At 34.2% G+C, this 43,526-nt stretch carries 27 protein-coding genes and 1 riboswitch (1 of these 28 only partly in view); of the genes, 15 read left to right on the top strand and 12 right to left on the bottom strand.

Going from position 1 to position 43,526, the window contains the following annotated elements:
* Positions 1 to 380 precede the first annotated feature (380 nt).
* The 6 genes from LC076_RS24430 to LC076_RS20045 are packed head-to-tail and all read right to left on the bottom strand — an operon-like array spanning position 381 to position 7,680.
* A complete protein-coding gene (locus LC076_RS24430) occupies positions 381 to 1,160 on the bottom strand; it encodes an SH3 domain-containing protein (protein ID WP_226670866.1) in 780 nt (259 codons plus the stop codon).
* Positions 1,161 to 1,165: 5 nt separating this feature from the next.
* The gene (locus LC076_RS20065) at positions 1,166 to 2,095 is read right to left on the bottom strand and encodes a hypothetical protein (RefSeq protein ID WP_226670865.1); all 930 of its coding nucleotides are present in this window, start codon (positions 2,093 to 2,095) and stop codon (positions 1,166 to 1,168) included.
* Between the two features lie 2 nt (positions 2,096 to 2,097).
* A complete protein-coding gene (locus LC076_RS20060) occupies positions 2,098 to 4,374 on the bottom strand; it encodes a toll/interleukin-1 receptor domain-containing protein (protein WP_226670864.1) in 2,277 nt (758 codons plus the stop codon).
* On the bottom strand, positions 4,364 to 4,990 hold the full coding sequence (locus tag LC076_RS20055; protein ID WP_226670863.1) for a hypothetical protein: 627 nt from the start codon (positions 4,988 to 4,990) through the stop codon (positions 4,364 to 4,366). The genes LC076_RS20060 and LC076_RS20055 overlap by 11 nt, the downstream gene beginning before the upstream one ends.
* On the bottom strand, positions 4,983 to 6,932 hold the full coding sequence (locus LC076_RS20050; RefSeq protein ID WP_226670862.1) for an NAD-binding protein: 1,950 nt from the start codon (positions 6,930 to 6,932) through the stop codon (positions 4,983 to 4,985). Before LC076_RS20050 ends, LC076_RS20055 begins: the two co-directional genes overlap by 8 nt.
* A gap of 10 nt (positions 6,933 to 6,942) precedes the next feature.
* Positions 6,943 to 7,680, bottom strand: a complete 738-nt coding sequence (locus LC076_RS20045) for a CBS domain-containing protein (protein ID WP_226670861.1) — start codon at positions 7,678 to 7,680, stop codon at positions 6,943 to 6,945.
* Positions 7,681 to 7,895: 215 nt separating this feature from the next.
* Between LC076_RS20045 and LC076_RS20040 the strand changes: the two genes are divergently transcribed.
* A complete protein-coding gene (locus LC076_RS20040) occupies positions 7,896 to 10,109 on the top strand; it encodes a GGDEF and EAL domain-containing protein (protein WP_226670860.1) in 2,214 nt (737 codons plus the stop codon).
* A gap of 358 nt (positions 10,110 to 10,467) precedes the next feature.
* Here the strand turns inward: LC076_RS20040 and brnQ (LC076_RS20035) are convergent, their stop codons facing one another.
* Entirely contained in the window at positions 10,468 to 11,781 is a 1,314-nt protein-coding gene (brnQ, locus tag LC076_RS20035; RefSeq protein WP_226670859.1) for a branched-chain amino acid transport system II carrier protein, read from the bottom strand.
* Positions 11,782 to 12,048: 267 nt separating this feature from the next.
* Here brnQ (LC076_RS20035) and brnQ (LC076_RS20030) point away from each other — a divergent pair, with 267 nt between their 5' ends.
* On the top strand, positions 12,049 to 13,374 hold the full coding sequence (gene brnQ / locus LC076_RS20030) for a branched-chain amino acid transport system II carrier protein (protein WP_413466015.1): 1,326 nt from the start codon (positions 12,049 to 12,051) through the stop codon (positions 13,372 to 13,374).
* Between the two features lie 373 nt (positions 13,375 to 13,747).
* On the opposite strand, the gene LC076_RS20025 is transcribed toward brnQ (LC076_RS20030), so the two are convergent.
* Entirely contained in the window at positions 13,748 to 15,583 is a 1,836-nt protein-coding gene (locus LC076_RS20025; protein ID WP_226670858.1) for an SEC-C domain-containing protein, read from the bottom strand.
* A 609-nt stretch (positions 15,584 to 16,192) separates the two neighbouring features.
* Between LC076_RS20025 and LC076_RS20020 the strand changes: the two genes are divergently transcribed.
* Together LC076_RS20020 and LC076_RS20015 are read left to right on the top strand one after the other, a co-directional pair.
* Entirely contained in the window at positions 16,193 to 16,825 is a 633-nt protein-coding gene (locus tag LC076_RS20020) for a 5-bromo-4-chloroindolyl phosphate hydrolysis family protein (protein ID WP_226670857.1), read from the top strand.
* Between the two features lie 14 nt (positions 16,826 to 16,839).
* On the top strand, positions 16,840 to 17,976 hold the full coding sequence (locus LC076_RS20015) for a toxic anion resistance protein (protein ID WP_226670870.1): 1,137 nt from the start codon (positions 16,840 to 16,842) through the stop codon (positions 17,974 to 17,976).
* Between the two features lie 25 nt (positions 17,977 to 18,001).
* Here the strand turns inward: LC076_RS20015 and LC076_RS20010 are convergent, their stop codons facing one another.
* A complete protein-coding gene (locus LC076_RS20010; protein WP_226670856.1) occupies positions 18,002 to 18,562 on the bottom strand; it encodes a hypothetical protein in 561 nt (186 codons plus the stop codon).
* 149 nt (positions 18,563 to 18,711) lie between these two features.
* On the opposite strand from LC076_RS20010, the gene LC076_RS20005 reads away from it, so the two are divergent.
* Positions 18,712 to 19,518 (top strand): histidinol-phosphatase, encoded by an 807-nt coding sequence (locus LC076_RS20005; RefSeq protein WP_226670869.1) that lies wholly within the window; start codon positions 18,712 to 18,714, stop codon positions 19,516 to 19,518.
* A 186-nt stretch (positions 19,519 to 19,704) separates the two neighbouring features.
* Positions 19,705 to 19,790, top strand: a riboswitch (cyclic di-GMP riboswitch).
* Between the two features lie 115 nt (positions 19,791 to 19,905).
* Positions 19,906 to 20,622: an EAL domain-containing protein gene (locus LC076_RS20000; RefSeq protein WP_226670855.1), complete on the top strand. Its 717-nt coding sequence runs from the start codon at positions 19,906 to 19,908 to the stop codon at positions 20,620 to 20,622.
* A gap of 120 nt (positions 20,623 to 20,742) precedes the next feature.
* Here LC076_RS20000 and LC076_RS19995 read toward each other — a convergent pair whose 3' ends face one another.
* Positions 20,743 to 21,168 (bottom strand): hypothetical protein, encoded by a 426-nt coding sequence (locus LC076_RS19995; RefSeq protein ID WP_226670854.1) that lies wholly within the window; start codon positions 21,166 to 21,168, stop codon positions 20,743 to 20,745.
* Positions 21,169 to 21,261: 93 nt separating this feature from the next.
* Between LC076_RS19995 and LC076_RS19990 the strand changes: the two genes are divergently transcribed.
* The gene (locus LC076_RS19990; RefSeq protein WP_226670853.1) at positions 21,262 to 21,720 is read left to right on the top strand and encodes a DUF4878 domain-containing protein; all 459 of its coding nucleotides are present in this window, start codon (positions 21,262 to 21,264) and stop codon (positions 21,718 to 21,720) included.
* 72 nt (positions 21,721 to 21,792) lie between these two features.
* On the opposite strand, the gene LC076_RS19985 is transcribed toward LC076_RS19990, so the two are convergent.
* Together LC076_RS19985 and LC076_RS19980 are read right to left on the bottom strand one after the other, a co-directional pair.
* Positions 21,793 to 22,050 (bottom strand): hypothetical protein, encoded by a 258-nt coding sequence (locus LC076_RS19985; RefSeq protein WP_226670852.1) that lies wholly within the window; start codon positions 22,048 to 22,050, stop codon positions 21,793 to 21,795.
* A 200-nt stretch (positions 22,051 to 22,250) separates the two neighbouring features.
* On the bottom strand, positions 22,251 to 23,204 hold the full coding sequence (locus LC076_RS19980) for a LytR family transcriptional regulator (RefSeq protein ID WP_226670851.1): 954 nt from the start codon (positions 23,202 to 23,204) through the stop codon (positions 22,251 to 22,253).
* 241 nt (positions 23,205 to 23,445) lie between these two features.
* Here LC076_RS19980 and LC076_RS19975 point away from each other — a divergent pair, with 241 nt between their 5' ends.
* The 8 genes from LC076_RS19975 to LC076_RS19940 form a co-directional block, all read left to right on the top strand.
* Positions 23,446 to 27,648 carry a leucine-rich repeat domain-containing protein gene (locus LC076_RS19975; protein WP_226670850.1) on the top strand — a complete coding sequence of 1,401 codons (4,203 nt, stop codon included), beginning with the start codon at positions 23,446 to 23,448 and terminating at the stop codon, positions 27,646 to 27,648.
* Positions 27,649 to 27,818: 170 nt separating this feature from the next.
* Entirely contained in the window at positions 27,819 to 28,400 is a 582-nt protein-coding gene (locus LC076_RS19970; protein WP_226670849.1) for a hypothetical protein, read from the top strand.
* Positions 28,401 to 28,487: 87 nt separating this feature from the next.
* Entirely contained in the window at positions 28,488 to 29,270 is a 783-nt protein-coding gene (locus LC076_RS19965) for a hypothetical protein (protein ID WP_226670848.1), read from the top strand.
* Between the two features lie 159 nt (positions 29,271 to 29,429).
* Positions 29,430 to 38,603, top strand: a complete 9,174-nt coding sequence (locus LC076_RS19960) for a leucine-rich repeat domain-containing protein (protein ID WP_226670847.1) — start codon at positions 29,430 to 29,432, stop codon at positions 38,601 to 38,603.
* Positions 38,604 to 38,684: 81 nt separating this feature from the next.
* Positions 38,685 to 38,891, top strand: coding sequence for a hypothetical protein (locus LC076_RS19955; protein WP_226670846.1), 207 nt, complete (start codon positions 38,685 to 38,687; stop codon positions 38,889 to 38,891).
* Between the two features lie 313 nt (positions 38,892 to 39,204).
* Positions 39,205 to 40,527 carry a UDP-glucose dehydrogenase family protein gene (locus LC076_RS19950; RefSeq protein WP_226670845.1) on the top strand — a complete coding sequence of 441 codons (1,323 nt, stop codon included), beginning with the start codon at positions 39,205 to 39,207 and terminating at the stop codon, positions 40,525 to 40,527.
* A gap of 421 nt (positions 40,528 to 40,948) precedes the next feature.
* Positions 40,949 to 41,830, top strand: coding sequence for a UTP--glucose-1-phosphate uridylyltransferase GalU (gene galU, locus LC076_RS19945; protein ID WP_226670844.1), 882 nt, complete (start codon positions 40,949 to 40,951; stop codon positions 41,828 to 41,830).
* A gap of 512 nt (positions 41,831 to 42,342) precedes the next feature.
* Positions 42,343 to 43,526, top strand: partial view of a glycosyltransferase gene (locus LC076_RS19940; protein ID WP_226670843.1) — the 5' portion only. 85 nt of this gene lie beyond the right edge of the window; the window shows 1,184 of its 1,269 coding nt (coding positions 1–1,184); its start codon is at positions 42,343 to 42,345; the stop codon falls past the right edge of the window.

Here is a 43,526-nt window from a genome sequence, read left to right as displayed (position 1 = left end):
AAAATAGAAGGGAAACAGATAAAAACCATCAATTTTTGTTCAAAATTCGAACAAAAATTGATGGTTTTTTTTGGGAAATTATTTCATCTAAGAATAACCTGAGTTCTTCAGTGCCCTCTCCTCTATTCCCGTAGGAGTCGAGTGTCTTCCGCTCCATTCCACTAAGTTCTTTAAAATAGTTTCCAAAATCAAAAAACTGTTAAAGATAGCAAATAAAAACCCGAAATATTGAATGATTAATTGATATATCACCTAATAATTCGGGTTTATCATTAGCTTTAATACATATGTCCCAGCCTCTTCTTTTTGTGATATTCTTCATAGGTGTTTTTCGACACGATTCGGGTAGTGACAGGCACCGCACTTAACAGGCACCGCACTTACTCCACAATCTTAGCCGAAATCCAACCTGTTTTCCCGTTAGGTGTTTCGACTTTGAGCCAGCGGATTCCTTGGTTGTCGGTTTGTTCTTCTTCTAGGTATGTGATGGTTTCGCCTTGTGTGAGGTCATCGACGATGTTTCCGTTTAGGTTCGGTGTTTCGCGGATGTTTCCACCATCTTTATATTTTTCCTTGAGCTTTAATGTTTTTGGGTTTACTTTTGAACTGACTTCGTCGAATTTTCCTTTGACATTTGCTTGTAGCTTCGTGAGATCATAGCCCAGGTCTTTTTGAACTTTTTCTTTTGTTACCCATGCTTCGAAGTTGTTCCAAGTTTTTGAGTAAGACGTTGTTGGGTTATTGATAATCGCTAGTGGTAGCAAAATCGCTAGGGAAAATGCAACAAGTCGAACCATTTTCTTTATTCTTGCTTTGTTTCTTGTTCGTCTTTTTGATAAATCTTCTAATCTTCCAAAGCTTTTAAGTAACACCGCGCAAAAATCCTCACCTGCTTCGAGCCAGTAGGGAATTCGGTGATCTCCATTACTACGTCGTTTTGATAAAAACTTATGAAATAATACCATGAGTGGATAAGAAAGGTATTCAACACCTTTCTTCACCAACATGCTAGCCCATTCGATTAACTTAGGAAGTAGTCGGAAGATAATTGGTCTAGCAAGAATAATGAGAACATAAGTAACAATGGCGATTCGTAGCCAGACGGGCAGTAATGTGAGTGGTACCCAAATCCAGAAAACTTGATTAATAATGGTTTCCACTTAATTTACTCTCCTTTTGTAGATTGGTAGACGCTTCTTAAATCATCAAGAGGGTCTTCAGCATAGTCGTTTCTGTTGTTATTGTTTTTCGTTTCTGCAAAGTTTTCAGAAGGGAAATATACTCTGATTTTCTCTAGCTGTTGCTCGACTTCGATTCGGTCTACTGTTGGGTCTGAGATTAATTTACGTACTTGATCTTGCACTTCTGCACGAAATTTTTCCTGGTTCGCAATTCTACCTTGGACAATTTCTAGTGCCGCTTTGTTTTCCTCAGATAATAATAAAGCATTGAAAAGATTGCCTGCTTCAATTTCCTTTTGAATTCTTTCTGCAAGAGCGAGTGCTTGGCGTTGTTTTACTTCTCTTTCATGCTCAGCAAGCTCACCTTCACGATCAATATCCCAATATTTCTTATCATGCTCTTGATCACTTCGACTTTGTTTCACAAGTACATTTATATCAGAAACAACAATACCAACCTGCTTTAAGCCAGCTACCATTGAAGAGTGCTCATGTAAATCCTCGATATGCTTTTTCACCCGCTTTGCATCAGAAATGGAATAATCAGTCGTAATTTCCTCTAGCCAATAAGGAAGCTTCTTTTTGATAAAGTTTACAATTTCACCTGCATCTTGCTGCACAAGGGAAATCGGATCAACCACTTTATAATCGATTGATAGATTAATAAGAAAGCTACGTCCTCTGTCTAATGAAAGATATTCTTCTTCACTTTGATAATTTTGTGTGGCCATGTTGACGATATATACCTTCGTATATTTGCCTGCACGTAAATCACTTCGAGTGAGGCGATCACCATTTTTAACAACCTGAAAGTTATTTTCTCCATTTACATAAACAAACGCTTGATTAAGAGAAGAAGCTGGTGGTTTTTCAAAAAAACTAAATTTTACTGGTTGCACTTCAATTAAATTCATCGTTATTTCCTTCCTTTCACACTCATCATTTCTTCGTATAATTCATTGAATGATGTATTATGTTGTTTCATCATGTTTGCTTTTAAAAGATCCTTCGCACGTTCACTTACTGCACGATCTTCATTGTAGAGAAGTGAGATCATAAGTGGTGCAAGCTTTTGTGGGAAATGTGACACGGCAGTCGTTAAGAACATTTCACCAACTCTTTTTGTTTTGCTGGATTTTAGTGAAATGTTCACGAATGATCCAATGTTTTCCGTTATTTCCTCTTTTGAAAGAATGCTAGTTAATTCATAGCTATTGGCTCTTATAATTGAAAAATAAAAGTGTAGTAGTTTTACTGAATCTTGTTCTTCCTTTAACCAGCTTTGGAAGTGTTGCACATAAGCGATCACATAATCATGCTGATTACTTCCTAGCTTAAAAAGATTTATGTAGCTTTGTCCGACGATATGCCTTAAAGATGCTGGATTTGTTAAAAAAGTTTTTTGTAAAAGCTGAAGTGTTTTTGGATAAAGAAAAACACCGATCTCAGAGCCAAGCGCACAAGCTGCTGTCCACTGTAATGCCGTATTGTTTCGCTGAGAACTCCAGCTGTTTACAAGGTTTATCACTTCTTGAACATATTGCCTTGTTTTAATGGTATTTGTTAACACACGAACAGCTGCTAAGCGATATAACGTATTATCATGCTTGGCCCATTGCTGCAAAAGCTCTTGACGTACAAAGGTTAAATCATAGCTAGCTAACATGGTAAGAGAGGAGTCAATTTCAGGTATGACCACTTTTTTCGCTTTTGCTAAATACTCATCAAACCATGATAACACTGCATTTCTTGAAAATCGATAATGTGTCCAAAATTGCTTTAATATAATCTCTGCTTCATCTGGATGAATCAGTTTAATATGTTCAACAGAAACATAACCCATATCAGAATTTACTTTTTTAGAAAAACGTTTTGCTTGTAAAATGGTTAGTCGAGCGTCATCTGATAAAAAGTGAGTAGCTTGTCCAAATTGCCAAGATTCTTGTAAGTGAGTCTCCAATAATTTAGATGCTTCAATAAATGCTTTTTCAGGAACTTCTTTTAAAATAGCTAATGTGACATAATTGGCTACAAGTGATAAAGATTGTCCATGTTCCTCAAACCATTTCTTCACGCGCTCTTCAACATGACTTTGAAATTGCTCAATCATTTGTTGAACAGTTAATGACCCTTGAACAACCTCCGCTAGCTTCTTAGGAATATCGCTAATTTCATATGGAAGCAATTTTTCTAAAAATGGTTCAACTTCCTCTATTATTGTAGAGCTAATATTATGTAATCCAGCTTTTTCAGCATGCTGCATTAAAACAGTCCTTTTTTCAATAGGAGGGTTGATTGTGAAAGTTTGCATCCAGTCTGGTAGCTCAGTATCTTCTGTTGTGAAAATAAGATAACTATTTTCATGTTTAAGAGAATTAGCTAGCTCATCCCACATAACAGGAATAAGATGCTCATAAAAATCTAAGCTTACTTTATCAATTATATATCCTGTGTTAGGTTGTAAGGGCATTTTTAATAAATCGATCATTGTAACCGTTGGTAAAATCTCAATGATACGCTCTACATGTTGATTTTGTAACAAATTGATGCCTGTTGAATATTTGCCGGTACGTTTTTCATTCTGCAAAATCACGACGTAATTTTCATTTACACATTGTTGTACTTCAGAAAAATTTTCTACAGGTACATACACTCGTTTTAGCTGTTCTACACGTTCATTTTCCAACAAAAATGCTGTGGCAGAATTTGTTGGAGAAAACTTGTTAATGATCGGTGTACCTAAGGATTGTACCCAGTCTGTTGGCACATTTTTTTGCTGTGATTCGAGCTGATAAGCTTCCAAGCGCTCATGAAGCACAGCTGTTGCATCGGAAATGGATGAAAAATCAAGCAAAGAAGTCATTTGCATGCTGCGAATAATCAGCACAAGCTGCTTTGCGATAGGTGAATCATCAATCAACACAGGTAAGATGAGTTTATTCATTTGATCAGCATATTCAATTTCTCTGTACACATATTTCGAATCATGAACTTCTTTTGAATGAAGAAGAATAACCACATCCATTTGCTCAATGGCGTCGACAATATCTACTAGGTAATTATTGCCCTTTGCTATATTTCGCGGGGCATACCAACAAATATAACCTAGGCTTTCAAGTATATCAGCCATTTCCTTCATGATCGGAAAATTTACGCTAGCATGACTTAAAAAGATCTTTAATTTACCGTTCATCATGGTCCTCCTTTTTAATAGAATTGTATTGTTGAAGTGATAAGTAGCTTGACTTCGGATGAAAAAAATTATCTGTTGAACGTGGTGTCATAATCCACAGTGTCTTTCGATCACAAAGGGGCTGTTGCAACCTCAAAGATTCCGGAAATCCCTGGAGCTGGCAACGAATAATATGATTTGTGCCACCCGTTTTCTCAGGATATTTTTCACCATTCCACAATCCAAACAGAAGCTGACTTTGTTGAGCTACATAAGCACCGACTGCAAAATAACATAATGTGTCAGTAGGCTGGTCCTGAACAAGCTCTGGTACAAAAATAGAATCAGCTTTATCCACTAATTTCAGAAAATTGTTTCGCTCTTCTCCTTCAGAAAAATCGAGACAATAGCGCTCGATAGGGAAGGGAATAGGTGCATGCACAGATACTCCTCGTTCAAGCGCGATTTCTGCTAAAAGCTGATCTGCTCCAGATGCTAATGGTGAAAAAAGTAGAATTTCCGAATGAAGTGTGATGAGCTGGTCAAAATATCTCATTGTTTCTTGTTTTACTTTTTCATAGGCATTAGGGTGAATATCTCGATGACCGGTTACCCCGATTTTATAAGGCTTATTCAATGTCTCGATCAACCCTTCGTTTATACAATACTTTGTCCATTTTTTCTGTGATTTCATATAATTGTAAAATGGTATCACGATCATATTGTTTAAAATTGATTTCTCTAATCGAAGAGATTGTATCTAATTCATCCCAATCGACTAAACAAGCATGAAGCTTGTTTTCTGGATCTTTATGGTTCGTTTTTGTGACATATTCTACATTGTAAACATCCCAGCCCTTACTAAAGTGAAAAGCATTCCATCGTTTATGTTCAACAATTGAGAGCTGCTCTAGCTTTGTTTGCATATCTGTTGTGAAAGTATCCTTTGGAACTGACTCTTTATCAGGGATTTGCTCGTGAGCTTCATAGCCGAGTAAAAATAGTTTTGTTTCATAATGGTTCATTAACGCACGATTCGATTGCTTTTCAAAATGTGATAACTCATCCCATGCTTTGCTATTTGCTGTTTTTTCTTCATACATCGCATGAGCTAATTTAGCCATACGATCGAGCTGCTCTTGAATCACAATCTCCTCTGTTAGCACATCTTCTAATGCACCAAATTGATAAACATGGTGAAAAGCTTCTTCTTCATGAAGCCACTTCGCAAAATATTGATCTTGCTGAAGCTTCAAATAAATTGGAATCTGCTTAAATCGTTGATGCAGTCGCATTCCTTGAAGAATATCTTTTTCATCATTATCTAATGAAATATAAATTGAAGATATGGGCAGGTGTTGATCTTCAACTAATTTTCCAATATCTTCTGCTTCCACATCACGTTCAATAAATTGAATGTTTGCCATCTCATTTAATCGAGGGTAGCTTTCTTTCCAAGATTGTGAAATCGTTTTTGCTTGGAAGTCGACGATAGTCATTGCTAAAGGTTGTTTATGATAAAAATGACTCCTTTGGATCGCTTGCAAGGCAATTTGCTGTCCGGTTAACCCAAATCCGATAATAAGCAGATGAAAAGGAGATGAATCAAGTTGCAGAGCTTTTTCTTCATGATGCTTATAAATCGGATGTTGATCAAATAATTGACGTGCAATTAGTTCATGAATTGAGATTGGATGAAGGTGCAAAGTAATTTTGCTTGATTCTGTAAGGACCTTTTTTTCTAATTGAGTAAAAAGACGTTCTGTTTGTGAATGGTTTTGCTGAACATAAAACGTAATACGACGTTTTTTCAGTCGCAGCTTTTCTTGTTCAAAATAATGGTGAACAGCTTTCACAATATTTAAGTTATACGTATCTTCTTGATGCAGTGTGACAATGTATTTCGCTTTGTGAATAGCCGCTTTTCGAAGAGACGTTGAACTTAATAAATCACCTTGTATTAAAACGGCACCTTGTTGCTTAAGATCATTTTCTAATGAAAACGACTGCTCTTGTATAATCAGAACGTTGTTTTTATTTTTTAATAAATTTGCCGCAAAAGTATAAGATTGCTGATTTAATCCTAAAATCACATAATGATTTCCCTTATTTGTCATAAGCCATAATCGAAGGGTTTGCCTGAAATACGCTAAAATCAGTTGTGAAATCGTAGAGATAATATAAGCAACAGCAGACCAACGAGCTACCTCAATGGAAGGAGGATAAGTGATAAATCGATCACCGTTTTTTGAAAACACAGGATCAACATCAAGTGCGAATAAGCGAACTGTTGAATAAATCACATTTGCTAAAGGATAATCCTTGATACTTTCCATTGAAAATCCATAAATTCCTGATGATAAAGCTAATAATAAGGTGAAAATTTGCAGAGAAAAGTGTTTTAATTTCGGCTGAAAAACGAGACAACCAAGTAAAAGGACGAATGGTATGATTGCATAATTTTTATCAAAAAAAGGAATAAAAAAGGTGAATAATCCTAATAAGATTAATAGTATGAAATAAAGTAGAACATATTTCCAATGTAACCGATATATCGCAAAAATTCTTGAGTTAGACATGTAGAACTCCTTATAGATGTAGTAGATCGATTTCAATTAAATCCCAAGGAGTAATAATTCCTAGAGGACGTTCATTTGAAGAACCATTTTCAGTGACAATCACAGCTTCTAACTTTCTTTTTTGCTGAAAAAATTGTTCGAATAAGTCTTCCAGCTCTAAAATGTTCATGTTCTTACTAACAAAAGAAACATTATGTTCATCTTCATATCCTTTTAGTTCGTCTGCAGTTGATTTTGTTAAATTAATTTGCCCGTCTTTTATATGGCGAGCTAACCAGTTTGTTAAAGCACCCTCTGTTAACAAGAATGAAAATTGATGATCCTGATAAATAGGAAATTGATTATATGAAGAAGTCGCCATTGTTTTAATCACATATTCTATTGAATGAGTGGATTGTAGAGTGACAACTGTTTTTGTTGCAATCTTCATTACTTTAGGTGGAGCCGATAATTGCCGAGCTATTTTCTCGATTTGAAGCACAATCTCTTCATTTGGAGTGGCAATGTATGTATCTGTTTGGAGTTTTTCATGAACAAGAGCATTTCTTAGCTTCGCAAATTGTTTTAAATCACCATAAAATGACTGAATAAAATGATGTTTTCGACTGGAAATCGATAATAACTTCATAAATGCATCTTGATATTCATGTGGATTTAATTGCTTTAACACATGGTGTATATTATTAAATGCCACCTCAAATCTCTCAGAAAGCGCCGAATCCCCCTGTACTTTCATGCTGCTATTCATAGATCCTCACAACCTTTTTAAAAAATAGACTATGATAATATTATACAAAATTAGGGTCTAATTTCCTAGACAAGTTCGAGAATTAGATACCAATGTTGCAAAAAAGGGAAACATGGAGTTCGATAAGTTTCGACAAAAATCGGGGCGTGACAGTCACCGCCCGAATCGGTACAATATAATTAATTACTACCTCATTATGATTAGGGGAATCCATCATGTTTTCAACTGGGTCGAAATGGCTAAAACTCATTAGTGTTCTTATATGTTTAATCGTTTTTAACCAAGTTTTACTTACTATTTTTCAAATGAATCATATCTTTTTACAACTTTCATATGTAATGATTAATATTTGCACTGTTTTTGTGCTTATAGGATTACTGATTATTCTCCGGAAAACGAGAAAAGAGCTGAATAAAAGTAATCAAAAGCTAAATAATATTTTTAATTCATTAGATGTGGCACTTTGGTCACATGATTTAAAGTCAGACCATTTATTTATTAATCCTGGAATTGAAAAATTATATGGTTATCAATTAAAAGAATTTTATCAAGATTATGACCTTTGGAAAAAAGTCATCCATCCAGATGACCTGGATGTTTTAACAGAAAGAGCAAAGCTAATTAAGCAAGGACAGCCTGTGACGAGTAATTACCGTATTATGAGACCTGATGGTGATGTGAGATGGATTCAAGACACTGGAATTCCGACTTATGATGATCGCGGGAATTTAATTGATTTTTCTGGTGTATTGTTTGATTTGACAGAACAAAAAGAAGGGGAAGCTCGCTACCGTGGAATTGTAGAGTTATCTCCAGATTTTATTGCTGTGATCAGAGATTGGAAATTTGATTTTATTAATGATGCAGGAAGCAAGCTTATTGGCGTTGAAAGTCCCAGTGATTTAGTTGGTAAGTCCATTCTTGGGTATGTTTCGACCTCAGATGTTCGAAGAATACGAGATATTCTTCATGAAATGGATGACAAAGAGCTTGAAAAGAACCGATTTGAGCTACAAATAGTGCATGTTGATGGCCGAAAACTCGATGTAGAAATGTCAGTTATGAAGCTTCTATATGAAGGGAAAGTGGCAAGACTTGCTGTTGGTAGAGATATCACAGAGCGGAAAAAGGCAGATGAAATAATTCATCAGATGGCCTATTATGATGCATTAACAGGACTTCCAAATCGAAATATGTTTAAAAAACATCTAAACAATCGTTTGCTTAATAATACAGGTGAAAATCTGGCTGTGCTTTTTTTAGACTTAGATCGTTTTAAGGTGATTAATGATACAAAAGGACATTCAACAGGTGATCTTGTTCTTCAAATTGTTGCAAAACAATTAACAGAAGCTGTTCAGAATGCTGGATTAGTATCACGTCAAGGTGGAGATGAGTTTTTAATTTTATTAGATGATACAACGAACGAAAAAGTTGAAACTATTTCACAACGAATTATCACAGCATTTTCACAGCCAATTTATATCGAAGATGATGAGTTTTTTGTGACGCCAAGCATTGGTATAAGTTTGTTTCCAGAGGACGGACAAGATCAGGAAATGTTAATTAAAAACGCAGACACAGCCATGTATTTAGCAAAGGACCGCGGAAAAAATAATTATCAATACTATAATCCGAGTTTAAATAAATTATCAACAAGAAAAATGAAGCTAGAAGTTGCGCTAAGGAAGGCAATTGAAAAGGATGAATTAACAATTTGTTATCAACCACAAATTGAGCTGAGTACAAGAAAAATTGTGGCAGTTGAAGCATTGCTTCGTTGGAATCATCCAAAGTATGGGGGGATTTCACCTGTTGAATTCATCCCTATTGCGGAGGAAACAGGACTTATTGTGCCGATTGGTAGATGGGTGCTTCAAAAGGTAAGTGAACAGCATAAACAATGGAAAGAAGCTGGACTTACTTCATTAAGAGTAGCTGTTAACGTTTCTGTTCGACAAATACAGGAAAATGACTTTGCAGATGATGTGAAGAGAACAATCCAAGAATACAAGCTTAATCCGTTAGATTTAGAGCTGGAAATAACTGAAAGCATTATGCAAAACATTGAAAACTCTACAATCGTTTTGAATGAATTAAAAAATCTCGGTGTGACCATTTCCATTGATGACTTTGGCAAAGGCTATTCGTCACTAAGTTACCTAAAACACCTACCAATAGACAAAATTAAAATTGATAAATCATTTGTTGATGATATAAGTCATTCCTCAAACAATGGATCCATCGCAAAAGCAATTATTGATATGGGACATAATATGAACTTCACGATTGTTGCTGAAGGTATTGAGGAAGTGCAGCAGGTAGAGTTTCTTATGAAAAACTTCTGTGAATATGGACAAGGATATTACTTTAGTAAGCCAGTGTCAGCTGATGAGGTTTTGTCAATTGTGGAAAAAGAGATTGAATAACACTCAATAAAAGAGATTGGGACATAAGTATTTAAGCTAATGATAAACCCGAATTATTAGGTGATATGTCAATTAAACATTCGCCTAATAGTTCGGGTTTTTAATTGCCGTCTTCAATAGTTTTATTTTATTTTGCATACTATTTATAAGAACTAGTGGAATGAAGCGGAAGACACTCGACTCCTACGGGAATTGAGGAAAAGGTGAGACCCCGCAGGCGCTTACGTCGAGGAGGCTCAGCTTCCTCCCCGTGGAAAGCGAGTGTCTGCAGCGCAATGGAACGCACTTGTTTCTTTCAGCTTAAGATTTATTCGTCGTTTGGTATGACTTCTTTACTTATGTCCCAGCCTCTTTCTACTTATTTTCTTTTAAATTGAATAATAGCTCCAACCACTGCACCAATGATTGCTGGCACAAGCCACCCAATTCCAATACTAAATAGTGGAATGTAGCTGAATAATTGATTGATTATTTCTATATTAATATTCGCTGCTTTTAATCCATCAACAACACTAATGACAGCTGTAGCTAGCAAGCTGCATTGATAGACAATCGGTTTGATTTCAAAAACATGATCCACAAAAGATAATAAAATAAGCACGATGGCTAGTGGATAGATTGCAAATAATAGTGGAACCGAAACTGAGATTAGCTGTGATAATCCAACATTTGCAACACATGTACTAAATACAGAGAGAATGATAATAATGCCTTTATAATTTAGGTTTGGTACAACATTCGAAAGGTAATTTCCACAAGCTGAAACCAACCCAACACTTGTTGTTAAACAAGCAAATGTAATAGCGAGCGCTAAAACCACTTTTCCTGAAGCTCCGAATAATGAGCTAGCAATTCCAGATAAAATGGCCCCACCATTATCTAAATATCCAAGACTAGACACACTAGAAGCACCGATGAAAGCAAGTGACACATACACAAATATTAAGCCTATTGCTGCGATCATACCCGCTTTAATGCAAACCTTCGCAATATCCACACGCTTTGTTACTCCACGTTCCTTAATGACTGACACAATCACAATACCAAAAACAAGTGCACTTAACGTATCTAGAGTTAAATAGCCCTCTAAGAAGCCTTTGAAAAATGCTCCATCTACATAATCTCCTTGTGGTGCCTGAAACTCTCCCATTGGTGTGAAAATTGCTTTTACCGTTAACAGGACTAGAATAAGAAGCAAAGCAGGGGTAAGTAGCTTTCCAATTCGATCAACAAGCTTGCTTGGGTTTAACGCAAGCCAAAAGGTAATCACAAAAAAGATCAAACAATAGATAAAAAGTGTAAATTGAGAATCAATAAGTTCTCTTGATAGAAAGGGTGTTATACCGATTTCATAGGCTACAGTAGCAGTTCTTGGTATACCAAAAAAAGGCCCAATCGTTAAATACAAAATAATCGGAAAAATCAACCCAAATACCGGGTGAACTTTGTTTCCAATTGTACGAATATCACTACCAGCCAATGCAATGGCTACAATTCCTAAAAAGGGAAGTCCTACACCTGTAATTAAAAATCCAATCGTTGCTAACCAAATCTGTTCACCAGCTTGTTGTCCAAGTGCTGGTGGAAAAATCATATTACCAGCCCCTAAAAACAAGGCAAATAGCATTAAGCCGATAACAATTATTTCTTTACCGGATAATTGTTTATTCATAATATCCTCCTGAATTTAACTATAGTAAGAAATGATTATTTTTTTCTCTTTTTTTGACACAAAAAACAGTGTAGCATAGAATGATCATTAATTTGTAGAAAAAAATAAATTTTATAAAAACTTTTGAATTTAATGTAGAAAGATTTTTTCTATTCTAATATAGAATTTAATTCAGAATAATTTTAATAATCAAACATATTGTTCTTGACTAGAAATCAATTTCTTCAGTTGGTATAATTCAGCTCATTATACTTAAGGAGTACACAAATGATGTTTAAGAAAAAAGAACTTATTTTTATTAGTTTTATGCTTTTTTCCATGTTTTTCGGTGCTGGAAATCTTATCTTTCCAGCATTTTTAGGTCGCTCAGCTGGTGAAGATGTTTGGGTATCACTAGCCGGCTTTATCTTAACAGCTGTAGGACTACCAATATTAGGAGTAATGGCGGTTGCAAAGGCCGGTAGCTTACACACCTTGGCCATGCGGGTTCATCCCGGTTTTGCATTTCTTTTTCCCTTATTCATTTATGTATCAATAGGACCTGGATTAGCGATACCACGTGCTGGTTCCATTTCATTTGAAATGGGTCTAAAACCATTTTTGCCAGAATCACTGATGAATCAACCATTTATGTTGTTGATGTACACAGTTATTTTCTTTATCATCACCCTTTGGTTAAGTCTACAGCCATCAAAGCTAGTTGATCGATTTGGTAAGCTTCTCACACCAATTTTGTTGGTGATGATTGTCGTTATTTTTGTCAAAGCAATTTTTACTCCGATTGGTTCTTTTGGAAAAGCAACAGGAGAATATACAAACCATTCATTTTTTCAAGGCTTTTTAGATGGATACTTAACGATGGATGCATTAGCAGCACTTGTATTTGGGATCGTTGTCGCAAACACGATTCGCTCAAAAGGTGTAAACAATCCCAAATTAATTTCCAAATATATGAGCATTGCAGGTATTGGGGCAGGAATTTTACTAGCTTCCATCTATGGTATTTTGGCTTATCTTGGTGCATCAAGTGCAGCAATCGGTCAGCCAGAAAATGGGGCACAAGTATTAACACTTGTGATGAATTCATTATTTGGTCAAGGTGGAATCATTATGCTAGGCATGTTATTTACTCTTGCATGTTTATGTGTGTGCATCGGACTGATTATTGCTTGTAGTCAATACTTCACAGGAATTTTCCCAAAGCTTTCTTATAAAAAATGGGCAGTTATTCTTTCTGTTTTAAGTCTTATTGTTGCAAACTTAGGATTAACACAAATATTGTCTGTTTCTGTACCAATACTAGGAGCAATATACCCAATTGCAGTCGTGTTAATCACACTTGGATTAATGTCAGCAAACGTAAGTAAACAAGTGTACCTGTATGCCATCTTATTTACAGGAATATTTAGTGTGTTAGAAACGGTAAATGTTACGTTTCTTGCCGGAGCAATGGATTCGGTTTTAGGTTATGTTCCTCTTTATGAACAAGGAATAGGCTGGCTTGTCCCTGCAATCGTGGGGATGGTAGTTGGATTTGTATTAAGTAAGATGATGAAATCAAGTAGTAATGTTGATTCAGTGATTGCTGATTAAGAGGATGGAGTGAGGGTGTTGATTCCCTTGCTCTTTTTTTGCGGATTTTGAATCAACTTAATCATTTGCCTGAGGTTGAATGGCTTGGAAAAGTGTTAGCATGGTCGATAAATCAATAATAATGACCGACAATTTTCTTAATATGAATTAAAGAACCATTAATAGAATCTTTTTACAACTAAGCATCGGTTATTAAATCAATAAGAGGTGCTTACTCCAATAAATTGAGTAAAAAATAACACTCATACTACAGAAAATCTACATTACACATCATATTACTTGTCCCGATAATAATCCCTCCGATTACTCACTTCCAACAAACCCCAACACAAAAAAGCCACCTCATCAAAAGGTGGCTTTTCTTCACTCATTATTAAACCAAACTTAACATTTTTTCTTCTTCTTCTTTCACCACATCAGCCACAGTTTTTCCGAGTGATGTTGACTTTTTACCTTTATCTAACCATTTTGCTAATGCTTTTGTTGTGCTTGTGAAGTCTTTGATCACAGTTTTGCTAATTGGGTCGTACAGAGAAGGGAAGTCGACTGTTAGAACTTGCTGCCAAAAGTCTTTGTCACATTCGTTCCAGCTTGTTTTTTCATGTCCCTCTAATAATTCTCGTAGATCGAATAAGCAGTTTCGGTATTTTCTTAGTGTTGCTTCAGCTTTGCTATCTGTTTTTTCTTTAAAGAATGTTACAAGATCTTCAGAGTAGAAGTTATCAACAGAGGTTGGGGTGAAGCCTAATAGCTCATAAACTGGAATGTCTTCTTCATTTACCAGTGGTTTTTGCTTCTTATCTGATAAAATGATAGGTGTGTAGAATGTTCTTCTATTTTCTCCGCCTGTTACAAATGGTGATAGTGGAAGACCTAGCTCTTTACGAACGGCGTTAAAATCAGCTGTAACAGGTACGCTACCATTATCTTTTTCCACTTGAACATACATGTTATATTCTAGTGATTGTAGGTACGTTTCGACCCTTTCTGTTTCACCAGCTTCAATTAACTCTAGAATCGATCGCTCACCTAGCAATGGGATTTTTATATCTAATTCTTGTCGAATGTCATTTTGTGCGTATAACGCGAAATATGGGGCCGTACCTTCTTGGAAGGAGGCAATTGTATTTTTCAGCTCCACTTGATATGGGATGGTTTGTGTATGAGTATCAACGGTAACAAATGAAATAGCTGTTGAATCTAGTGCATTTTCTAGCATATGTTTAAATTCATCAACAAGATTCTTTTCAAACGTATTAAAAATTAATTCATGATTATTTTGTGAGATCGAACCAAGAACATTTCCTACTAACACAGGTTTTTTAAGCCCACTATCTTTATATTCGTGCCAATCCGTTACCCAACTAGCTAACTTTTTTCCAAAGTTCCAAGAGTCAATAACAATCGCTTCCTCAGAGTTAACAAAGCTTGCGACAGCAGAATCATCCAATACGTTGTATTTTAAATTGTATTGAGTGATTTCAGTAGGATTTTGCGGTCTTTCTTTATTTGTAGTGAGAGCTGCCAACATTTCTGGAAAAAAATCAACTAAAGCTTGTTCATGACTAATTTTTTTCTCAGATACGATTTCTTCTAGTTTATTTGCAGCACGTTTCATACTTTCAGGATCTTTAAAAATTCTAACTCCATTAAAATAGTAGAATTGCTCAAACTGTTCTAAGAGACCTAATGTACCAAACCATGGTGCAAAGTTTGGAATATTTTCTTTGAACGTTGATACTGGGTATTGGTCTTTTGTGATAATATCTTCAAATAGAATAGAGTCCTCACTATTGTTAACAGCTTGAACAAGCTTCGGTTTTAGAGAAACCCAAGTGTTTGCCATTTCTTTTTCAGCCTGGGAAAGTCGTGATTCATTTTCACGCAGAAACCACTCGATACCTCGGAGTCCATTTTCAAACGTATGAAAAAAGATTAACCAATAATCATAGATCGCCTTTTCTGCACCTTTATCTTTAATAGAATGACGAGATCTATTTTTAAATTCACTATGCAATTGATATAATTGACTTGTTGGAATTGCTTTCTCAATGAAATCTTTTACTTTGATAACAAGTACATGCTTTTGTTGATAAAAGCGTTCTTCTTTTACTTCGTGTAACGTAATAATATTTTCTTGCAGCATGCAGCATTTTTTATATTTCTTTCCACTACCACATGTACATGGATCATTTCGTTTGATTGCCATTACTATCACCTAATCTGTATATGTATTTTTCGTTTATGTATAACAATTGTGATTTTAGTTGAAACTTTACATTTGTTCAAGTGACGCCATATGTTTTTATTTATATAAATATTAATCTGTTCATGTTTGTTACAGGCATTCACTTTCCAGGGGCCTCATCGTGAGCTGTTTGCCTGATGCTTTTCCCATTGACACGCTTCTCAGAGCAATAGTCCATGCATTTACTTCAATTAGCAAAGTGTAAAATCGATACCAAGCCTTAACCTAATTTAAAAAGGTCTTTGATTTTACCTAATTTCTATCAAGAGACTAATTCAGTTGATTGGAGCGGAAGGGTGCGAGACTCCAGCAGGAACAGTGGGACAGGTGAGACCCCACAGGCGTAAGCGCCGAGGAGGCTCACCGCCCACCCTGCGGAAAGCGAGCAACCCTGGAGCGCAAATCAACTAACAGACAACAAGTTTTATTGTCTGTTTTTAAACTTAGAAAATAGCACTGATTATAAATCTGGTACACATTTTCTCTACATTATAAAGCCTTTCAAAAATGAAACCTTCGACAATTTAAAACGTACTATATACTAGTAAGTTTTCTATAGGAGACGATAAGATGAAACAAACAATAAATTTCTTTATTCAATCTTCTGCAGCTCTATTTTCAACAGTGACGATATGGACGATTAGTATTTTTCCGCTAGGTCAACCCTATCTACTTTCAAGCACATATGCCATAGGTGGGGGAGCGGTTGTGTTTTTATCTGCAAAAGCACTAACACATCACAGATTCCTCAAGCAAAATCAGCTTACTAATAGAGAATATCGATATATAAAGCAAAACTTAAAGGAAGCGAATCATAAAATTAAGCGATTGCGTAAAGCGCTTTTCACAATTAGAAATGTTGCATCAATTAAACAAAATCTAGAGATTTACCGAGTAGTCAGTAAAATTTATTCGATAACAAAAAAAGAACCAAAGCGTTTTTATCTTGCCGAGCAGTTTTATTATTCTACTTTAGATTCACTTGTAGAGTTAAGTGAAAAGTACGCATTTTTAGTATCGCAGCCTAAGAAAAACAATGATTTAGCGATCTCATTAAATGAAACACGCAGAACAATATCTGACTTAGAACAATCGTTAGAAAAGGATTTACATGATGTTGTCTCGAAAGATATCAATCAACTGCAATTCGAATTAGATGTTGCAAAGCTTTCACTAAATAAATCCATTAAGAATGATAAATAGGAGGCAAAAACATGATGAACAACAACCAAAACGAGCTGGACGATCTTCTTTCAAATCCATTTGGACAAGACGAGCTTGTTATGAATAAAACAGATGATTCTCCAAAACCAGTCAAACTAATCGATGTGTTACCAGAAGAAAATCGTCAAAAGGCGATACAGCTTGCCGAGCAAATTGATCCAACAAACCAACAAGCTATTGCTTTGTATGGAACACAAGCTCAATCCAAGCTTATGAATTTTTCACATTCGATGCTAGATCATGTGCAAAAAAAGGATACGGGTGAAATCGGTGAAATCATTGGTGATCTCATGAAAAAGCTTGAGCAGGTGAGTCCAGATGATTTAAAGACTGAAAAACGTGGTCTTATTTCGAAAATGTTTGGAAAAGTGTCAAATTCAATTCAAGAGGTATTAACCAAATACCAAAAAACAGGTGTGCAAATTGATCGTATTAGTGTAAAACTGGATCATTCGAAAAATAGCCTACTTAATGATATTAACATACTTGAACAACTCTATGAGAAAAACAAAGAATATTTTCATGGGTTAAATATCTATATTGCTGCAGGAGAGTTAAAGCTAGAAGAACTAGAAAAGAAAACAATTCCTGAGCTTAAGAAAAAGGCGGAACAAACTCAAGACCAGATGGCGTATCAAGAAGTGAATGATTTAATGCAGTTTGCTGATCGTTTAGAAAAACGCACACATGATCTTGTATTAAGCAGACAAATCACGATGCAAAGTGCTCCACAAATCCGATTAATACAAAGTGCAAACCAAGCGTTAGTAGAAAAAATTCAATCCTCGATCACAACAGCAATTCCACTTTGGAAAAACCAGGTGGCCATTGCTTTGACATTATTACGTCAAAAAGACGCCGTTGAAGCACAAAAGCTCGTATCAAAAACGACGAATGATTTATTATTAAAAAATGCCGAAATGCTTAAGGTGAACACATTAGAAACAGCAAGAGAAAACGAACGAGGACTTGTTGATGTTGACACATTGAAAAAGGTGCAGGAGCATTTGGTATCAACACTAGAAGAAACGTTACGTATCCAAGCGGAAGGCCGTGCAAAACGCCTTCAAGCTGAGCAAGATCTTGCTTTAATGGAAACAGATTTAAAGAAAAAGCTTTCAGGAATGTAAAAAGGGTAAAGGGGGGCAGACCCCTTTACCCTTTTATAATCGCAATAGCTCTTTTGAGTAAGTCGCTTTTGCGTTCTTCTTTTTGTTGTGTGTAGATGACTTTAAATTCTTTTGCCTCTTCTTCACTAGACCCAATCTGTTGGAGCTCTTTTGTTAGCTGTTCATATAATGAGAAAAACTTTTGCTCTGTTTCCTCTTCAATGGCCGAACCCTCTGCAGCATACTTTTGATAAAAACCTACGACAGAAGTTTTTTCTTTATTATTTTCTAAAGAAAGAAATTCTTTTTTTGCTTCCTCAAGTAACTGATCAATTTTTCCATTCGTACTTTTCTGCAATTCTTCGAACTTCGTTTTGTAAGTGGCTTTTATATCTTCAACTGTCTTTTCTTTACTCACAGATTGTAAGTGATCTATTTTTGTAGGTGAAAAAACGGTTTTTGTTGGTAGTGTTAAATTTCTATCAATTTCTCGTTGAGTGGCATGTTGCCCAGATTGCTTTGCTGGCTCATCAAGGATCACTTTACTTCCTATAAAGGAAATACCGATGAATAGGAACGTGAACATCATTAGGCTTCTATTATTCAATCTTATGACCTCCTCTTATCCCACTATTTTTGTCCTATTTTTAACGTTCTAATCAAATCCATATCAAGTTGGTAAAATATTTTTTTCTACGATATGATAAAAGAGAAACTGGATAACTTTAACAGGAGGCTAAGAAGTTGAAGAATTCGGTGAAATTTGATTTACACACTCATCATCAACGCTGTGGACATGCAATTGGTACAATTGAGGATTATGTTAAGCAGGCCATTCAATATGGCTTACAATATATTGGGATTTCAGATCATTCTCCGTATTTTTATAGTGATGAAGATCATTTATATCCAACAATCTCCATGCAAAAAAGTGAATTTATTCCTTACATCGAGGAAGTTCAACGCCTGAAAGATAAGTACAAAGATAAAATCCACGTTTTACTAGGTGTGGAAAGTGATTTTTTTCCAAAGCATATCGATCTTTACCGAAATCAATACATAAACCAACCATTTGATTACATTATTGGCTCTGTTCACTATGTTCATGATGTGAATATTTTTAAAAAAGGACGTTGGGAAGGATTAACATCTACAGAACAAATAGCGGTGAAAGATGAGTATTATTCACTAATTGAGCAATCCGCAAAATCAGGTTTATTTCAAATATTAGGTCATATTGATGCAATGAAGGGATTTTATCCTTCTTTTTCAGAAATTCAAACAAATGTGATTGATAATACGCTTAAAATCATAGGGAAAGAAGAGGTAGCCATTGAAATAAATACATCAGGAAGTACAAAAGATTGTGGAGGCTGGTATCCTTCAGACGATATTCTAGAACGAGCGTTATTTCATAATGTGCAGGTGACATTTGGCTCTGACGCCCACAAACCTGAGCGAATTTGTGATGATTTTGAGCAAGTACAAAGTAGATTAAAGGAAATTGGATATCGTGAATGGGTTTATTTTGTAGAGAAAAAACCAATAAAAACGTCACTATAGAATTGACAGTACATCTTTTACAATTGTCCTGAGCTGTATAGAACTAAAGTTCGACATGATAATCAATCTTTCGGCAAAATATGCTAAATTAACTAGACTTTGTACCCCTGTGTGTAATAAAATTAAATTAGTAAATTAATTCCTTTAAAATTAGTAAAAAAATTTCATTTAAAATAGTAAATTAATTCCGATAAATGGCAAACTTGCTGAAAAGTAAGGACGCAAAGCTACGAACCTAAGGTAAACAATACTATGGTAGTCGAGCCACCGAAGAATGGTTATAGAAAAGAGATATCTTTTTCCATTCGGTAAAGATATCTCTTTTTTTAGTAGGAATAGCATCACTTTTACACAGAATCTCTAAAACAACATTGGGTGGGCTAAAGAATGTTAATAAAAGATTTGAGCATGGAGGATAGTTTTTTCCATTTTTATCAACCGATAGTTAATATTGAGTGTAATAAAATCTTAGGATACGAGGGGTTAATGAGGTCATCGTTGCATCACAATCCTGAGCAGATATTTCTTCAAGCTAGAAAAGAAAATCAACTAGTTGAATTAGACTTGCGGTCTATTCAAAAAGCGGCTAAAGCCTATCAAAAAGCAGGATATCGCATGCAAAACGGATGTTTGTTTCTAAATGTTTTTCCGACAACATTACTCAATCCAAACTTTCTCATCTTCATAAAAGAATTGATCGCTGATGATCCGCAGCACTGCCAACATATGGTGTTTGAAATTAGTGAATTAGAAGATATCCATGACCTTTCCCAATTGATTGATCGAATGAAAGAATTAAAGATACTAGGATTAAAGTTCGCGATAGATGATGTAGGGAAAGGCTACTCTGATTTCCAAACAATTATTGAAATGGAGCCAGATTACTTAAAGGTAGATCGATATTTTTCTAAACAGCTTTCACAACTTCCAAAAAAGCAATCTTTCATTCAATTAGTTAATGAATATAGTGTGAGAAATGAATGTCAGTTAATTTTGGAAGGGCTCGAAACAGTCGATGACCTTGAGATGGCTCGTCAATTAGGTGTTCAGTATGCTCAAGGATATTTGCTTGGAAGGCCTGAGAAATTGGTGCAGATAAGTTAGGATATAGATAAAGAAAAAGGTCATGATTATGTTCAATGAAATTTCATTGACTTATCATGGCCTTTTTATGAAGGTAGAAGTTAAATTTAGAGTGACGATAGGCTAGCGTCATGTTTTTTTTTACATATTAATATTTTTCTTGTTTTTAAGTGTTTTCGTAACAATTTTTACAGCCAAAATAAATAATAATATTCCTACATACACCAAAAACAATACAATATATCCCCAAAGTCCAATGATCGCATCAATAAAATCCATATTGCCTCTGTTCGTAATTGCCTGTTGAATTTCGATGGCAAACACTAAAACGAACATAAAAGTAAGTGTATATAAAAAAGCAATTAAGTGGATCCCAATCTTAAATTGAGCTAACCATTTTGAGATCAAGTAAACAACGGAAAAAGTAATCATTCCGATAACACCCATAATCCAAAAATGCATATCTTTATCAGTAAGCTGCAGTCCTAACATATCATTTAACAGCACAATTAAAACGTCATGAACATTATTCACAATTTCAACGAAAAATAAAATGATATCTTTCATAAAATTCCTTTCCGGGATCTGATCCTTCATATTTGTCCATGCCTGTGCATAGTTTGTATAAAGTAAGAAGACAGGCTAACGAGGTGAACACCGGTGAGAAGACGATCAAATAAACTCCCATTCCTAATTATTGCCATCGTACTTATCGTACTCATTATTATAGTATTTAAGTTTATATCAGGTCTAGGGGAAAAAGAACCCAGAGATGTTGTTGATGCTTTTTATCACTATGAGCAAGAAGGGGACTTTGGTAGTGCATGGGAGCTATTTCACCCTGTGATGCAAAAAAAATTCACTAAAAATGCGTACGTGACAGAACGATCTCATATCTATATGGGGCATTATGGAGTGAATACATTTTCATATAACATAAGTGATGAAAAAGAAGTCAAAAGCTTTAAAATGGCTAAAGGATCTGAAGCCTTTCCTATCGCTAACTCCATTACAGTTGAACAAACCTTTAAAAGTAAATTTGGGACATTTACAGTACTCCAAGATGTTTATACGGTTGAAGAAGAGGGTGAGTGGAAAATTGTATGGGATTTTAAGTAGTAGGGGGTTTGCACTCACTTAAATCGCAACAAACACCCCTTCATTCAGCGAAGGGGTGTTTTGAGCTAATACTTAAACACCTTGAAAGATTAAGAAAAAGAAAGCTGCGAAAAATAATATTAGCAGTAAAATCAGGATAATCGTGATGATGACAATAATCCAACCGGCCACTTTACGTCCTGTGTTAATGAAATAAATTCCGAGAGCAAGTGTCCCAAACACAAAGCCAAGGATTCCCCAAAGCCAAGGATTTTTTCCGTGTTTAGGTGCATCGATTGCAAGGAAGATCGCAATCGCTAATGAGAGTATAAATCCAAATGAAAATTCCAAAATGAGTCCCTCCTATATATAATTTTCTTTAAAAGATATGGAAGATTTACGTATTTCATGCATCTACAATTAAAATTCTATAAAATACTAATCTTATTACATAGTAATTGATATTATCTAAATTGGAAATGGGAAAACGGGAATTTTTTACTCAGACATAGAAAAAAGCCAGTCTACATTGTGAGACTGGCTTTCGATAGTTAATTCGAAGATGTAGCTGCTGTGTCAGAAGATATTTCGAGATGATCTTTCAACTGATTTGACAAAGCTAAACGCTCTTCTTCAGCAACAATATAGTAATAAATACCGTCGATTTTATCTCCTGTCCCTTTTATTTGGAACTGTTCTAGATTTTGACTAGCTGCTTTATAGTTCGCTTGAATTTCCCACATTTCATCAAATGTTAAGTTTGTTGTCACATTATCACGTACAACACCAAACATATCTCCAAATTTTGTGATTGATGAAACATTTGCACCTTTTTTCATTACACCTTCAATGATTTGGCGCTGACGTTCTTGACGACCAAAGTCCCCACGAGGATCTTCGTATCTCATTCTTGTATAAGCTAAAGCTTTTTCACCATCTAACGTAACTTTGCCTTCTGGGAAATCATAGCCACCAGAACTGAAATTTAATGTATTATTTACTTCAATGCCACCAACAGCATCAACTGTATCTTTAAAGCTTTCCATATTAATTTTCACAAAATAATCAACAGGAACATCTAGAAAGTTCTCAACCGTTGCAACAGCCATTTCAGTTCCGCCGAATGCATAAGCATGGTTAATTTTATCTTGTTTTCCTTTTCCAACAATTTCTGTACGAGTATCACGTGGGATACTAAGCATTTGTGTTGAATTAGTATTTGGATTTACTGTCATTAGAATTAGAGAGTCAGAACGACCTCTATCACCTTCACGCTCATCTACACCCATTAAAAGAATAGAAATAGGATCTTTTTCAGTGAATGTTACTTTATCAGGTCGTTTTGGAGACTTGTCACGATCTAATTCTTCATGAATACTAGCAACCGTATCTGTAGCAGATTTATACAGGTAAAACGCATAGCCACCTACACTTAAAACAAGTAGACCGATAATACTAAGCGTAATCCATAGCCACTTCTTCTTCTTTTTTCTTGCTTCTCTCATTATCTATGTCATCCTTTTTATTTTGAATTTTATATATTGAATCTATAAAGATTATAGTGCTACCTTACCTAAACTACAATGCTTTTTTGTAAAATTTTGTTTCCAATTATATGACGAAGCAACTATAAGAAAAGTTTCACATTTTGTAGAAATTTGTCTAATGAAATATGTATCTATATGCTAAAATAAAAATTATAATTTATTTGACAAAATATAGTAATTAATAGGAGGAAAGACGAATTTGAATAAGCGTCTTGTATCATTATCACTAATTTTCACTGTGCTTTTAACACTATTAACACCATTTTCTCAAAAGGTAATCGCAGCAACAACAACTGACAGTATTACTCTCTTACCTGCTGTAAATACCGAAGAAGCCGTGCAATTACAATGGGTAACATCTTCTTCAGTACAAGGAGATGAAAGTTTTACTCTTATAAAAAATAACAAGGATATTCCGTTAACATCAGTTGAAAAAATAAATTCAACAGTTGGTGAAAACAGAGAAGTAACAAATACTTATAGATTCCTAGATACCCAGATTAATGAAGGTGAAAATTATACTTATTCTGTGAAAAAAATCGGTGATACTACCCTTCAAACAGAACCGATTGAAATCACGTATCAAAAACAAGAAATTGTTCAAGAAAACATAGATTTACAAGTAACAAATATAACAGATCAAGGCTTTAAAGCTGAATGGTCTACTCTTGAAAACGCGGAAGTTTATCACCTAGTACTAGATGGGAAATCACTTGGTCAATTTACAGGTGAACAATCATATGAAATAAAAGATGTAACAGCAAATACAAGCTACACAATCAGTATTCAAGCTCTCAAAAATGGTGAGGTTTTATCTGAAGCAGCAAAAACAGTAACAACATTAGCTTCAGAAACTCCTGCAGAAAAACTGGAAGAAAATCTAGTGGTCGTAGAGCCTGAAGTAGAAAAGAAAACTGTACAAGCAACAGCTACACCATCAGGTGGGGTAGTTACCATTCCTGATTTAGCCTTAAAAAGAGCAATCAAAGGAGCTTTAAAATTAACAAGCGACGAAATATCCACAACAGATATGGAAAGATTAACAAATTTAAATGCTTCAGATAGAAATATAAAAGATTTAACAGGGTTAGAAACAGCGATAAATTTAACAAAATTAGAGCTTTCTGGAAATGAAGTTGAATCTGCAAAACAATTAGAAAAGTTAACAAAGCTTGAATATCTCGATTTATCTTATTACAAAGGCACAGAACTTCAATTTTTAACAACATTATCAAACTTAAAAACATTGATTATATCAGATACAATCGTCAAAAATATTGAACCAATTTCAAATCTTTCTTTGTTAGAAACATTAGATATCAGTTTTGGACAAGTAACAGAACTATCTGCTTTAACCTCTTTATCTAACTTAAAAGAATTGAATATTAGTTATTTAGAAGAACTTACATCCATTTCTCCTTTACAACAATTAACTAATTTAACGACGTTAGTTATCTTTGGTGATATGTATGTAAGCTTAAAAGCTGAAGTAGATCAGCTTAAACGCGCTGGTTTAGAAATTGTTCATGATGATACATTTTATTTGTACTTTGACTCAATGAAGGTCAATGAAAACCGTGCTATTTTTAACTGGTCTTATGATGGAGAAGGTGATGCTGCTTACTACGAAGTTACAGTAGGCGACACGACATACAAGGTTGATGCACCTGAAGATACTTTAACGGTAAATGATCTTAATGAAAATACTCAATATGAAGTGACGCTTAAAGCGTTTAACAGTGCAAAAGAAGTACTTAGTACTTTTGAAACAACAATTAAAACATTAGTTAAACCAACAGCTGAAAGCAAGCAAGTCATTTTCAAAGATTTACAGCTCGAAAAAGAGATTAAGAAACACTTCGGTTTAGAACGTGATATTTATGAAAGTGATATGTTGGAATTAACTGAATTAACAATAGAACGCAAACGAATCAAAGATCTTACAGGTCTTGAAAAAGCGACAAACTTAATTTATTTATATGCTCCAAGAAACGTGATTGAAAATATCACGCCGTTATCAAGCTTGAAAAATCTTCAAGGAGTATACCTTGATAACAACCCTATCACTGATTTTTCGCCTTTAAGTGAGCTTTCAAACTTAACATCTCTTGGTTTAACAGCTACAGGAATGAAAGATTTATCTGTACTAAAAAATTTAGATAAGTTAAACGATTTAAATGTAGATGAAAACGAAATCACGAGTTTATCTGCTTTACCAGCATTACCTAACCTTACTTATCTATCGATTTATAACAACATGTTAACGAATCTTGAAGGAATTGAAAAACTAGCAAACTTAGAGTCATTATCCATTGATGACAACCCTTTAGAATCTCTAGCAGGAATTAACACATTGTTAAAATTAAACAGTATCAGCTTAAGTAACACAAATTTAGTTGATATCTCAGAGTTATTACAAATCGATTCACTTCAATATGTGTCACTGTATAATAATGAAAAGTTAGATTTAAATGATGAAGGTTCTGATGCACGTAAAGTAATTACTCAGCTTGAAGAGTGGGGCGTGTATGTTGACTATGATTTCCATCATGAAGAAGAATGGTTTGAAGCTTATATCAGTTTTATCACCGAGAATTCATTACTTGTTCATTGGGATTATTATGGTGAAAAAGAAATAGAAACTATTGAAATTCACGTGGATGGTGAAAAAAGATCATCAGTACCTTATGAGGATTATGAATTTAAGATTACGGATTTAGATCCTGATACAGAATATAAAATAGATGTTAAAGCGTTTAATAGTAAAGGTGAGCTTGAGTTTACTAGCTCAAATACGGAAACAACTTGGTCAGAGCCAAGTGGTGAAGTTGTTAAATTTAAAGATGAAACTCTTAAAGAGCTTATAAAAGAGCAGCTTGGTTTAGATCGTGATCCAAGAGTAAGTGATATGGAGAAGCTAGATTCTATCTATTTATATGAATCAGAGGTTTCTGACTTAACTGGTTTAGAATATGCCGTGAATTTATTTGATTTTAATGTATCTGATAACATGGAAGAGCTAGACTTGACACCTCTCAAAAATTTAAAAAATCTATACAGTGTCTATATTACGAATACTTCTATAAAAGATTACGCGATATTTAAAGACATGAAAAATATTCGTTCATTATCAATAGACAATAATAACCTTAAAGATCTTTCCTTTTTGTCAGGAATGAAACAGCTTGAGGATGTAATGTTAATGAATAACGATATTAGTGATATTACAGTTTTATCTGGGTTAACTAAGTTAGCTTTTGTTAACTTGGCAAACAACCAAATTACAGATATTGGACCTTTGCTTAGTTCTAAAGATGAAATGTATACCTTAGATCTTAGTGGAAATCCAATAAAAGATATTTCTAGCTTGTCACAATTTGAAAATTTATTTGATTTATATTTAGATGAAACGTTAATCGCGGATCTTACACCATTACTTGAGTTATATAGCTTGGAAAGTGTTTCTTTATATAATATTCCGTCTCTTGATTTACAGAACAATGTAACGAATCAAGGTGTTATTGATGAACTATTGTATTATGGTGTTACAGTAAATATTGACGTAGATCTTACTCCTGAGTTATACGTTGATGAAGTAACAGAGAACTCGATTTCTATCTCATGGGATCCGATGCTACCAAAAGGTACAGGTGAGTATGATGTAACATTATACAAAAATTATGGTGAAGAAATAGTTGAAGAGTTCCAGCTTGATAGTACAGAAACTAGCTACCAATTCACAGAGCTCTCACCTAATACAGATTACTATATTGAAGTCTCTGTAGAAGAGGATGAAGCAGAGTATTATGGTTATTTATCTGCTGAAGTGACAACTTTACCTGTTGAAGGTTCTATAAAAGATGTAACCATGTATGTTGAAAGAACAGAGGGTGTTGCTGAAGTAGAGGCGATGTTTGATCTTTACGGAATTGATGAGTCTAATGAAGATGTTTACCACTACGGTTGGTCTGATGAAGAAGGTAAGCTGTGGGATTACACATTAGATGAGCCTGTTGATTTATTTGCCCTTCCTGTTGGTAACTACGGCATCACGTTTATTACAGCAGATGAAGAAGAACAAAGCTTTGAGTTCGAAATAGCAGCTGATGAAGAAGATGTAGAACTGACCTTCGTTTTATTTGACAATCCAACTAAGGAAGAGCCTGGCAAGGATTCGGGAGACAAAGATGCTAACAACGGTGGAGATAACAAAGGAAATTCACCTATTAAAGTAGAGAAGCCGAAAAAGGATGTTAAATTAAAGGTAAAGCCTGTTGAAAACAAAGAACTTCCTGAAACGGCAACAGATGTTTATAATCTTATCATGATTGGACTTGTTGTTTTTGGTTTAGGAGGCACACTGCTAGTTATTCGTAAACGCAAAAGTATGAAACATGAATAAGTAACGAGAAAAGGAGGGCTTACGCTCTTCTTTTTTTTGTAGATTTTATTGAAAAAAGTTACCGAAATCACTTAAATATATGAAGATTTTGTCGAAATAAATATAGATTGCTATAATAAGAAAAGATTATTTATCTTCCATATAAATGCTAAGGTTAAAGGGGTTTGAACATGGTAGGACAGGAGTTAACACAACATTTACAGCATATGCAAAAACTACTCTCTACCTTAATGGTCAGTTATCAAGATTATCAGTCTAGAGAGAAGCCAGTGGAAAAACAACAGATTACTTTAGCAAAACATATGATTTATGTTTTGATGATTATCGTTATTATTATCTTTTCAACTTATATGTTTAGTGCATTTATAATAGAAGCACGAAAATTTATTCACTATATAGCAGTTGTACAGATTATTTTATCTATAGGTCTTTATATCTTTTTTGTGAAGAATCTAGATAAAAACTCACCATCGAAAAAAACAAATGTTCAACAAGAAAAGGAGAACAATCAAGTTCCGATCTTCGAACTCGATCAACTTCGTTTTAGAATTTTGCAGGAGCTTGCATCATCACCTATACCTCAGAATTATATAACCCCAACGATCATCACTAAGATGCTACAGCTCGTTGAAAGTGGTATGTGTATAACAGTTGATGAATGTTTGTCACACGTTAAGAAGGAAATGACTAATAAAAACCATCTAGCAGAACTGGAAATTATCCAGTATTTACAAATCCACTCTTACCATTAGAGGTATTTTATTTGGAAATAGTTTGTAGATTGTTTAGAATCATGTATAATTTTAATATTCAAATGTCGAATATTGGGGGATTTAATAGTGAAGAAGCTTTTTGTTCTAGTCACACTTATCGTGTGTGGCCTAGCCATTGTGTTAGGGAATTTACATTGGAATCAAAAGATTTCCGCACAAGGTGAGAATACGACTGATGTAAAAGAAGTAAAACCGGTGAAAGTAGACGGAAAAACAGAAAAAGCACCAATTGATGTATCAAAGCTTTCTAGTAATCTACCGAAAGATGTACAAGATAAAATAAAGGCTGCCCAAGAAAATAAGCAACCATTAAACTTCGTGATCTACGGCCCCTCAGAGTTAGAAAACACTTGGTCTGAACTATTCAGTAATGAAATAAAGAATGCCTATGGTGAGGGTCTTTTTAATATAACGATCATGACTTCAAGTGATATGACAACACGCGAACTTGTCACATCTAAAGAATACCAACAAATCAATGATCTAAAACCAGATATTTTGTTATTTGAGGCACCGATGCTTAGTGATAATGGAGATGTAGGTTTTGGGGTGGATGAATCTCTTGATAATATCCAAATAATGACGGATTCTTGGCGTGAAAGTAATAAAGAACTTTCTATAATGGTTCAACCATCACAACCATTATATGGTGCTACTTTCTATCCTAGTGAAGTGTCCCAACTAAAGGATTATATGGAGAAAAATGAGTATACCTATTTAAATCATTGGGAAAATTGGCCTGATTTAAATGATGATGGAATGTTAGAATACCTTGATGATAATAAAGTGAATGAAGATGGTTATAAATTGTGGGCAGAGTATCTAGTTGAATATTTTGTTGCTGAGTGAACACAGGGAAACCTGTGTTTTTTTGTATTATGTTTTGGATTACTAGGATATATTACACAAAAAAGGAGCCTAATTACAAAGAACTACTACCATTGTATAGGTCTTTTTGATTATAATAGGTATGTTGGAAAAATATTAAATAAATAGGAGGGAATTGTATTGAAAAAACACAAATGGCTGAACGTATTAGCTATCTTTACGCTTATCTTTTCTTTAATCAGCCCATTTACACCATCCCATACAATTGCTGAAGAACTAAATGAAGTTAACAACTCCATTCAATTACTTCCTGTTGAAATGGAAAATGGTGTTGCAAATCTAACATGGGTGACAAATCTAGATGAAACAACCCAGTTAGATCGTTTTGAACTAGTGAAAAATGGAGCAACTATTTCTGTTGATCCTATTGCACTAGAACCAATTGTAGAAAATAATCGAACAACAACTGTCTATACTTTTTCAGATGAGCAGGTGGTTGCTGGTGAAACATATACATACCAAGCGGCTGGTTTACATACTGAAAAAATGGTGAGTAACCAACAGACTATTACAATTGAAGAAGAAGAGGTAACTTCAGTTGAATCTGATACTCAGCAAAGTGATGAAGAGCAACAAGATTCGTCATCTGAAGAGGTAGTGGAAGAACCTGCTGAGACGGAAATAGTTGACGAATCACTGCAAGATGTTGTCATGATTGAGGATTATTATCTTGAACGACAAATTAGAACGGATTTGTCACTTTCAGATGACGAACCGATAACGAAAGAGAGATTAGCTGAACTAACAAATCTATTTGCTGCTGATTCTCAGATTAATAGTCTTGTAGGGCTTGAGCACGCAATTAACTTGACTAAACTAACATTAGAAGGAAATTATCTATCAGATCTTAGTCCAATTAGTGGATTAACTAAGCTTAAGCATCTTAATTTGGAAAATAGTAATATACAGTCAATAGAAGCGCTTAGAGATCTAGATTTACAAACTTTAATTCTAAGTAATAACCCTCTTACTTCAATAGATGCATTATCTAATATGTCATCTTTGAACTATTTATTTTTAGATGGCACAGAATTAACATCTATTAATAATCTTGTTGAATTAGATAGTTTGCAGGAATTATCTATTATAAATGTCCCATCATTAGATGTTAGTGAAAATTCGGATGGCTATCAGACTATACAACAGCTATTAGATCGATCTATAGATGTATGGTATGACAATGATTTTAATTATGATGATGAAGAAGAACCAGCTAAATTAGATTTTAAAGCTGAGCAAATTGATGATCGTACAATAAAAATATCTTGGTCATACACAGGTGACATCGAAGCAGACTATTATTTGGTAGATGCAAATAATAACTTCTTTGATACAAAAGAAACAGAGTATACACTTAAAAATTTAGAACAAGGAACATTTTATCCTATCTCGATTGAAGTGGTGGATGCACAAGGAAACACAATTACTTCTATTTATAAAAATGTTCGTATTTCTCCAGAGCCAGAAGGTGAAATTGTAACATTTAACGATGAAAACCTAAAGGTTGGTATTAGTGAAGAGTTAGGTATCTACGATCGTGAGATATATGAAAGTGATATGAAATTATTAGAATATCTTAACTTATCTTATAGTAATATTCGAGATTTAACTGGTTTAGAATTTGCTACTAACCTTACCGAATTGCGCATATATGATAATGAAATTGAAGATATAACACCATTAGCAGGCTTAACGAAATTAAATTATCTTGATCTTGAATACAACAATATTTCAGATATTAGCATGCTAGCAAATTTAACTGAACTTCAAACATTTTGGATTGATAATAATCCAATTATAGATATATCTGTTTTAACTAACTTTACAAAGTTACGAACGTTATATCTTCATAACACGAATATAACTAGCCTTGACGTTTTATTAGACGTAGCTAGTCTTGAATATGTTTCACTTTACAACAATAATTTTTCATTTTCTTCAGGTTCTGAGGAATTAATGATCATTAGTGATCTATTTGAACGTGGTGTGAATGTAGATTATAAGTCCGAAAACGATCAAGCTTTTGATCTTGGTCAAGTAACGACAAATTCTATTTCACTATCTTGGAATGTTGATTCTGAGGAGCTACTTTCTTATGTTGTTTCATTAAATGAAGAAGAAGTAGCGGCAACAGAAAATAATTATTACAATTTTGAAGGATTGAATTCTGATACAGAGTACTTTATTCAGATTAAAGTACTAAATAGTGATGGAGACATAATAGATGTCCTAGAAACATATGTCGTTACGGAATTTGAATTAGGTGAGGTTGTATCTATTCCTGATGAGAATTTATTGCAAGCTATTCGCAATAACCTTGGCATAGACGAACAAGAGATTTATGAAGGTGATTTAGCTAAATTAGAATATTTAGATATTGATAACCAAGGGGTTACAGATTTAACGGGCCTTGAGTATGCTAAAAACTTAGAACAGTTATATGGATCAAACAATGATCTTACTGATCTATCACCATTAAAAAGTTTAACAAGCTTAACTCATCTATTTTTAAGTGAAAATATTATTGAAGACTTATCGCCACTTAGTGGTTTACACAACTTAACAACCCTGTATGTCGATAATAACCCAATATCTGAGCTAACTCCTTTAGAACAATTAGGAAACTTAGCGGGGTTATCAATTGGTCAATCTAATGTAAATTCCATTCATAGTTTATTAGAACTTAGTAATCTTGAATATGTATGGATGACCGATATATTAATTGACATTACATCAGAAACAGAAGCGTATGAAGTCATTCAAGAACTAATTGGAAGAGATGTTTTTGTAGAATATACTGACCCTTATGCTGATTTTCCAATTTGGATTGATAAAAAGTCGGAAAACGTAATTAATATTTCTTGGGGATATTATGGTGAAACAGAAGTTGATAAATTCCAAGTGTATTTAAATGATGAAAAATATGATGAAACATCAAATTGGGTCTATAAATTTACTGATTTAACTGCAAATACCAATTATGAAATTCGTGTCGACGCTTTAGATGTAGATGGAGAAGTAATTGCAACACATCCAATAAACGTTAAAACGGATGAGGAACCATCAGGTAATCTCGTTCAAATCCCAGATCATTACTTAAAAGAACAAATTGTTCATCAATTAGGGATATATGGTCGAGATATTTATGAAAGTGACATGAACAAGCTGGAATATTTAGAGATTTATAACGGTGAGAAAATTGAAGATTTAACCGGTCTTGAATATGCTAAAAATTTACGCTCATTAACGGTAAATAATGGTTCTGTTTCAAATGTAGAACCACTATCAAAACTAGTAAACCTACAATATCTTGATTTAGCTAACAATGAAATCAAAGATATTACTCCTTTATCAGGATTAACAGACCTAGAAGCATTATGGTTAAATGGAAATCCAATAAAGGATATTCAGCCGTTAGCTAAGATTAGCCAATTATCAACATTGGAATTACATGATACACAAGTATCGGATATTTCTGCTCTATTAGACCTACAAAACCTAGCGTGGCTAACTATTTATCGAACTGATCTAGACTTAACAACAGGTTCAGAGGATTTACAGATTATACTTGATTTACAAGGTATGCAGGTAGACGTGGAATATGAATATCACTCTATGTACATTGAAAATATTGATATTACTGAGAATTCAGCTACTTTAAGTTGGATCTATGAATCTGATGTTGATCGCCTACATGAGTACATTATTGAAATTAATAATGATGAGTCATTTATTGTCAACAAAGATACAACTAGTTTTGATTTAACAGAACTAGAACCTGAATCCAGTTATGAAATTGCTATTCATGCATTAGATGAAGATGGAAACTATTTATCATCCGCCTATGATTACTTTATGACATTAGGTGAACCAACTGGAGACTTAATTAAATTTACGGATGGAAATCTTGAAAATGCAATAAAAGAACAAATTAGTATCACACACAGAGATCTGTATAGTAGTGATTTAGAAGCATTAACATATTTGAATCTTTCTTATAACCAAATATCGAATTTAAATGGTTTAGAATATGCAGTAAACTTAGAGTATTTAGATCTGAGCGGAAATGAGATCACAGATTTAGAACAAATTCGCTCACTAGCATCTCTAAAAGATCTGTATTTAGATGATAACAATATTGAAGATGTATCAGTTTTGGCTGAGTTAACGAATTTAGAAGGTCTATTCATTGGTCAAAATCCAATTACATCTATTGATGGACTAGAGACGCTAAATAATCTAGTTGCATTCTATCTTTATGAAACAGAAGTAGCAACTATTGATGTTTTAACAAAGTTACCTAACTTAAGAGAAGCAAATGTTTATGGTATCTCAACATTAGATTTATCTAAAGGTACAGAAGCAAGAGCTGTTATTAAAGAGTTGATGGACCGCGATGTTATTGTTCATTATTCTCATGAAACATATCTTGATTTAGATGTAATGAACGTAACCGAAAACAGCATGGAGCTTAGCTGGTCTTTCGATAGCATTGAGGAAATATTAGAATATGTTGTCTATGTTGACGGTGAAGAGTTTGCAAGAGTGGAAGATTCATCGTATATCATAGAAGGATTAACACCATCTACTGAATACAAGATTGAAGTAGCTGCTGTCGATGAAGAAGGCTTTGAACTATCAACTTATCAAACATATATTATGACAAATGAACCACCTGCATCTGGAGAAGTTGTTACCTTCGTAGATGACAATCTTGAAGCGGCAGTAAGAGATACATTATATATCTATAACCGTGACATCATGACGTCAGATATGACAAACTTAACTTATTTATATGCGAGAGATGCTAATATCTCTGATTTATCAGGATTAGAGTTCGCATCTAATTTAACTGAACTTGATCTTGCATTTAATACATTATCTTCTATTGAACCTTTAGAAGATTTGAAATACCTTGAAAGCTTAACACTTTGGGGTAATGAAATAGAAGATTTAACACCAATTGCTAATTTAACGAATCTTACTTACTTAGATTTAGATGAATCGGCTGTTATTTCAGTTGAAGCATTAGTAAATCTAGTGAATTTGGAAACTTTATATTTATCTAGCAATAGCATTGAAGATATTGCACCACTACAAAGCTTAATAAACTTAAATTACCTCTCACTATCAGGTAATCCACTTGATCTAAGTGAAGGTTCAGATTCATTAGTAACGCTTAATAGTTTAATGAACCAAGGGACATTCGTAGACTTTGATCAAGAAATAGAAGTTGTGGATCGTTACATTTCTGTTAATAGTGTAACTGATACAACAGGAACGATTGAGTGGGGTATTGATCTTGAAAGTGAAGAGCTAGAATCTGTTGGTTTATTTGTAAATGGAGAGTATCAAGAGCTACCATTACAAGCATACTCTACATTTACAATTGAAAATTTAGCGGCAAACAGCTGGTACGAAATTATGCTAGAAGTTGTAGATACAAACGGAACTATGTATACAGCGTATACTAGCCTTCAAACAAATCGTGCAGCAGAAGAGGTTGCTAGTGTATCATTTGAAGCAACTACTGGTTCTAAAGAAGATAATCTGTCAGGATTAGAGTTCACGATTGAAGGTATAGAAGCAAGTAATGATGATGTATTCTTTTATGGTGATTTAACAAGTGATGGTTTATTTAGACAAAGCTATCGATCAGTTAACGAATTTAATTTACCATACGGCACATATGAAGTGATTGTTCATGGACGTGGAGCTATTCAAGACACAATTCAAGAAATTGTTGTTTCAAAAGAATCATTAAACCCAATATCTATTAAATTAGAGAAAACAGAGAAAGAAACAGGTTCTGCAACAATTAATGTTGTAGATGAAAATGGTCAACCAATTACTCAATTAGAGTATTTGTCACTTCACAGTTCAACCATTGCAGAAGCATTCAACTATGAAGAAGGTTCATATTACGAATGGGGCATTGAAAATGTAGATGGTGAATATAGCTTTGAAAACTTTGTGTATGCAGATGACTACTATGTAAGCATAGGAGCAGAAACGTACAAGGCTTATAATAGCGAGATAGCTATCAATAAAGATCATAACGAGATTACTATTACACTAGAGCAAGGTTCAAAAATTGAGCTAGAAGTTGTAGATGCAGATACAGACTCAAGTCTTGGTGCTTCTTATTATGTGTATGGAAATAACTCTTATGCTTATGGCGAGGTGTCAGCAGGAAGCTATACAATAGGTGGTCTTGAAACAGAAGATCTGACTGTTGAAATTAGCATGACAGGCTATAAAACAGAGGTTATTTCAGTAAATGAATCTGACTTCGCTGAAGGTTTAGTTAACCTAGGAAAAGTTGAACTGCAAAAAGAAAAGTATATTGAAGGAAATCTCTTTAAAGAAGATCGTGTAACACCAGCAACATACGTCTATATTTCTCTTTACGACGAGCAAGGACAATATGCTGGCTGGACAAGAACAGATGCACAAGGATATTTCAAAATCCGTAATGTTCAAGAAGGTACGTATATTCTTAAAACAGAGAGCTATGATTCTCCAAACATTGAAGAAGAAGTAAATACAGATGTTACAACTTACAACTTCTACTTACAAGAAAAAGAAGAAGGTCACTTTACAGGTGAAGGAAACTTCTTTGCTTCATCAACTCGTACGGTTGTTCCTGGAAAAACGATTAAATATCGTTATGATTACAAAAACAATGGTGATGAAACAGTTGCTAGTGCAAATGTAAAGTTTGAATTACCAACAGGTGTTTCAATCATTAAAGAATCTGTTCTTGTTAATGGTGAGCCATACAACTATAACAAAGGAGTAGATCTTACAGACATTTCTGCAGGTGCTACAGGCGAAATTACCTTTGAAGTAGAAGTTGCTGCAGATTATGTTAACTCTGTTGTTTCAGCTAATTCCGTTTTATCAGTAAACGATAAGGAATTTGTGAAAACAGCTTCAACAAATGTTCTTTTTGTCACAATCAATGCACCTGAAAAAACAGCATCATCTTCGTTAAAAGTTTACGGTGAAGCAAAATCAGGTGATCATGTTAAAGTTGAGATTTATGATGGAAATGTGAAGCTTGCAACAACTACTGTTTCAGGTCGTTGGTGGTATGCAGATATCTCTCTTCCTGTGACAAAAGGTGAAGAAAGCAAACATAACCTATATGCAAAAATTATTGATGGAGAAACATCAAATGTAACGAATCCTATTGAAGTTTCTTATGAACCATCAATTCCAAAGGTTGAAGATGTAACAATCAATGCAGGATGGAATAAGGATATTAAACCAAATCCATATACTGGATTAGCTACATTTGCAATCGTTGAATTCACTCAAATAGACTTTGAAGTGAAATTTGATAAATCAGTTGAAAATGCGAAAATCCATTTTATTGGTGAAGAGTATGAATTGACTTCAGAAGATGGTTTAACATTCCAAGGTCATATTCCAGGAGACTGGAGTTCATATGGTGAACAGTTAATGGAAATCGAATTTGATGGAATTAAGCTTCCACTTATGGAGGTTATCGTGTTAATTGATCCATCAGGCTTTGTATTTGAAGGAAGCATGGATAACAAGCTACCAGGAGTAACAGCTGTTGTTGAGCAAAAAGTAAACAACACATGGAAAAACTGGAACGCACATGACTTTGGTCAAATCAATCCACAGCTAACAAAAGAAGATGGTAAGTATGGTTGGGACGTACCACAAGGGGAATGGCGTGTTATCTTTAGCAAAGATAAATATAATACGTACACTAGCCGTATTGTGACAGTACCACCGCCAGAAACAGAATTAAATGTACCATTAGTAAGAACAGAAGATCCAATTGTTACAGGTGTAACACCTGCGGCAGATTCTTTGGATGTGGAAGTAAATAGTAAGATTAAGATTGACTTTGATCGCTTAATGAATCAAGAAAACCTTGTAAACAACATAAAGGTAATTCATTCTGCAACAGGTGAAGCAGTAGATGGAGAATTTACATTTGAAAATCTAGCTGGCTACAAAAAATCACAACGTGCAGATGGTTACTTTGATTATGTTGAGGATACATCAAAACGTCTATCAAGATGGTTTGAATTCACACCAAACCAACCACTTGAGCAAGGCGCAACTTATCAAGTTGTGATCAATGGATCTATTGCCGATTATGCAGGTAAGACAATCGGTGAAGACTATGTAACAACATTTACGACTGTTGTTGCTGAACAACCAACAGATGGTGAAACACCAACAGACGGTGAAACACCAACAGACGGAGAAGCGCCAACAGATGGTGAAACACCAACAGATGGTGAAACGCCAACAGACGGAGAAACACCGACAGACGGTGAAACACCGACAGATGGAGGGACACCAACAGACGGTGAAACACCGACAGACGGAGAAGCTCCGATAGATGGTGAAGCACCAACAGATGGAGAGACACCAACAGATGGTGAAACGCCGACAGACGGAGAGACTCCAACAGATGGCGAAACGCCAACAGACGGAGAATCACCTGTAGCAGAAGAAAAAGAAATTTCACAAAAAGAAGATTTAGTAGTAACTGAAAATGGTTATGTATTCAATCAACCTGCTAAGTCATTCACAATTAATAAAGAAGTACTCGAACAGCTAGATAAAAATAGTTCAATTCAACTAACAAATGGAGTGGCAAAAGCATCAATACCAGTTGCTCTCCTGTTAACAAATGGAGATGTCACATTTAACTTTGGGGAAGTCTCAAAGTCAGTAGTAAATAAAAATAGTGATGCATTAAGTGAGCTTTATGATTTCACAATCATCTCTAATGGTGAAAAAATTAGTGAATTTGATGCAACGCCAATTACGTTAACTTTTGATGTAAATCCAAACTTAGTTGAGAATTTGGATTTACTCCATGTTGTCTTTATTGACAAGAATGGCGAAAAGAAGGAAGTGATTCGAGCAACATACAATAAAGATACGGATGAAGTATCTGCACAAGTGACTCATTTTAGTATCTACGGTGTATTTGAAATTGCTAGTGGTACACCAGACGATGGTGGGAAACCTGACAACGGTGAAACACCAGATAATGGTGAAGTTCTAGACGGCGATGAAACACAAGACAGTGTTGAAGCTCCGAACAATAATAAAGCACCGAAAAACAGTGGAAAACCAACAAATGAAGAACAACCAGTAGTGAAGCCAGAAGGTGAAAAAGAAGCTGAACTGCCAAACACAGCTACAAACATCTTTAATATGTTAATGTTTGGTTTTGGGATCTTACTTTTAGGAGCAACTGGAATCTTCGTTGTACAAAAACGTAGAAGAGCTTAAAATAGAAGGGACTGGCATCTCTAAGATGTCAGGCCCTTCTTCACTTCTAAGTGGAGAAGATTGAAATCTGGAGGATGAATAATGAAGAAGCTTTTATCGATTACTTTAATTACAACAGCATTACTAACGTTTACTATAGGTTGTTCGAACGAAAAAGAAGCAAAAAATGTAGAAGAAAGCACGGAATTTAAAAAAGAGGTTCAGGATCTTAAATTAGAAAATAGCCAGCTGAAGGCTGAGAATGAGAAATTGAAGAAGAAGATTGAGTTGTTGCAGAAGAGTAAGTAATGGTAAGGTAGGGTCTAATTTAAATACTAGATCCTGCCTTAAAGGTGAGGATTATATATACTAAAATCACTTATAGTAATAAATAAAAATTCCATCGAATATAATAACCTCGAATTCTCTCCGGTATTTAGTACATAAAATAAGTTACTTCATATATAAAGTAATCCACTTAAAATTTATGAAAAATTAACGATGGATTAAACTGTAATATATAATATTGCGTTAAAATGAATACTAAGTTAAATAATGGTCACAGTTAATTTAATTTAGTGTGACTATAAATTTATATTCAAGCTTGGGGGAGAGAGGCTAAATGAATATTACAGTCGCTGGAACAGGTTATGTTGGGTTAGTAACTGGTGTATCATTGGCGGAGATAGGCCATAGGGTTGTTTGTTTTGACATTGATAAAGAAAAAGTTATGACCCTTATGAAAGGCAAATCTCCAATTTATGAACCTGGATTGGAAGAAATGATAATAAAGAATCAAACAAATGAAAGATTAACCTTTTCATTTGAACCAAATATAGCATATTCAAACCCGGATATAATTATTATTGCTGTTGGTACGCCTGGAAACAGTGATGGTTCAGCTGATTTATCATATGTAAAAAAAGTTGCTAAGGATATCAGCAAATATCTAAAAAAAGACAAGGTTACAGTTGTGACAAAGAGTACAGTTTCAATTGGTACAAACCATAAAATTAAATTGTGGATTGAAGAAGATGCTAACGCAGATTTAAAAGTAGATATTGTATCAAACCCTGAATTTTTGAGGGAAGGGACAGCAATTTACGATACATTTAACGGTGATAGGATTGTGATTGGCAGTGAAAATGAATCTGCCGCTAAATTACTTGAAGATGTTTATAGACCTTTTAATCTCCCATTTGTACATACAGATATTGAAAGTGCTGAAATGATTAAATATGCTTCAAATGCTTTTTTAGCAACTAAAATTAGTTTTATTAATGAAATTGCGAACTTATGTGAAAAAATTGGAGCAAATATAGAAGATGTTTCAAAGGCGGTCGGAATGGATCGAAGGATAGGTTCGGATTTTTTACAAGCAGGTTTGGGATATGGAGGGTCATGTTTTCCTAAAGATACAAACGCTCTAGTTCAACTAGCAGGACACGTACAACATTCTTTTAACTTATTGGAATCCGTTATTGAAGTGAATAATAAACAACCTTTCCTACTTCTACAAAAGGCTAGGGGAATTGTTGGATCATCATTTAAAGATAAAAAAGTGGCGGTACTAGGTATCGCATTTAAGCCAAATACTGATGATATCAGGGAAGCAGCATCGTTAATATTAATAAAAGAGCTTATCAAGGATAAAGCGATTGTCAATGTTTTCGATCCAATTGCAAGACATAATGTTGAAAAGGTGTTTGGTGATTTAGTTAATTATAATGAGACAATAGAAGAAACAATAAAGGATACAGAATTAGTATTTATTGCTACCGAATGGACACAAATCAAGACTTTTACAATAAGTAAATATAAGGAATTAATGAAAACTCCTAATGTTGTGGATGGTAGGAATTGTTATAGTCTTCAAGATATGAAAAAACTAGATATTACATATGCTTCTGTGGGTCGAAAGACAATAATTAGAGAAAATGTTTAACATTATTGGCTTTGTATAAATTTTTTATATTATTTTAGTTCTTGAATATTTTTATCCATCTTTCATTAATCTTCTCACGGAAGTGATGCCTGAATCGGGAATTAGCAATAATGTGAATAGATGAAAGATGAGACTGTTCTTCAAATATTATGAAGAGCGGTCTCCTTTTTTGTTTCTTAGAATTGCTTATACATCGTGATAAAGCACTTTGGTTGTGCAATTTGAGAGTTCTTCTATTTATTTCTTTATAACTGTTGGTATGTAGAAGGGATTGTATGTGATTTTTAATAAAAACTTCGTTTGAAATTTATTTTTCTATGCTAAGTTACGTTAAAATGAGTATATGTAGTATATGTTTTATTAAATTCTTAGATGGACTATTACTTAGAGGTAATTATAGGATTAATAAAGGGGGATACGAATGCGAATTAGGAAAGCAATTATACCTGCAGCAGGTTTAGGGACGAGGTTTTTACCGGCTACAAAAGCACAACCAAAGGAAATGTTACCTATCGTTGACAAACCAACGATTCAATACATTATTGAAGAGGCAGTTGCTTCGGGAATTGAAGATATATTGATAGTGAGCGGTCGTGGGAAGCGAGCTATTGAGGACCACTTTGATAAATCATATGAACTAGAAGAGACATTGGCAAATAAAGGTAAGTGGAAGGTGCTAGAAGAAGTCCAGAAAATTTCACAGCTTGCAAACATTCATTATATTAGACAAAAAGAACCAAAAGGGCTTGGGCATGCTATTTATTGTGCACGCAGATTTATAGGAGATGAACCATTTGCTGTAATGTTAGGTGATGATATCGTTCAATCTGATTCAGTTCCGTGTCTAAAACAGTTGATTGATATATATGATCAATATGAGAGTACAGTAGTCGGAGTACAAAAAGTAAATGAAGATGATGTTTCGAAATATGGAATTGTTAAGTATCGTAAAGAAGAATTATCGAGAGATGTATATCAAGTAGAAGATATGGTAGAGAAGCCTACTATTGAAACGGCACCTTCAAATAGTGCAATTTTAGGAAGATATATATTAAAGCCTGAGATAATGGATATCTTAGCAAATATTAAGCCTGGTTCTGGTGGAGAAATACAGCTAACAGATGCATTAAAGGAACTGTCTATAAAACAGAGAGTACTTGCTTATCATTTTGATGGACACCGTTATGATGTAGGAGATAAATTGGGTTTTATTAAAGCTACTCTTGATTTTGCGATGATGCGTGAGGATTTAAGAAAAGATGTAATAGCTTATTTGAAGGAAGTAGTTAAATTCTCTGATTAAGTTCAGAAATTGGTTTAGAACAAAAATGAAAAAAATTTAGGTTATAAAAAGCGCTTCAATTCGAAGTGCTTTTTTATATTTTTCATAATGCTAAAGGTGTCATTCTTTAAATTATTTATATAACCTGTGAATTGTAGACAAATATTGTCATAAACATTGAAATCTTTATTTGAAATATGGTATTTTTTATCGTAAAATGTACTATTGTGGTAGAATAGATTATGATACTAGCTGAGATTATGTGTAAATGAATTGGATATTAATGGTAATTAAAATAAAGGGACTATTAAATGCTAACCAAATATAATCTATCCAAATTCTAAAAGTTAAAGTATCTCTTTTTCAATAAGGGACACATTTAATCAATTTAATACGAAGGATATAGAAAAAAAGGGCACTTAGTATATTTTGAGCTCTTTTTTAATAATAGTTGTAGCTCAATAGTGAGTTTAAGGATCAAAAAGAATATTCATTATGGGTTATTAAAAGAAGGTAAAGAGGGAAATTAAATTATGAAACGTGTAGGTATGTTTGTTTGGAATCATTTTACAAATGATGCAAGAGTTCTTAGAGAGTGTACAACTCTTTCCCAGAACGGTTATGATGTAGAACTTATCTGCATAGATGACCCTAAAGATCCAAATGTTAAGCAATATGAAGAATATAATGAACACTTTAGAGTTTATAGACTTAAAAGGTATCCAACACTTTTAACGTTTATGCAATCAATTATACAGAATAAGTGGTTGTTAATTTCTTTAGCTATAATATGGGCGATTTTGTTGTACTTTCTGCCTATTACTATGTTGATAATAACTGTTATTGCTGGAGTACTACTAAAAACGAAAGCAAGAGTCATATGGGTGAGAGGCTCCTTAATCTTAAGGATGATAATTAAGGGGTATAGTGGGAATTATGATATTTACCATTCGAATGATTTAAATACATTACCACAAGGATATATAAGTGCGAAATGGCGTTTTAAGAAAAAAACCTTAATTTATGACTCACATGAAGTGCAGACTAGTAGAACCGGATATGAGAATCCTTGGTATAAAAAATTTGAGCACTTCTTTATTAAAAGAATAGATTCGATGATTGTAGAGAATAACACACGTGCTAAATACAATGAAGAATTATACGGTTTTTACCCTTATGTTCTTCATAATTATCCTTTTAAGCAGGTAGAACACAATAAGGAAAAGGTTAACTTGCATAAGATGCTATCTTTACCAGAGGATGAAAAGATTCTACTATATCAAGGTGGGATACAGACTGGTAGAGGTTTAGACAAGTTGATTGAGGCTTTTCCTAAATTTAATGAAGGAACACTTGTATTAATAGGTGATGGTCGGATTAAGGATGAACTTCAGCTAATGGTAAAAGAAAAGGGCTTAGAAGATAAAATAAAGTTCATTTCAAAAGTGCCACTTCAGGATCTACCGAAATATACTAGAAATGCTTATCTAGGATTCCAAGTTTTAAATAATGTATGTTTTAACCACTATTCAGCATCATCAAATAAATTATTTGAATATATGATGAGTGAAGTGCCAGTTGTAGCATGTGATTTTCCAGAGATTAAAAAAGTCGTCATTGAAAATAAGATAGGCTTAGCAATTGATCCACATGACCCTGATGAGATTGCTAAGGCAGTAAATGATTTATTGCAGAATTCAGCAAAGCGAGACTTCTT

Source organism: Metabacillus litoralis, assembly GCF_020524045.1.
In the GTDB taxonomy this organism is placed as follows: Bacteria; Bacillota; Bacilli; order Bacillales; family Bacillaceae; genus Metabacillus; species Metabacillus litoralis_C.
Note: the sequence above shows the minus strand (reverse complement) of the source record. Positions and strands in the feature narration are given on the sequence as shown.

Excerpts from the sequence above, each read along its gene's own strand:
- galU (WP_226670844.1), top strand. The coding sequence starts at position 40,949 with ATGCGAATTAGGAAAGCAATTATACCTGCAGCAGGTTTAGGGACGAGG.
- LC076_RS19995 (WP_226670854.1), bottom strand. The coding sequence starts at position 21,168 with ATGAAAGATATCATTTTATTTTTCGTTGAAATTGTGAATAATGTTCAT.
- brnQ (WP_413466015.1), top strand. The coding sequence starts at position 12,049 with ATGATGTTTAAGAAAAAAGAACTTATTTTTATTAGTTTTATGCTTTTT.
- LC076_RS20015 (WP_226670870.1), top strand. The coding sequence starts at position 16,840 with ATGAACAACAACCAAAACGAGCTGGACGATCTTCTTTCAAATCCATTT.
- brnQ (WP_226670859.1), bottom strand. The coding sequence starts at position 11,781 with ATGAATAAACAATTATCCGGTAAAGAAATAATTGTTATCGGCTTAATG.
- LC076_RS20050 (WP_226670862.1), bottom strand. The coding sequence starts at position 6,932 with ATGTCTAACTCAAGAATTTTTGCGATATATCGGTTACATTGGAAATAT.
- LC076_RS19980 (WP_226670851.1), bottom strand. The coding sequence starts at position 23,204 with ATGAGAGAAGCAAGAAAAAAGAAGAAGAAGTGGCTATGGATTACGCTT.
- LC076_RS20045 (WP_226670861.1), bottom strand. The coding sequence starts at position 7,680 with ATGAATAGCAGCATGAAAGTACAGGGGGATTCGGCGCTTTCTGAGAGA.
- LC076_RS19970 (WP_226670849.1), top strand. The coding sequence starts at position 27,819 with ATGGTAGGACAGGAGTTAACACAACATTTACAGCATATGCAAAAACTA.
- LC076_RS20025 (WP_226670858.1), bottom strand. The coding sequence starts at position 15,583 with ATGGCAATCAAACGAAATGATCCATGTACATGTGGTAGTGGAAAGAAA.
- LC076_RS20040 (WP_226670860.1), top strand. The coding sequence starts at position 7,896 with ATGTTTTCAACTGGGTCGAAATGGCTAAAACTCATTAGTGTTCTTATA.
- LC076_RS19955 (WP_226670846.1), top strand. The coding sequence starts at position 38,685 with ATGAAGAAGCTTTTATCGATTACTTTAATTACAACAGCATTACTAACG.
- LC076_RS20000 (WP_226670855.1), top strand. The coding sequence starts at position 19,906 with ATGTTAATAAAAGATTTGAGCATGGAGGATAGTTTTTTCCATTTTTAT.
- LC076_RS20065 (WP_226670865.1), bottom strand. The coding sequence starts at position 2,095 with ATGAATTTAATTGAAGTGCAACCAGTAAAATTTAGTTTTTTTGAAAAA.
- LC076_RS20060 (WP_226670864.1), bottom strand. The coding sequence starts at position 4,374 with ATGAACGGTAAATTAAAGATCTTTTTAAGTCATGCTAGCGTAAATTTT.
- LC076_RS20020 (WP_226670857.1), top strand. The coding sequence starts at position 16,193 with ATGAAACAAACAATAAATTTCTTTATTCAATCTTCTGCAGCTCTATTT.
- LC076_RS19950 (WP_226670845.1), top strand. The coding sequence starts at position 39,205 with ATGAATATTACAGTCGCTGGAACAGGTTATGTTGGGTTAGTAACTGGT.